This window comes from Hyphomonas sp. (assembly GCF_041398465.1).
GTDB lineage: Bacteria > Pseudomonadota > Alphaproteobacteria > Caulobacterales > Hyphomonadaceae > Hyphomonas.
Map to the genome: position 1 here is coordinate 1,229,401 of NZ_JAWKUS010000001.1, position 56,630 is coordinate 1,286,030.

Genomic DNA, 56,630 nt, shown 5'->3' on the forward strand with positions numbered 1-56,630 from the left:
CAACGGCGGACATGGGCAAGATGGTTAGCAGCGCAGAAGGTGCTGCAGGGGTTAGTTGATGCTGTACGAATGGCTGGCCGCTGACAGCGGCATCCTGAACGTTCTCAACTATATTACATTCCGCACAGGTGCGGCCGTGGTGACGGCGTTCCTGGTGACGGTGGTGTTCGGTGATGCCATCATCAATTTTCTGCGCGCCCGCCAGGGCAAAGGACAGCCGATCCGCGACCTGTCGCTGGAGCAGCAGCTGGAAAAGCGCGGTACACCAACCATGGGCGGTTTCCTGATCTGGCTCGGCCTGGTCGTCGGCGTGTTGCTCTGGGCAAACCTGCACAATCCCTACATCTGGGTCACCCTGTTCGTGACCATGTCCTACGCCATTCTCGGCTTCCTCGATGACTATGCGAAGGTCACCAAGCAGACGGATGCCGGCGTCTCCGCCAAGGTGCGTCTGCTGGCAGGCTTTGGTATCGCGGCACTGGCTTGCGCCTTCATCATGGGGCTGCACGGTGCACACACGCCGGAAGGCCATGCCGAATGGGGCGCGCTGAACGGACTTGCCGAAAAGATCGCAGCCTACGCCCCGCAAACCAGCGTTACGCCTGCCGATCCGGATTTCTCGGGCGGTGTCGCTGTGCCTTTCGTCAATAATTACTTCCTGCCGCTCGGCATGTTCTTCATCCTGTTCGGGATGGTCGTCGTTGTCGGCAGTGCCAATGCGGTGAACTTCACCGATGGCCTGGATGGCCTCGCCATCGTGCCGATGATGTTTGCGGCTGCGTCCTATGCGATGATCGCCTACCTCACCGGTAACTTCGTCTTTGCCGAATATCTCGGCATCCAGTTCGCGCCGGGAGCAGGGGAACTGGCCGTGCTGCTGGGTGCCATGATGGGCGCCGGCATGGGCTTCCTCTGGTACAATGCCTATCCGGCCAAGGTCTTCATGGGTGATACCGGCTCGCTCGGTCTCGGCGGCATGCTGGGCGTTGTCGCCGTGGCGACCAAGCATGAATTCGCGCTGGTCGTGATCGGCGGCCTGTTCGTGATCGAGGCGCTGTCCGTGATCATGCAGGTCAGCTGGTTCAAGCTGAGCCGGCGCCTCACCGGCGAAGGCAAGCGTATCTTCCTGATGGCGCCGCTGCACCATCATTTCCAGAAGCAGAACTGGCCGGAGACCCGCGTCGTCGTCCGCTTCTGGATCCTGTCCGTCCTGTTCGCCCTTGCGGGCCTTGCAACCCTGAAGCTGAGGTGAGCGAGCGCGCATGATCCCGATTACGGAATACGCAGGAAGGGATGTTGCGGTGTTCGGCCTTGGCCGCACCGGCCTTTCCGCTGCCAAGGCCCTGAAGGCCGGCGGCGCGCGTGTTCATGCGTGGGATGACAATGAAGACACCCGCCGCAAGGCGGAAGCGGCAGGCCTGACCCTGTCCGACATCAACAAGCGCGACTGGCAGACTTTTGCCGCGCTCGTCCTGTCGCCGGGCATTCCTTACAAATTCCCGCAGCCGCACCGCATCGTGCGCATGGCTGAGATGACCGGTGTGCCGGTTGTCGGCGACATGGAACTCTTCGCCCGCGCGGTTCAGGCCCTGCCGGAGCGCGGCCGTCCGAAGATCATCGGCATCACCGGGACGAACGGCAAGTCGACGACAACTTCCCTCATCGGTCACATCCTGAAGAATGCTGGCCGTGACGCCCGCATCGGCGGCAATATCGGCACCGGCGTGCTGGACCTTGCCGCCTTGCATGCCAATGCGATCTATGTGCTGGAGCTCAGCTCCTACCAGCTGGACCTTGTGAAGAGCCTTCACTGTGACGTGGCCGTGCTTCTGAACATCAGCCCGGACCACCTCGACCGGCATGGCGGCATGGAAGGCTACCAGGCTGCCAAGATGCGCATCTTCCAGAACCAGACCGAGCGGGATACCGCGGTGGTCGGCTTCGACGATGTGATCACCCAGTCCATCGCTATCGGCCTGGCGGCGCGCGGGCCCGCACGTGTGGTGCAGGTCTCATCCAGCTATGCGCTCGGCCGCGGTGTAAGCGCCGTGGACGGACGGCTCTACGATTCCAACACCGGAAATGCCCTCTTTGTCGGCAACCTTGCCGAATGCGCCGCGCTGCCGGGCAAGCACAATCACCAGAACGCTGTCGCGGCCTACGCAGCCTGCCGGGCACTCGGCCTCGACCCGCAAACCATCATGGAAGGCCTCAGGACCTTCCCGGGCCTTGCGCACCGCATGGAGCGCGTGGGTGAAATCGAAGGCGTGCGCTTCATCAACGATTCCAAGGCCACGAATGCCCAGGCCGCAGAGCAGGCGCTGAAGTCCTACGACAATATCTACTGGATTGCCGGGGGCGTGCCGAAATCCGACGGTATCGGCCCGCTGACACCTTACTTCCCGCGCATCAACAAGGCCTACCTGATCGGCGAAGCGGAGGAGGCATTCGCCGCCACGCTGAAGGGTAAAGTGCCCACCCAAGGCTGCGGAACACTGGAAAATGCAGTCCAGGCCGCCTTCCGCGATGCCAGAAACGCCGGAATCGACCATCCGGTCATTCTTCTTTCACCAGCCTGTGCGAGCTTTGACCAGTTCCGCGATTTTGAGCACCGGGGCGATACGTTCCGGTCGATCGTGGAGGCGATGATGCCCACAGAGCTGAGGGAACTGGCTTGAGTTATACGGCCACAGCGCCATTTCTTGCCCGGTCTGATACGTCCTGGTTCACGGAATGGCGGCGCACAGTTGATTGGGGCCTGCTGGCAGGGGCCTTTTTCCTGATGGCGATCGGCCTTCTGATGTCGCTGGCGGCTGGCCCGAGCGCGGCGGCGCGTATCGGCTATGACAATCCGTATTTCTTCCCCATGCGGCAATCGATGTTCGCGGCGGCGGGTGTCATCCTGCTGCTCGGTACCAGCATGCTCGACAGGGCCTGGGCGCGGCGCTTCGCGGCGGTGCTGCTGCTCGGCTGCATTGGGCTGATGGTCTACATCCTTGTCGGCGGCGGACATGAGGCCAAAGGCGCGCATCGCTGGATCCGGATCGCCGGATTTTCGCTGCAGCCGTCCGAAGCGGCCAAGCCTGCGCTGATCGTTATGTCCGGCTGGCTGCTGGCGCAGCGCGAACTGTATCCGAACCGGATCTGGGAAGTTGTGGCATTCATCTTCTTTGCTGTGACCGTCGGCCTGTTCCTGCTGCAGCCGGATGTCGGCCAGTCCTTCCTGCTGACGGTTGCTTTTATCGTTACCTTCTTTGTCAGCGGCTTGCCCTGGCGCTGGGGCGCCGCCTTTGCTGGCGGCGGTGTCGCGCTGGGCGGCCTGCTCTATGCGCTGCTGCCGCACGTGCGGGACCGGATCCGCGGCTTTGCCAATGTCCAGCATGGTGACCATTCGCAGATCGACCGCGCGGCCGAAGCCATCGGGCGTGGCGGCCTCTTCGGCGTCGGCCCGGGGGAGGGGCTGGTCAAGGCGCACCTACCTGATGCGCATACGGATTTTATCTTCGCCGTCATGGCCGAGGAGTTCGGCCTCGTCGCGGCGATTGTGCTGCTGGCAGCCTTCGCCCTCATGATCCTGCGCGGCTTCCGCGCCTCTGCGCGGGTGGAAGATGGCTATGCTCGCGCGGCAAGTGCCGGACTTTTCACGCTTTTCGGTCTTCAGGCTGCCATAAACCTGGCGGTAAATCTGGCCCTGATCCCGCCGAAAGGGATGACACTGCCATTTGTGTCCTATGGCGGCTCGTCCATGCTCGGCACGGCATTGACTCTGGGCCTTGCGCTGGCACTTGTGCGCGGACAAGGTACGCGCACAAGGGGCCGGTATGGCTGAAGATACGAACGGTAAACTGGTCATCATCGCAGCAGGCGGGACCGGCGGACACATGTTCCCGGCCCGGGCCTTTGCCGACGAAATGCGGGGGCGCGGCTGGCGCGTCGGCCTGATTTCCGACAGTCGCGGTCTTCACTATGCCAGCGATTTTCCGGCGGAGTGGAAGGAAGAGGTGTTTGCTGCCTCCCCGAACTTCCGCAAGCCATGGACGCTGCCCGGCGCCTTCCTGAAAATCCAGGCTGGCATCGGCATGGCCAAACGGATCATGAAGGAAAAGAAGCCCGCGCTTGTGGCTGGCTTTGGGGGCTATCCGGCGTTTCCGGCGTTAGCGGCCGCGAAAGCCCGCAAGGTGCCAATCCTGATCCATGAGCAGAATTCCGTCCTCGGCCGCGTGAACCGCAACATGGCGCCGAATGCGAGCGTCATCGCCAGCGGCTTCGACCGGCTGGACCGGCTGCCCGGAGGCAAGCCGCACAAGGCGGTCGGCAATCCGGTCCGCGCGCCGATCCTCGCTGTGCGGGACCTTCCTTATCCGGCTACGGACGGCAAGCTGACTATTCTTGTGACCGGCGGGAGCCAGGGCTCGCAGATCATTGGTGAGAGTGTTCCGCTGGCGATTGCCAATCACATCCCGGCGCCACTGCGCGCGCGCCTCAAAGTGATCCAGCAGGTACGGGCCGAGCAGCTGGAAAAGGTGAAAGACATCTACGACAAGGTCATGGTCGAGGCAGAGCTTGCGCCTTTCTTTTCCGACATGCCGGAGAAGCTGGCTGCCGCCCATCTCGTCATCGCGCGCAGCGGGGCAGGGACGGTGAGCGAACTGGCAGCTGTCGGCCGCCCGTCGATCCTGATCCCGCTGGCCATCGCCATGGACGACCATCAAGCCGCCAATGCCGAAGCCCTGACAGATGCGGGCGCCGCCGACATGATCCTTGAAGCAAACCTTTACCCCGCGCTGCTGGGCGAGCTGATCGCGGCGCGCCTGTCAGACGCGGATGAACTGAAACAACGCGCCGAAGCGGCAAAGAATTCTGCCAAGGTGAACGCGGCAGGCGACCTCGCCGACCTCGCCGAAGCCGTGGCCCTGCACTGAGGTCTCGACCGGCACCCCAACTTGGCGCAGCATGACACAGACCAGACTCCGGAGACCTTAGAACATGGCTTCCCCTACACCTTTTGATCTTGGCCCGGCGCATATCGTCGGCATTGGCGGCATCGGCATGTCAGGCATAGCCGACGTGATGATCACGATGGGCTATGACGTGCAGGGCTCCGACATCAGGGATTCCGACAATATCGAACGCCTGCGCCAGCGCGGCGCGAAAGTGTTCATCGGGCACAAGGCGGATAACGTCAAAGGCGCCGGGACGGTGATCATTTCCTCCGCTATCAAGGGCGACAATCCGGAAGTGGCCGCCGCGCGTGCCGCCGGTATCCCGGTCGTGCGCCGCGCCAACATGCTGGCAGAGATCACCCGCCTCAAATACACGGTCTGCGTCGCGGGCACCCATGGCAAGACAACGACGACGTCCATGGTGGCGGCCCTGCTGGATGGATCGGGGATCGACCCGACCGTCATCAATGGCGGGATCATCCATGCCTATGGTTCGAACTACAAGGCGGGCGAGAGCGACTGGATGGTTGTCGAAAGCGACGAAAGTGACGGCACGTTCGCAAAGCTCCATCCGACCTGCGCCATCGTCACCAATATCGACCCGGAACACATGGACCATTACGGCTCCATGGAGAAGCTGCGCGAAGCGTTCGACATTTTCGTCGAAAACCTGCCTTTCTACGGTTTCGCCGTTCTGTGTACCGATCACCCGGAAGTGCAGGCGCTGGCTGCGCGTGTGACCGACCGCCGCCGCATTACCTATGGTTTCAACCGGCAGGCCGACATCCGCGCCGTCAATCTCGAAACCGACCTTGCGGGCGCCCATTTCGACGTGGCGCTGCGGCGGCCTGGATCGGCCATGCCGCGCATGATCGAAGGCCTGACCCTGCCCATGGCCGGGGAGCACAATGTGCAGAATTCGCTGGCGGCCATCGCCGTGGCGCTGGAGCTGGGCGCGACGGACGAGCAGATCCGGAATGCGCTGATCAGCTTCGGCGGCGTCAAACGGCGCTTCACGGCGGTCGGCGAGTGGACGCCCGTCGCAGGCGAGGCGCCGGTTCGCATCATAGATGATTACGGCCATCACCCGGTGGAGATTTCGGCTGTGCTGAAAGCCGCCCGGGCCATGCAGGGGCAGGGGCAACTGATCGCTGTCTGCCAGCCGCACCGGTATACGCGCCTTCGGGATCTGTTCGAGGAATTCTCGCGGTGTTTCGACCAGGCCGATGAAGTACTCGTGGCGCCCGTTTATGAGGCCGGAGAAAGCCCGATCGATGGCTACAATGCCGAAACGCTTGTCGCATCGATCCGGCGGCACGGTCACCGGTCCGTTTCGATGCTGGAGTCCCTGGATACTTTGCCGGACGTGATCCGGGCGCATGCGCAGCCCGGCGCCATGGTGGTTTGCCTCGGTGCGGGCGACATCACCCGCTACGCAGGAGACCTTGCCTCGAAGCTCGAAACTTCAGGCTGACCTCGCGGCAGGTGCCGCAGGCGGACTCTTCCCCTTTGCCTTCCAATGTCGCAGGCTGCGCGAAAGCCCCCGGCAAGAGGCGGCGATTGGCCATGGGAGTGAGTATAGATGAGTGACACTCAGGTTGTCGGACCGACGCCAGCTTTGCCTGAGTCCGAAACGGAGCGCGCTGAAGGCGGACCGTTTGGAATCAAGGGGCTGGCCTGGGCGGTCTTCGAAGGCGCGCGCAATCCCTATTACAACCTGATCGTCATTTATGTTTTTGCGCCTTACTTCGCAAAAGAGATGGCCGGGGGCGGGGAGCATGGGCTCAGCCTGTCCGGCCTGACGGTCACAATTGCCGGCATCGCGACAGCCCTGACAGCGCCCTTCCTTGGCGTGATCGCAGACAAGGCGGGACGGCGGAAGCCGCCAATCGCCTTCTTCATGGCGCTCATGTTTTGCTGCTCGTTCAGCCTGTGGTGGGCGCGTCCGGAAGGCCCGCTGACCATGTGGCCGACCATGGCCGTGCTGGCGTTGGCCTATTGCTGTTACGGATATTCGGAAGTGCTGCACAATGCGATGCTGCCGAATGCGGGGCGGCCGAGTGCCTTGCCGTATATTTCCGGCCTTGGCCTTTCCATGGGCAACATCCTGAGTGTCGGGATTCTCATCTTCTTCCTGTTTGGCCTGCTGTTGCCGGGATCGGGCTTGCCGTTTGCACCCGCCGAACAGGTCATCAAGCTCGACCGTGAGACGTTTGCGCCGGAGCGGTTTGCCGGGCCGTTTGTTGCCGTCTGGATGGCAATCCTGCTGATCCCGTTCTTTGTCTTCATGCCGGACGGCATCAAGGGCGGTCAGAGCACAACCTGGAAGCAGGCGGCGGCCGACGTCTTCCGCGGAGAAGACCGCCATTCCGGGAAAGCGCAGAGCCCGGCCCAGCGGATCAAGGTGCTGATCAGCTACCTGAAAGGCCTGTTCAAGGAGCATCCGCAGACCATGCGCTTCCTGATCGCGCGCACGATTTACGCCGATGCGATGTCTGCACTTCTGACCCTTGGCGCCGTGTATGCCGGCACGTTCCTCGGCTGGAACGGTGTGGAGATTCTGTTCTTTGGTATCACAGGGGTTCTGTTCGGGGCGGTCGGTGGCTTTGTGGGTGGCTTCCTGGATCGTCGGCTGGGACCGAAGCTGGCTCTGGTCTGGGAAGTTTCTGCTTTGGTGATCCTGCTGCTCGCGCAGCTCTCGATCACGCCGGATGCCCTGTTCTTCGGCATGGTGCCCGCGAACACGCCTGTCTGGGACAGCCCGTTTTTCAGCACGCTGTCCGACATCACCTATTTCCTCTTCGTGATCCCGGTCGCGATTGCCGTGGTCGCATCGATCTCATCCAGCCGCTACATGCTGGTGCATATCGCGCCGCGGGAGCGGATCGGCGAATTCTTCGGTCTCTACGCCATTGCGGGCACGGTGACGGTGTGGATGGGCCCCGGCATTGTCAGCCTGCTGACCTGGGTGACCGGCAATCAGCGGATCGGGATGGGGGGGATCGGCTTCATGTTCCTGATCGGTCTGATCATTCTCTGGAAGGTCCACGCGCCGAAGCGCGGCTTCGAGGACTGATCCCATAAAAGAAGGCCGGCCTCCTGAGAGACCGGCCTTCCGGTAAATGCTCCTGGGAGAGGAGTTGGATCAGCTGGTGGGGCCGAACGGGTTGGTACCTGAGCTGGACGTTGTGATGCGGGCAATTTCCGACACGCGCCGCGGGCGCAGGTAGAATTTGTCGCTGATCGTCTTCGAGGTCGTAATGATGTAGCCGAACTCGCTCTCATAATCGTAGTTGACTTCAGCCACGATGATGGAGCCGGGGGAGGGCATGATGCTCGCCGGAATCGTAATCGACTGGCCCTTGTTGTAGGGCGAAATGTTGTGGGCATCCGACCAGGCAACTTTCGGATTGCCGTCACCATTGTCGACAACACTGGAAATACGCATCTGCGCTGCATTGGCTTCGTACGGTTCCATGAGCACCTTCGCTGCGGCGAACATTTCGGCCATGTCGGAATCGGTCACGGTGGAAAGGCGGGCCGTCAGGTCGCCGAGGCTTGCGCTCGTCTGGGTCACCCGGCGGTCAACTTCCATCAGGAAGCTGAGTTCGATTGCGCCGAGATACAGCATGATCAGCAGGGGAGCGACGAGGGCAAACTCCACTGCGGAGATGCCTTGCTCATTGTAACGAAGCCCGCGGATGCCGCGCCATTTCAGGCGGGGATTGAGCCGGGAAAGAAGTGTACGTCTGGCCATGGATCAGTCTCCAAACGGCTCGTTGCGGAAAACGGTGGTCGCCGAAATCAGGTGTTTGCCATTGGCCAGATTGGCCAGAGGGGCAGACAGGATCGGGGTCACCAGACCCCATTCATAATAGACGCGGACGGCCACGATATCGTTGGCGCCACCGGGCTGGAAGTCGAAGCTGCTGTCATCGAAATTCCCGTCTGAATCGACAGGGGAGCCCAGGCTGGCGGCGCTGAAGCTGTTCAGGCGTTTGACGTCGATATGCAGATTGGAGTCGCAGCTCATCAGGCCGAACATCTCGTCACAGACGGAATTCCGGAACTCAACCTTGGAAAAGCCGGCCTGTTGCGCCTGGCCGGTCCGGATTTCACGGGACGAGTCCGAGACGGCGTGTTCAAGCACAGTCGTCATGATGAAGATCAGGCAGATCTCCAGGAGCCCGAAGATGATGAAAAAGAAGGGGGCTGCGATGAGTGCGAACTCCACCGCGGTCTGACCGCGATGGTCACGCGCCCAGCTTGCCAGCTTGCGCTGCAGCCTCGATGACAGAAAACCTGCATTCAATGAACGCATCCCAAACCCCTCTTCCAGAGTCGCTCAACCTTTTGGCTAGCAGATCTGAGTTTGCGGCTCGTTTCAGAGTTCCTGCAAATTTGACAGATCACCGGATTAGTCGGCGTTTGTCAGAGACTGCATACCCATTTGCTGTTGAATCAGGCCGTCGAAATAATCGGGATTGTCACCCGGGCTCATCACGGAACGGCATGCGGGTGCACAATCATAAGTGTAGTTAGATCCGTTCCGGTTCACGGTCACCAGATTCGAGGCGTTCGCCGTGACAACGACTTCGGTATTCAGGATCTGATTCCCTGACCGGTCGAACACCATGAGGTTGGTCGTACCGAAGGATTTGCCGGTGATGAAGATCAGGTGTTCATCATGGACGGCAACATCCGCGATGTTCCGATTACCAAGAACAACGCTTGCCGCCGTTCCTTTCATCTTGAGCGGGACGGTCTTGTTGGCCTCAACAGTCAGCGGTCCCGCAACTGCCGGGAGAACCAGCAGGCTGGCGGCCAGTCCGAATGCACACGTCCGTGCGAAAGTTTTCATGTCCGGTCACTCCAGGAATGATTTTGTGCAATTTGTCTGAAGAAAGTTTCACGAGTGCTAACCGGGATAAAGCTCGACCTTCCTGGCGAACCATGTATATAAGGAATCTACCTCCGGTCGTTGCGCCTCCGTCAGTCCGCACCCGGATTCAGGTAGTAAACAAATCCCTGAAACCCCTTCATGGAATTTCTGTTTCTCTCAACTCGATGTGAACAATAATCGCGTAGGGTTCGAACTGTTCCGGCACATAAACAAGACCGGGGCGCGAACAAATGCATGATGGGAGTTTCCAATGTTTGCACGTTTTCTGAAAGACGAGTCCGGCGCAACCGCTATCGAATACGGCCTTATCGCCGCTCTGATCGCTGTCGCCATCATCGGTGGTGTGTCGGCTCTCGGCACGAACGCCAACGCTACGTTCACGACGGTTTCTGGTAAAATGGGCACTGCTGCTCCGTAATATCAGTCCTTCTGGACGATCCAGAAGAGGCCGCCGGGTTTCCCGGCGGCCTTTTTCTTTGTCCGGATGTATTCACGCAGCCGATCAGCTTTCCTTAGGAATTACGGGGCAGGGTCTGCCGCAGTCCTTTAGATGGGGAATGCGGACATGATTCTGATCATTCTTGGCGGGCTTTGCCTTGCCCTGTGCCTTTTTGCAGCGCTTCACGATGTGAACAGCCTCACGATTCCCAACTGGTTGAATCTGACGCTCGCCGGCTTGTTTGTGCCGGCTGCCGTTTTTTCCGGCCTCCCTATGGAAATCATTATTGGTCACTTGCTGGCAGGCCTGGCGGCTTTTGTGGTCGCTTTCGGCCTTTTCGCTTTCCGCGTTTTCGGGGGAGGGGACGCAAAAATGATCCCGGCGGTGATGCTGTGGATCGGGCCGTCAGCCGCCCTGGAATTTACGATGGCAATGGCTCTGGTGGGTGGAGCATGTGCACTTCTCATTATCATGGTGCGCAACTCGGTACCGGCTGCTGTGTTGCCGGGTCTGATCCGGGCGCCCTTTCAGGAAAAGGCAGGCGTTCCTTATGGCGTGGCCATTGCTGCAGGCGTGTTTCTGGCCGCCCCGGCGTCTCCATTTCTTTCCCAAACATTAAGAGCAGCCGGTGTAATCGGTTAACGTTGCTTTAGGCGAGCTGTGGGAATCTCGCTCGTAGATGGGGACGCGCGCTGACCGGCCAGAGTCCCTGTGTATCGTAATTTAGGGGAGTTACACTCCATGTCACCGATGCGTCTTATTATCCTGATTGGCGCGGCCGCTGCGGCCATAGCTGCAGCGTTTCTCGTCCGGGGGCTGACCCAGCCGCAGACCTTGACGCAGACTGTCACCGAGCAGCAGACGGTGTTGCAGACGAAAGAAGTTTCGCAAACTCACGTCCTGGTCGCTAAGCGCGACCTGATGGTGGGCGACCTTCTTTCGCCAGACGATTTCGAATGGGCGCCGTGGCCGGAGAAGAACCTCGTCGAAGGCTACAAAACAGAAGAAAACAATGCAGACGCGATCAATGAGCTGTCTGGCAGCGTTGTACGGATTCCGATTTACGCAGAAGAGCCCATCCTTCCGCAAAAACTGGTCATGAAGGGCGAAACCGGCTTCATGGCGGCGCTTCTGACGCCTGGCATGCGGGCCATTTCGGTCGAGATCTCGACCGAATCAGCCTCCGGCGGATTTATCCTGCCGGATGACAGGGTGGATGTGATCCTGACTTATCAGGCGCAGGTCGCGATGGCTGAAGCCGTTCTGGACCGCCCGGTGACTGAGACCATTATCAAGAACGTCCGTGTTCTGGCGATCGACCAGGTCTTCTACCAGGGCGAATCCGAATCAGCTTCGCAGATCGGCAATACGGCCACACTGGAAGTAAATCCTGATGAAGCGGAACTGATCGCGCATGCACAGCGCCTCGGCACGCTGTCGCTTTCGCTCCGGCCGTGGTCGGACGCAGGCGACACAGGGTCGCGGGGGGCGCGGACCGATCTCCTGCGGGGCGGGTCTCCCGGAAATGGCATCACAATTTATCGCAATGGCCAGGCGTCAGCCGGCCTCGGGGGTAGCTGAGTATGAAGGCCTTCCTGACAACCAAGACGGCGGCTGCAATTGCTTTGTCGTTGATGATGGGGCCGGCAGCGTTGGCCGCGCCGAACGCGTTCGATACGGTCATCACCCAGCCGGGTGAATCCGCGTTCAGCAAACAGGTCACGCTGGGCCTCAACAAATCGACCATCATCGATCTCCCGGCGCCTGCAGCCGATGTCGTGATTACCAACCCCGAGATTGCCGATGCTGTCGTGCAGACATCGCAGCGGATCATCTTCCGGGGGATCAAGTACGGCCAGACCAATGCCTTTGTTTTCGACCGGAGCGGCAATCAGCTGCTCAATCTCGAAATAAATGTCGAAATGGATATGTCCAGCATCGAGCAATTGATTGCACGCCATGTGCCGGGTGCGCGGGTGCAGGTCGAAGGCCTCAATGGCAATGTCGTGATCACCGGAACGACCGACAGCCTGGCCGAATCCGATGCCGTTCAGCGTCTGGTCGAGGCTTATCTGGGGGCGGATGACAAGACCAAGATCGTCAACATGATCGACATCGCAGCCAAGGATCAGGTGCTCCTGGAAGTGCGCATCGTCGAGATGCAGCGCAATGCGATCAAACAGCTGGGAATCAATCTGACCGGTTCACCAACTTTCGGTGATCTCGGAAACCTCGTTGAACGCCAGCTCTTCACTGGAAGCCCGCCGACGGACACCGGCACCACGGCGCTCCTGCCGGGCGCGCCATTCGATGTGACATCGAGTGTCGGGTCGAGCCTTGGCTTCCCGCTCCAGGGACGGTCGCTGGGCGGATTCTCCGGGCGTGCGTCTTACAGCAATTATGTCGGTACGGATCTTCAGTCGAGCGTAGGTCTTGAACTGAATGCGCTTGAGCGGATCGGCATCGTGAAGACGCTTGCTGAACCGAACATCACTGCGATGTCGGGCGAGAGCGCAAAATTCCTGGCTGGCGGCGAGTTTCCTGTGCCGGTTGGTCAGGACCAGAATGGCCGGATCACGGTCGAATTCAAACCTTACGGGGTCGGCCTTGGCTTTACGCCAGTCGTCCTTTCCGAGGGTCGGATTTCGCTGAAGGTGTCCACGGAGGTGTCAGAGCTGAGCTCCGAAGGCGCGTTCCAGGGTGAAAGCACCACGGTCGTCGACAATCAGGGCAATACCACGACGTATGAAGGTGTGACGCTTCCGGCGCTGTCTGTCCGGCGGGCGGAATCCGTTATCGAACTGCCTTCCGGCGGGTCCATGATGATGGCCGGCCTGATCCAGTCGAAATCGCGTCAGAGCCTCGATCAGATTCCCGGCCTCAAGAAGCTGCCGATCCTCGGCGCCTTGTTCCAGTCTCGCGACTTCCTTCAGGAAGAGACGGAACTCGTCGTGATCGTCACGCCTTACCTGGTGGACCCGGCGAAGAAGGACCAGCTCCGCACGCCAGCTGACGGTTATGCGAACGCTTCGGATGCGAAGACGATCTTCTTCGGGAAGCTGAATGAACAATATGGCCGCAACGGAGAGCCCGTTTCGGCATCGGATTATCGTGCCCCTGTGGGCTTTATTGAGGAATAGGGGACCAGAAGGTGACCAGAATCCTGAAACCCACCGCCACTCTGATTGCCGCCGGCATTTGCCTGACAGGATTGAGTGCCTGTTCCAGCGTCGCACCGACAAACGTGCCGGCCTCCTACCTTCAGGGAACAGTCCTGGACCGGAATGCGATCACCGTCGAGAAGAAGACGGAGTTCCTTGAGATCGCCATCCATCCGCAGGCTTCGGAAATCAGCCTTGCAGACAAGGCTGCGATTTCCGGTTTCGTTTCGGCCTACCGGGACCATGGTCATGGTCCGCTGATCATGTCCCTGCCGGAATCGACCGCCAATCCGCAGCTGGCTGTCGCAGCTGTCGCGGAAGCTCGCGCCATCGCTTATGAAAATGGCGTTCAGTACGAGGAAATCGAAGGAACCCATCACGGCGAAGGCTCGCTCGTCGCCGAACCGATGATCCTTGCATTCCAGGCCTATGAGGCCATCGCGCCGGATTGTCCGTCGCAGGCGACAATCAACTATGCGGACATCAGTTCCAACAATGAGCGCTCAACGCTCGGCTGTGCCGTCCGCTCGAACCTCGCCGCAATGATTGCAGACCCTGCCGACCTGCTTGGCACCCGTACTCTGGACAGCGCGGACCCGCTCCGCCGCAGCGTCATTCTCAAGAAATTCCGCGAGGGTGAGTCCACAGGATCGACGCGGTCCGCACAGGAAACCGGCACGGTTTCCCAGGCCATTTCGAACTAGAGCGTAAGACAAGGAATAGAAAAGCCATGTCCAGTGAAAAGCCGCTCCACGAATCCGACTTCGAATCCGACTTCGAAGACGTCTTCGCCGATGATCCGATGGCGGATCTGGTGCTTCCGAAGGAAGACCCGTTGATGGAGACACCGGGAGACGAGCCGGTCATGGTCGACCTGGAAACACCCCAGCGCGACATCGAATTCGATCAACCCGTCTTTACCGCGCCTGAGGATGGTTTGGGCGGCGACTCCGTGCTGCCTGCCATTTCCATTCGGGTCTTCTATGAGCGTGATGAGACGCGCTTGATGATGGAAGTCTGCGAGCGTGACCGGCGTATGGGCCGGGCAACGATCGAAACACATGGCGGCGGCATCGCCAGTGCCATCGACTATATGCGCGAGAACCCGACGCCAAACCTGCTGGTGATCGAATCAACGGCACGGTCAGCCCAGTTGCTGTCGGAAATTGATCAACTGGCCGAGTACTGCGACGAAAACGTCAAGGTCATGGTGATCGGCGCGATCAATGACATTGCGCTCTATCGCCAGCTTGTTGCTCGCGGTGTCAGTGAATACGTGGTTCCACCGTTCCAGCCGCTGCAGATCCTGCGGACGATTTCCGGCCTGTTCGCCGATCCGGATGCTCCGTTCGTCGGAAAGCAGATATCCGTTGTTGGTGCGAAAGGCGGGGTAGGGGCCTCGACGATCGCGCACAACCTGGCCTGGGCGCTTGCGGAAAACACAAAGGTCAACACGACCCTTGTCGATCTCGACCTGTCGTTCGGTACCACGGCGTTGGACTTCAACCAGGAGCCGACGCAGACGATCGCGGATGCACTGCTTCAGCCGGAACGCGCTGATGACGCGGTGATCGAGCGGCTGCTTGCAAAGGCAAGTGATCGGTTGTCGCTGTTCACGGCACCGGCGTCCATCGGACAGATCATGGATATCCCGGATGAGTCATATATATCCGTAATCGAAGTGGTCCGCCGGAATGTGCCGTTCCTGGTGCTTGACCTGCCGCATGTCTGGAGCCGCTGGGTCCAGCGAACACTGGTTGCCTCAGATGAAGTCATCATTGTGTGCCAGCCAGACCTCGCATCGCTGCGCAACGGCAAGAATTATATTGATCAGTTGAAAGCGGCCCGTCCGAACGACAATCCGCCACGGCTGATCATCAACATGTCTGGTGTGCCGAAACGCCCGGAGATTCCGGTGAAGGACTTTGGTGCAGCAATTGGCGTGGAGCCGGAAGTCATTCTGCCGTTCGAGCCGGAGCTGTTCGGTACTGCTGCGAACAACGGGCAGATGATTTCCGAGACGGACGGGGCATCGCGTTCAGCCCAGGCGATCGACCATATGGCTTCACTGCTGACCGGTCGCTCGGTCGCGACGCAGCAGAAATCCATCTTCAAGAAACTGTTGGGCAAATAAGGCCTGACAAGGCGGGACAATCGGATGGCATTCGGGAAACGTTCACCTTCTGCGACACCGACAGCGGCACCGGCCTCTGCGCCTGCGCCGAAGGCTGCGCCAGCATCGCCTCGTCCTGAGGCGGTCAAGGCGCCGGCGCCGAAACCCGTTGCGGTAAAAGGCGCGCCCAAGGCGCCGCCTCCGCCGGCCCCACCGCCGTCGGACCCGAAGCCGGAAAAAGTCCGGGAGGTCTCTCAGCAGTCTGAACACTACTACGCAACAAAGACGACGATCTTTAATGCGCTGATCGACACCATCGACCTGTCCCAGTTGGCACAGCTCGACTCAGAAAGCGCGCGCGAGGAAATCCGCGACATTGTTGTCGAGATCATCTCGATCAAAAATGTCGTGATGTCTCTGACCGAGCAGGAACAGCTGCTCGATGACATCTGTAATGACGTCCTGGGGTATGGGCCTTTGGAGCCGCTTCTGGCGCGCGACGACATTGCCGATATCATGGTCAACGGTGCAGACACGACCTATATCGAGGTCAATGGCAAGATCGAACGGACGAACGTCCGGTTCCGCGACAACGCACAGCTGATGAACATCTGCCAGCGGATTGTGAGCCAGGTCGGCCGCCGCGTCGATGATTCCTCGCCCATCTGTGACGCGCGTCTGCTGGATGGCTCCCGTGTGAACGTTATCGCCCCGCCATTGGCGATTGACGGGCCGACCCTGACCATTCGTAAGTTCAAGAAGGACAAGCTGCGCCTTCAGGATCTGGTCAATTTCGGCTCCATCAGCGAGCCGGGCGCCGAACTGCTGCGGATCATCGGGCATTCGCGCTGCAATATTCTGATTTCCGGCGGTACTGGTTCCGGCAAGACGACGTTGCTGAACTGTCTGACCGGGTTCATCGAACCGGGTGAGCGCGTCATCACCTGCGAAGACTCCGCGGAACTTCAGCTTCAGCAGCCCCACGTGGTGCGGTTGGAAACCCGCCCACCGAATATCGAAGGGACTGGCGAGATCACGATGCGGGATCTCGTGAAGAACTGTCTGCGTATGCGTCCGGAACGGATCATCGTGGGCGAGGTGCGTGGCCCTGAGGCGTTCGACCTGCTTCAGGCGATGAACACAGGTCACGACGGATCGATGGGCACGCTGCACGCCAACAGCCCGCGTGAAGCGCTCAGCCGTGTGGAATCCATGATCACGATGGGTGGCTTCTCGCTGCCTGCCAAAACAATTCGTGAAATGATTGTCGGTTCCATCGATGTCGTGGTTCAGGCATCGCGCCTGCGGGATGGTTCGCGCCGCATCATGAACGTGACGGAAGTCCTCGGTCTTGAAGGTGATACGATCGTTCTGCAGGACGTGCTGAAGTACGAAATCGAAGGCGAAGACGAACACGGCCGTGTCATCGGCAAGCACCGCGGGACCGGGATCGGTCGGCCGCGCTTCTGGGATCGTGCTTCCTACTACAATCTGGAACGTGAACTGGCAGTCGCCCTCGACGAGCTGGGAGGCTGATGATGGACTCAAATACGATGACCATCGCGATTGCCGTTTTGGCATTTGTCGCGATTGGCGGTCTCGGAATGGCTTTTTCCGGTGGCGACAAAGATGCCGCCCGCAAGCGTGCCCGTGCCATTGGTGCAGGGGCTACGGTGACCGGAAGGGGCAGGGGCGCCAAGGTCATGGACGAGTCGGCGAAGCGCCGCGCCAAGACCCAGGAAATGCTGGACACCCTGCGCAAGCAGGGGGAAGCCCGACGGAAAACCAGTGGGGCCCAGACGGTCAAGATCAAATTGGTGCAGGCGGGTCTTGAGATTCCTCTGTCAGCTTTCTGGATGTTCTCAGTCCTGCTCGGCAGCGTGTGCGCCGTGCTGGCATTTCTCTCCGGTTTCGAAGGCCTGACAGTGTCGGGTATCGCCTTCCGCAGCCGGCCAATCTTTGTGGCCGGTGCCTTTGTTGGCGGGACATTCGGATTGCCGCGATTTGTCCTGAACTTCATGATCAACAGCCGCCACAAGAAGATGATCAACCAATTCGCAGATGCGCTGGATGTCATCGTCCGGGGGGTTAAATCCGGTCTGCCGTTGAATGAATGTATCCGGATCATTGCAAAGGAAAGCCCGGAGCCACTAAGGACTGAATTTGCCACGCTCGCCGACAATCTTGCGATGGGGGCGGGAACCGAGCGGTCGCTCAGCATGTTTTACAAGCGCGTGCCTCTGCAGGAAGTGAACTTCTTCATGATCGTGCTGCTGATCCAGGCCAAGGCGGGCGGCAACCTTTCCGAAGCGCTCGGCAACCTTTCCAGTGTGATCCGTTCACGCAAGATGATGCGTGAAAAGGTCAAGGCGATGTCTTCGGAAGCGAAGGCGTCGGCCATGATTATCGGATCGCTGCCCTTCGCGGTGGGTCTGCTCGTTTTTCTGACGACACCTGACTACATCATGGAGCTATTCCGGACCGAAACCGGTCACGTCATCCTTGCGGGTGGGTCTACCCTCATGTTCATGGGTGTCATGACGATGAAGAAGATGATCAACTTCGATATTTAGGCGCGATAGTGTTCGATATTATCCTTTCCCTGACGAAACCTGAGGCCTTGGCATCGATCCTGGTCGCGGTGGCGGTATTTGGCACGATGCTGACGATGTTCATGCCGTACCTGCAGGGCAACAAGCTGGAAACCCGCCTGAAGGCCGTTTCAATGCAGCGGGAGAAGCTCCGCAAGCAGAGCCGTGCCGCGCTGGAGCAGAAAAAGGGACTCCGTCGTAAGGATACTTCCGCGATCGGGGAAATTTCGTCCCGTCTGAACCTCGCAAAGGCCCTCGAGGACCCCAATTTGCAGGATACCCTGAACAAGGCTGGCCTGCGCGGACCCGGCCCGGTATCGGCATTCTACTTTGCCCGAATGGCCTTGCCTTTCGTCGGTATGCTGGCCGTTTTCGTGACGGTTTTCTTCGTCAACGATTTCGGCATGCGTCCGATGATGAAGTACGGGTCCATCCTGTTTGGCGCTGCAGCAGGGTTTTACGCGCCCAACATCTATGTCTCCAATCTCGCCCAGCAGCGTCAGCATTCCATTATGCGCGCCTTCCCTGACGCGCTGGACATGCTGCTTATCTGTGTCGAGTCCGGGATGTCGATCGAGCTTGGCTTTCATAAGGTCAGTCAGGAGATCGGGTCGGCCTCACCCGAACTCGCAGAAGAATTCGGATTGACCGTGGCCGAGTTGTCCTATCTGCCAGAGCGTCGGCAGGCCTATGACAATCTCGCTAAACGGACAGGGCATGAGGGTGTGAAATCGGTCTGTATGGCACTCGGCCAGGCGGAACGTTATGGTACGCCTCTTGGCGATGCGCTGCGTGTGATGGCGAAGGAAAACCGTGACATGCGGATGTCGGAAGCCGAGAAGAAAGCCGCTGCGCTTCCGGCCAAGCTGACAGTGCCTATGATTGTATTCTTCCTGCCGGTTCTGTTCCTGGTGGTCCTTGGTCCAGCCTACATCAAATACCAGAAGATGTCGGAGAAGAACGAAGCGGCGCCGGCGGTCACAAAGGAACGTCGCGGCGGCTCACGGCGTTCAGATGCAAGCGGCTTGACAGGGATTGACCCGCGTGTGGACGTCCGCGTCCTGGCTTGAACGGCCTCAACTCAATCGGAAAAACGGTATTTCAGCCGCCGGTGCGGCGAAGGCGCAGCCCGGTCGATTCCGCGGGCGGCGCCTCTTTCGCGGTCTCAGGCGCTGCAACTTGTGAGGCCGTACTGACGGCGGGCGATGGCGCGCCATTGTCCGTCTGGATCATTTCCTTCAGGAGTTCGACATTCTGCTCGACCACCTTTTCCGGCGCGTAACCGGCGCTGGTTTTCTGCATCTCGTCGAACCGTCCCTGCAGCCCCAGAACGAGGGCCAGGTTCTCCCGGACGCGCACATCGGCCGGAGCGAGAGCAGCCGCCTGGCGCAGCTTCGCTTCGGCGCCGGCCAGGTCACCCGTCAGGGCGAGGGAGAGGCCATAGTTGGCAAGTGTTGAGGCTCGGCCAGGCTCTATCGCCAGCGCCTTTTCATACGCAACCTGAGCGCCCTGATGGTTCTCAAGCTGGTCCATCGCGGTGCCGAGGGCGGCCCAGGCTTCTGCGCGGTCCGGATTGGCGACCGCGACCTGTTCAAACGCGCGTGCGGCCCCCAACTGGTTGCCATTTGCGGCAAGGGCCCGGCCAAGCGGCATCAGGATCCGCGGCTCATTGGGATAGATCACCAGCACTTCGGAGAGAACCTCAACCGCCCGTTCGGTGGAGCCAATGCCGCGCAGGGCCTCGGCAAAAGTCAGGGCATTGTCCAGGTTTTCGGCGTCCTTCCCATATTCCTTCGACCAGAAATTCGCTTTGGTCAGCGGGTCCGCATTGTTGGCGGCCTCGATTTCTTCCGGCGTTGCCGGCTTCATCGCCTCGGCCACGGCGGCCTTCAGCTGCTCAGCGGCTTGAGCGTCCGGATCAGGCGCCGTGGCGCAGGCCGATACGCCAGCAAGGGCGATGGCAAGTGCAGCCAGTGAGGTTTTCGCTCTGGACATGGGACCGCTCCGGGTTTGAATCAGGGTCATTCCCGCGTGAGTCTGGACCTGTGGGCGTCAAGGATGGGTTAACGCCAGCGCAGACTCCATTAACACTTGCCCGTACGAGGCCGATTTCATGCACAAGAGTTTCACCACCGGTGCCGACGGGGCGGTCAGCGTCTGGCTGTACACCGCCGACGCTTTCAAATCGCTGGAGAACGATCCGTTCCCTTCCGCCCTTGCGGTCGCAAAGGCGCAGGCATTCAAGGGCGGGGCAGGGCAATTGGTGCTGGTGCCGGGCCCGGATGGTGCGCTGGCCCACGTGCTGGGCGGCATTGGCGATGGAAAGGACGCGCTGGCGGTCGCGGCGCTGTCGGGCAAGCTTCCGGAGGGCGTGTATGAGATTGCGTCCGATGGTGGTCTCTCAATGGCATCGGTTGCGGCTGGCTGGGCTGACGGAGCCTACCGTTTTGACCGGTACCTGAAAGACAAGGCGACCCCGCCGCAGCTGGTTATCCCGGATGGCAAGGAAGGCGAGGCGTTGTCGGCGGAAGCTGACTCCATCACGTTGTTGCGGGATCTTGTGAACACGCCGGCCGGCGACATGACCCCGGCCGGCATTCAGGAGACCGTGGAACAACTGGCGGAGGAATTCGGCGCCAAACTAACCGCGATTGTTGGCGACGCCCTGCTGGAACAGAACTACCCCATGGTTCACGCCGTGGGCCGCGCCGCAAAGGCTGCGCCGCGTTTCCTGGAACTGGAATGGGGCGACGCTTCGAAGCCGAAGCTGGCGCTCGTTGGCAAGGGCGTGACCTTCGATTCCGGCGGGCTCGACATCAAGCCGGGCAGCGGCATGCGGATCATGAAGAAGGACATGGGCGGCTCGGCCCACGTCATCGCGCTCGCCCGCCTCGTCATGGCGACGAAGCTGCCGGTGCACTTGAAGCTCTACGTGCCGACAGTCGAAAATGCGATCAGCGGCGATGCCTTCCGGCCGGGCGATATCCTGTCGTCCCGCAAGGGCCTGACGGTCGAGATCGACAATACGGATGCTGAAGGCCGGCTGATCCTGGCCGATGCGCTGGCGCGGGCCTCCGAAGGGGAACCTGATCTGCTGATCGACTTTGCGACACTTACCGGCGCGGCCCGTGTCGCGCTCGGGGCGGATCTCGCGCCAGTCTATTCCGACGACGAGCAGCTGGTGGCCGATATCCTCGAAGGCTCGACGGAGTCCGGCGATCCGGTCTGGCGTATGCCGCTCTGGGACCCCTACATGTCGGAGCTGAAGAGCCCGATCGCAGACCTCGTGAATTCCGGCAGCGGCTTTGGTGGATCGATCACGGCCGGCCTGTTCCTGAAGCAGTTCGTCGACGCGAAGAGCTGGGCGCACTTCGATGTCTGGGCCTGGCGTAAAGGGAAGTATGGGCGACCGGAAGGCGCTGCCGCGTGTGGCCTGCGTGCCGTGTGGGCCATGCTGCAAAAACGCTACCGCTAGTTCTTCGGAAAGAGTGATATCGAAAAGGGTGTTGACTCATTCCATAATTCCACGATACTGGAAATATGGAATCAAAAAACGCCCTCTCCAAACTCTCCGCCCTGGCCCAGGAAAACCGTCTGGCTGTGTTTCGCCTTCTGGTGAAGGCCGGGCATGACGGCTTGCCGGCCGGGGAAATTGCTGCCGCCCTCGACGTGCCGGCGAATACATTATCGGCTCAGCTCAACATTCTTTCGAATGCGGGTCTGGTCGAAGGCAACCGGCAGGGGCGATCCATCATCTACACTGCAAACTTCGACGCCATCAGCGGGCTGATCGTCTTCCTGATGGAAGACTGTTGCCAGGGGCGTGAAGAAATCTGCAGTCCAATCATCGCGGCAGCGCAGTCTGCCTGCTGCTGACCTGTCACTGAAAAGGAAACATCATGAAGCGCCTGCACGTACACATAGGGGTGGACGACCTCCAACGGTCCATCGACTTCTACTCGACCCTGTTCGGTGCGCCGCCGAGCGTGCTGAAGGATGATTATGCCAAATGGATGCTGGACGATCCGCGTGTGAACCTCGCCATCAGCGCCCGTGGCGCGGCATCCGGTGTGGAGCATCTGGGCATTCAGGCGGAAGATGCAGGCGAACTCGCCGAGGTCTATGATCGCCTGAAACGTGCCGATGCGCCTGTCCTCGAAGAAGGGGAGACCGTCTGCTGCTACGCCCAATCGGAGAAGAGCTGGGTTTCTGACCCGGCTGGTGTGCCGTGGGAGGTGTTTCACACGACCGGTGACAGCGCCGTCTATGGTGGTGGCCCGGAGCTGAGTGACGGACGCCTCGCTTCGACTCCGACAGGTATGGCGGTGGAGCGGGCCTGCTGTGCACCGGTAATCCCGGAACCGAAGACAACTGGTTGCTGCGGCTGATCCAGTGGGGGCGTTCGAGAAATACCTGTCGGTCTGGGTCGGTCTCTGCATTGTTGTAGGGATCGGCCTGGGCGCAGTCATTCCCGGTGCATTCTCCGCACTGGCCGCGCTGGAATATGCCAACGTCAACTTTGCCGTGGCCGTGCTCATCTGGGCAATGGTCTGGCCCATGATGATCGGCATCGACTTCTCGGCCATGCGCCGGGTCGGCGAACGTCCGAAAGGCCTCATCATCACGCTGGTGGTGAACTGGCTGATCAAGCCTTTCACCATGGCGATGCTGGGCGTCCTGTTCTTCCGTCACATCTTCGCGGGATGGATCCCGGCCGCGGATGCCGAAGGCTACCTCGCGGGCCTGATCCTTCTCGGCGCAGCGCCTTGCACGGCCATGGTGTTCGTCTGGTCCCAGCTCACCCGCGGGGACCCGAACTACACGCTGGTGCAGGTCAGCGTGAACGATACGATCATGGTGTTCGCGTTTGCGCCGATCGTGGCATTCCTGCTGGGCGTGACGGAGATCAGCGTGCCATGGGAAACGCTACTGCTCTCGGTGGCGCTATACGTCGTCATTCCGCTGATCGCGGGCGTTCTCACGCGCAATGCGCTGACCCGGCAGGGCGGGGAGGCGGCTGTGACAGGTTTCACTCACCGCATGAAACCGCTCTCCGTCATCGGATTACTGGCGACGGTCGTCCTGTTGTTCGGTTTCCAGAGTGGGACCATCCTTGCACAGCCTGCCGTGATTGCCCTGATTGCCGTTCCGATCCTGATCCAGTCCTATGGCATCTTTGCGCTCGCTTATGCGGCCGCGTGGGCCTGGAAAGTGCCGCACCGGATCGCGGCGCCATGTGCCCTGATCGGCACGTCCAATTTCTTCGAACTGGCCGTCGCCGTTGCGATCAGCCTGTTCGGCCTGAACTCCGGCGCGGCACTGGCCACCGTGGTCGGCGTGCTGGTCGAAGTGCCGGTGATGCTGTCGCTGGTCGCTTTCGCCAACCGGACGCGATCTGCATTCGTGACGACAGAAGGGGAGGCCGCCGCGCCATGATTGTCATTCACCACAATCCGGATTGCGGCACGTCCCGGAACGTGCTGGCCATCATCGAGGCGAGCGGCGAGACGCCGGTTGTGATCGAATACCTGAAGGAAGGCTGGACGCGCGCGCAGCTGCTGGGCCTGTTCGCGGCGGCCGGGCTGACACCGCGCACCGCTCTGCGGGAATCGAAATCTCCGGCGAAAGAGCTGGGGCTATTGGAGCCCGGTGTTGCCGATGAGGCGATCTTCGAGGCGATGCTGGAACATCCGGTTCTCGTAAACCGGCCGATTGTCTGCAGCCCGAAGGGCGTGCGCCTGTGCCGGCCAAGCGAGGCGGTTCTGGATCTGTTGGAAACCCTGCCACCGGGCCCGTTCTACAAGGAAGATGGCGCGCTTCTGATCGACGAAAACGGCCAGCGCGTCGGCTAAGGCCTAGTCGGCCTCGATCCGCTCGATCGGGCCGCCGGCGTCTTCCTGCAGGCGCAGGGCCTCGCGCACCTGGCCGCGCAGGACCAGCGTGTTGATGTCTTCCGGATCGGCTTCCATCGCGGCGGTCACGTCCAGCATGGCCTTGTCCGGATCGCCCTTGGCGAGCCAGGCGGCGCCGCGCATCTGGTAGGCCTCGCTCGAGCCGGGCACGCGCAGCAGGACGGCGTCGAGGTCCTCAATGGCCTTGTCGTAATTCTCCAGCAGGATGTGGGCGGAGGCCCGGTCCAGCAGCAGTTCCGGCGCATCGGGCGCGATCTTCAGTGCGCCGTCGAAGGCCTGCAGGGCGGAGTCCGGATCGTCGGCCTCGATCCAGGCATTCCCGGCCTGTGATAGGTAAGCCGCGCGTTGTTCCAGCGTGCCGCCATCCGTTGAATTTGCGAGGTTTTTCAGCCGCTCGGCGCCTTCCGCCTGGTGCCCGAGGGCGATCAGCGCGATGGCCGTGCACTGGCGTGCGCCGGGGCGGTTGCCCTGATAGAGCCAGGCGAGGCCGTCTTCATAGGCGTCGTCCGGGTCGGTCTCGATCTTGGCTAGGCAGGCCTCCAGCCGGGCCTGTTCCTCGGCCGCAATACGTTCGCCGGTCGACTGAAGCAGGACGAGCGAGACGGCGGCAGCAGCAAAAAGGGGCATGGATCGGACACTCCGGAACCTGTAACAAACCCCATAGATACAAAGGGATCAGCGCACGCAAATGACAGTTCAGCCATCTCTGCTTTTTGTCGCCGGGCTTGGCTATAGTGCCACACAGCTGGCGCGGATCTGGCCGGGCCCTGTGGCCGGCACGGTGCGCAGCGAGGCCAAGGCCGAGGCCCTCAGGGCAGGCGGCATCGACGCCCGCGTCTGGGACGGCGACAGCCCGCTTCAGCTGCCCGCCAGCGCATGCCTGCTCGTGACGATCCCGCCCGATGCGCATGGCTGCCCCGTGCTACGCCATGTGCATACCGGACTTAGCCATGACGATAGCGGACCAGATCATGACTATACCGGACCACTCCATGATCTTGCCGTGACCTATCTGTCGACCACCGGCGTCTATGGCGATCTTGCCGGCGGCTGGGCGTTCGAGTGGAGCGAGACCCGCCCGCAGTGCCGCCGCGCGAAGGCCCGCGCCCTCGCCGAGGACCAGTGGCGCGAAGCCACAAACGGCCGCGCCTCCATCGTTCGCCTGCCGGGTATCTATGGCCCCGGCCGCTCTGCCTTCGACCGTCTGAGGGAGGGCACGGCCCGGCGCATCGTGAAGCCGGGGCAGGTCTTCTCCCGCGTGCATGTGGACGATATCGCGAGCGGCCTGCTGGCCCTGCACCAGCGCCCGGAGGCCGCCGCGCGGGCAGGCGGCGTGTTCCACCTCTGCGACGACGAACCGGCCCCGCCGCAGGACGTGATCGCCCACGCCGCGGACCTGCTCGGCATGGCCCCGCCGCCGGAAATCCCGATTGAGGAGGCAGGCCTCAGCGCAATGGCCCTCAGTTTCTATGCCGAGTGCAAACGCGTCTCCAACGCCCGCACCAAGGCCGCCCTGAACTGGCGCCCGAAATACCCCACCTACCGCGAAGGCCTCGCCGCGATTCTGGCGGGGGAGGGGTGATCAGGAGGTGGAGGGCTTTGCCGCCAGCATCTTGGCCCGCACCGCGCGCCATTCCATCAGGCCCACGACGCACATGGCGAGGAAGATGCCATAGAGCCCGGCCGTCAGCCACAGGCCCTTGAAGGCATAGAGCGGGATGTAGATCAGGTCCGCCGCGATCCAGAGCCACCAGTTCGCGATCCATTTGCGCGACAGCATGAACTGAGCGACGAGGCTGAGCGCTGTGGTGATCGCGTCCCACCCGGCGACGGTGGAGTCTGTGTAGCGGTGAAGGCCAAACTGGATCGCCGCCCAGATCACGCCCACGGCGCCAAGGCAGGCGAGGAATTGCGGCAGGGTCGGATTGTGCACTTTCAGCGCGGTGTGGTCCTCACCCCCGCGCAGCCAGGAATACCAGCCATAAAGCGCCAGCCCGAAATAAACCACCTGCAGCCCGGCATCGGCATAGAGACCCGCGCCGATGAACAGTACAAAGAAGAAGATATAGTTCGCGATCCCGACCGGAAAATTCCAGATATTCCGCTTCACGACCAGCCACACGCAAAGCGCGCCGGTAACGAAGCCTGCGATTTCAGTCCAGGTCATATTTGGGGTGCATCCTGCGGTGGCGTCTAGCGGATTATCCGCTCAATAGTCCATCGAGAATTCGATGATGAAGTTTGAAAATCTCTCATTGCCTTCAGTGCCTGCAACAATTTCATAAGCGCAATTCAACACATCAAGCGAAGCCAAAGTCAGCTTCAAGTCTCTATCTCGATCATAGTGCTTGTCGCCATGAAACAGGTTGTTTCGTACGCGCTTTACCGCTTGGATAAGAGTCCACGAGTCATATGCTGGTGCGACGTCAGATCGCCACTCCACGCCGCCAGAGGCATTGGTTTTTAGTTTTTCGGGAGGCGCTTCTATCAGTATACGAGCGGATGGAATTGCTGTGGCCCTACCAAAGAATTCTACGGGTAGTTCCTTGGCAAATGCTTCCCAATCAGCAAAAGGGTCTCTGCGTGCACGAAAACCACTTCGCTTAAGTGCGTACTCATACCGAGCAAAAACTGAGAATAATTTGAATGCATCGGGTGGCACCTTGTTACCAATTATGTCTTCAAGCCTCATAGGTTGCCCCTCTCAGTTGGTTTGTAGCTTCGATTCCAATTCAGCTCGTAGAGCTTTGACGTTCTCAATGCTGCTTTGAAGATTGAAGCGCTCGGCGCATGCTTCTACTGCTCCGAGCCCCGCAAAGAACGCACCAGTGAATACGGACATCAGGAGGCTGTTTGTCCAATGTTCTTTGAACGTATCTCTTGTGACGGGTTCGCCATTATCTCGGGTCCAGAAGTAAATTGTGCCAAAGTACGTTCCATGAAGAATTTCGGAAGAGTGCCGGTATATGGCAAATTTGGCTCCCGCCAATGATAGCGCCGCCTGCTCGCTCACAAGTTGGACCTGCTCGATTTTTTCGTTTTGCGTAGCAGGAGACCAGTCCCGAATTTCCTTTCCATTTTTGTCCGTGAAGAGTTCAAGCGCATCTTTAAGGCCTTGTATTGATTCCATCTCCGGCGGGTTGTCGTATCCTACAGATATACGTGTGCCCGCTATTTCCCCTGATCGATTGAAATCCCTAAAACGCTTTTGAAGTGCGTGGGCCTGAGCTCTTTGGGCGACCCCAACATCCGAGGTGGCGATGTAGGCCACATTGATTGCGGCTTCTACGACGTTGCGGGAAATGCTGAAGCAGTCTTTCACGGACATATCGACTGTCCCGGTCAACTTCGTTATTGAATGAAGTGACACGCCCATGGACTGAAGCATGAGTAATATCGTGCTTGTGATAACTTGCTCGTCCGCGCTTCTTTGCGTCTTCGAGCTCTCAAGCGTATGAATCAGACCGTCAATGACCCGCATTTCTGCCTTTAACAGACGTTGCGTGAGATCGTGTATGTCGTCCAGTCCGTCCGCTGGCATGAGAGCCTCTCCTCGATATCGCTTATATTGATACTCAGCCTAAAATATTCCAGTGGCCAATCCCGCGCAGCGCCGCCCACAATTCCCGGCACTTCGTCAAATCCAATTCGGGGATGGTCTTCTCTGCGAGGATTTCTTCCGAGGTCTGAGCGCTGGTGTTGATGATCGGGTGTGGCTGGATGTCGCGAAGACGTCGCTGGCCATCAGGCGGGTTTAACCGGTGCGGAATTGATCTGCGCTCGATAATCTGGCCTTTTCGACGTCACAAAATGAGGGAGAAACGCCATGAGCAATGAACAGGTGATCCGGGATTTTATTGCGGCCTGGTCGCGGCTGGATGTGGAGGAGCTGGTGGGCTTCTTTGCCGAGGACGGGATCTATCACAACATGCCGACAGGGCCGGTGCAGGGACGGGAGAATTTGCGCAAGTTCATCGGCGGTTTCATCAATGGCTGGAGCGAGACGGTCTGGGATGTCCTGACGCTGATGTCCGCCGGGGACACGGTGATCGCCGAACGCCTCGACCGCACGGTCGCCCATGGAAAGCAGATCGACCTGCCCTGTTGCGGCGTGTTCGAGATGAAGGATGGCAAGATCGCCGTCTGGCGCGACTATTTCGATCTCGCCACCTATATGAAGCCGCTGGGCGGGTGATCGCGCCCGGCTTTCCCTGATGTCCCGATCGTAAGTCATTGCCTGTGCCCGTATATGGCTCAGCGCTTGGTTTCGTCTGCGGCATATTTGCAACTGGCTCGCACTTGCATTCTCAAACAGACCCGATAAACAGCCGCGACCTGAATAAAAAATAAGCGGAGCGAGGGCAGCGTGAGCCGTTACAAGAGCAGTTTCCTGATGGCATCGGCGGCGATGCTGGCACTTTCGGCCGGGGCGGAGGCGCCTGAGATCAGGGAAGGGGACGATCCCTATCGCCTGTTGTCGACGGTTGTCGTGACCGGCTCGTCCGAGGCGGCGCTGGAAGTGGCGGGCTCTGTGTCCTTCCTCACGGATGCCGATCTCTCCGTTCAGGCGCAGAGCGACGTGCTGCGCATCCTGCGCGCCGTGCCCGGCGTGAACATCCAGGAAGAAGACGGCTATGGCCTGCGCCCGAATATCGGCCTGCGCGGCTCCGGCTCTGACCGGTCCTCGCGCGTGGCGCTGATGGAAGATGGCGTGCCGATCTCGCCGGCGCCGTATTCCTCGCCGTCGGCCTATTATTTCCCGACCATCGCCCGGATGAGCGCCATCGAGGTGACCAAGGGCCCGGCGGCAATTCTTTACGGCCCGCGCACCACGGGCGGGGCGATCAACATGTTCTCGACGCCTGTGCCGGAGGCCCCATCGGGCTACGGGCAGGTGATGTTCGGCACGAATGACCGCCAGCGCGCGCACCTCTGGCTGGGCGGCAAGACAGATGCGGCGGTGGGTTGGCAGCTGGGCGGCCTGGTTGAAGTGTTCACCGACGAGACGGACGGTTTCAAGCGGCTGGACAATGGTGGTCCGACCGGCTTCGACGCGGACGACCTTGTCGTGAAGCTCGGCGCCTACAAGGCCGATGGGGCCATGCCGCAGAGCGTGGAGCTGAAATACCAGACGCGGGAAGAGACCTCGAATGAGACTTACCTGGGCCTGACGCTGGACGATTTCCGCGCAGACCCTTACCGGCGCTACGATGCGAGTGCGGACGATGTGTTCAATGGCGAGAACGAGCTGTTCCAGCTGACCCACCGGATCGACCTCACGCCGGAGATCAGCCTGACGACGATTGCCTATCATCACGATTTTGCCCGCAACTGGTACAAGCTACAGGGCATCAATTCGGTCGGCACCGGGGCGAGCGGGGACACCTCGATCTCCAGCGTGCTGGCCGATCCGGTCACCTATGCCGCTCAGTATGACCTCGCCGTGGGTACCATCAGCCTCGACGATTCCATCGTCTACCGCGCCAACCGGCGCGCCTATTACAGCGAGGGCATCCAGTCGGTGCTCAACTGGAAGACGGCCTTTGGCGGCGTGGACCATGACCTGACCATCGGCGTCCGTGTGCACGAGGACGAGGAAGACAGGTTCCAGGAAGAGGATGCGTATCGCCTAGAGGGCGGGCAACTGATCCTGACGACGGCCGGGGCGGCGGGCAGCCAGGCGAACCGTATTTCCTCCGGCGAGGCGCTCGCTCTGTTTGTGCAGGACAAGTTTACCATCGGGCGGCTCTCGGTGACGGGCGGCGCGCGGTTCGAGGATTACGAACTGACGCGGGAAGACTATGCCACCAGCGACCCGACGCGTGCCGCCGGGCCGACACAGGTGCGGACCCTATCGGACTCGGTGATCGTGCCGGGCGTCAGCGCGCTCTATGAGATCAGCGGGACGACGACGCTGCTGGCCGGCGTGCATCGCGGCTTCGCCATCGCCAGCCCCGGCACGACGGATGCCGATGTCGAGGAAAGCGTGAACTGGGAGTTCGGCGGGCGCTATTCGCGCGGTGAGTTCGAGCTGGAAGCGATTGCCTATTTCAACGACTATTCGAACCTGCTCGGCACGTGCACGGCCTCGTCCGGTGGCGGCTGTACGGTGGGCGATCAGTTCAATGGCGGCGAAGTCGATGTGCGGGGCCTTGAGGTGACGGCCAGCTGGGATGCCGGAACTGCTCTGAATACGGATATCTCCGTTCCGCTGAGCCTGGTCTACACGCTGACCGACGCAGAGTTCCAGACGAGCTTCGAGAGCGACTATGAACCGTGGGGCGATGTCGCCGCCGGGGACGAGCTGCCCTATATCGCCGACCAGCAGCTGACGCTGAGCGCGGGCCTCGAAACGGACCGCTGGGGTGCAAGCCTCTCCGGCAACTATGTCTCCGAAGCGCGGGCACGTGCCGGGCAGGGGAGCATTCCGGTGCGCGAGCAGATCGAAGCGCGCTGGGTGGCTGACATGGCCGTCTGGGTGGACCTGACGGATCGAATCCGTGTGCGGGCCAAGGCCGAGAATTTGTTCGATGAGGTCTATGTTGCCTCAATCGATCCGGCCGGCCTGCGTCCCGGCAAGCCTTTCGAGTTCCTGATGGGTGTGGAAGTGTCGTTCTGAGGCAGAGGTCTCAGAACACCCCCATCTTCAGCCCGGCGCCCAGCGCGGCGCCCAGCTCGCGGCATTTCTCAAGATCCGTTTCCGGGATCGATTTTTCCGCGAGGATTTCTTCCGGAGTCTGAGCGCTGGTGTTGACGATCAGGGGCGGCTGCACCTCACGCAGGCGCCAGCCCTTGGCGATGCGGGCGGCCTGGCGGGCGGCGCCTTCGCCGTCCGATCCGGCGCAGATCATCAGCGCATAGGGGCGGCCTTCGATCCGTCCGAGTACGGGATAATAGCAGCGGTCGAAGAATTCCTTCATCGCGCCCGACAGCGCGGCGAGGTTTTCCGGCCCGGCAAACAGGTAACCGTCTGCGGTGAGCAGGTCTTCCGGCATGGCATTTTCCGCGTGGATGAGCACGGCATCAGCCTCTTCCTTCGCCGCGGCGAAAGCGGCTTCGGCCATCTGCCGCGTGCCACCGGTGCGGGAATGATAAACAATCAATAATTTGGACATCTCACCGCCCATGTTAGAACCGGCCGCAGGAAAGGACACAAGAAGCCTTTCCATAAAAAATTGGAGGACACTCATGGCGACCCCGACACCGGTCGAGATTGAGATCGAAGGCAAGACCTATAAAGGCAGCTACAGCACCGACGGCCACCTGCTGACCACGCGCTATCGCATGCAGGCGATTACCGATGAAGTGCGCACCACCGCGCCCGCCATTGCTGCGCGCGGCATGCTGGCCCGGCTCGTACGGCTGGAGCAGCGTGATGAGCGTGGCGCAGAGCCACACTGAAAAATCGAAAATCATAAAACTTGACGCTAGCGTCATCTTTTATGAGGATGACGTATGACTCAGGAATTTCTCTCCCCCGCCGCCGTCGCCGCGTGCCGCAGGCCGCTCGCTGAAGCACTTACCCTGCCACCCGCTGCCTACACGGATGCGGGTCTTTGGCATGTTGAGAGGGCCCGTGTGCTGGCGCGCAGCTGGTTGCCGCTGGCGCGGGTGGATCAGGTGCCGGAGGCAGGGGACTATCTCTCTGCCGATCTTGCGGGCGAGCCTGTCATGGTGGTGCGCGGGGAGGATGGCGCCGTGCGTGTCTTGTCGCGCGTCTGCCGCCACCGGGCCGCGCTGGTCGCTGAAGGGCATGGCTGCCGGAAACTGTTCACCTGTCCCTACCATGCCTGGTCGTACGATACGAAAGGCAGCCTCGTGCGCGCGCCGTTGATGGAAGGGGCAGAGGGGTTCAATCCCGCTGAACTGGGCCTGCGCGAGATCCGGTCCGAGATCTGGGAAGGCTTTGTCATGGCGACGCTGGATGCCGATGCAGCCGCCTTCGCCCCTCAGATCAGCGGCTTCACGGACTATTTCGCGAACTTCAATCTGGGCGGGTTCGTCGTGGCGCGGACGCTGGACTATGCCCATGGCTGGAACTGGAAGGTTCTGGCCGAGAATTTCATGGAGGCTTACCACCACATCGCGGCCCATTCGAAAACGCTGGAGCCGGGCTACCATGCGCGCGACTCGCAGGTGCCGGATACCGACCAGCCCTGGTCCATCCTGCACATGCCGGCCGCCGACCGGGAGGCCCCCCAGCCGCCTGTGCCGGGGCTGGAGGACTGGCAGTTGCGGGACCTGATCGCGGCCATCGCGTTTCCAGGCCTCATGCTGGCAGTCCAGGGCCCGTTCATGGCCTGGTACCAGATGACACCGCTGGCCGAAGACCAGATGGACCTGAAGATCCATCTCTGCTTCCCGGACTGGATGCAGGGCATGGACGACTACGCGGCCATCGTGGACGGGGCCGAAGCCTCCATCCGGGGCATCCACGAGGAAGACATCGCCGCGAACGACCTTGTCTGGGCGGGTCTCAACGCGCCGCTATCCCGCGCCGGACCGTTGTCGCCGCTGGAGAAGTCGATCTGGCAGATGAACCAGTGGTGGCTCGACCGGATGGGCGCCTGATCAACGCGGTGGCCGTCCGCCACCGGGCGGGCGTCCGCCACCGGGCGGGCGCCCGCCGCCGCCCTGAGAGCGCAGCGGCACATCCATAAGCATTTCGGCGCGGGTCAGCTCCCCGTCATGGTCGCGGTCCAGCCGGTCGAATTCGTCGGTCAGGCGGGTCCGGAATTCTTCTTCGCTGATCTGCCCGTCGAGGTTCACGTCAAAAGCGATGTGATTGGGCAGCGCCTCAGGATTGCCGAGCGCAGTCTCTGCCCAGCCGGACATGGCAACCGCCGGGACAGTGCCGCGGGAGGTGACCGGGAGGTGTGCCCATTCGGCGCTGATACCGGCGGTCAGTTCGGCCGGGCCAACGGCATAGTCGTGGCCGGTGTCCATGCCGGTGAAGAGGAGGGCGATGGGCCGCGCAACCTGTCCGCCATTCAGGCTTGTCGCCTGGCCTCCGGGGCTGCCGCCACCGGGCGGGCCACCTTGCGGACCGCCACGCGGAGGCGGACGCGAAGTGCAGGCCGCGATCAGCAGCGCACCGAGAATGGCGGAGGTGACAGCCAGTGCTGCCGGACGGGGTTCGAACATGGGAGAGGCCTTCCTGCCGGTTGTTATCCCGGCTGGAACGGCGCTGGTCCGCTAATCCGTCGGCGCTTACTGATTTGTAATGCCAGCGATTTCCGTGCAGGTGGCCAGAAGGCGGGCAATGTCCTGATCGCGGGAGAGGCGGTGATCGCCATCCTTGATCAGGGTGAAGACGAGATCCTTTGTGCTCATCGTCTCAACCAGCCGGAAGGCGTGGCGCCAAGGCACGTCAGGATCTTCTGCGCCCTGCAGGATGCGTACGGGACATTCGAGATCTATGGGGGAATCGAGCAGTTGCCAGCTGCGGCCATCCTCGATCAGCGCCTTCGTGATCGGGTAGGGGTCGCCATAGTCCGACGGACGGAGCGTCAGTCCTTGCTCCATGATCTCTTCCCGCTGGCGGGGCGTGAATTCCGGCCACATCAGCTTCTCGGTGAAATCCGGTGCGGGCGCGATCAGGACCATGCCGGCGAGGCGTTCGCGCCGGGCGAGGCCGGAGAGCAGCGCCATCCAGCCGCCCATGCTGGAACCGACGAGGACCAGCGGTCCGCTCGTCAGCGCGTCGATCGCATCGAGCGCATCCTCGCGCCACTGCGAGATCGTGCCGTCCTCGAACGCGCCGCCTGATTCGCCGTGACCGGAATAATCGAAGGCGAGAAATCCGTGTTCTGCGTCTTTCGCCCACTGTTCGACACACATGACTTTCGAGCCGGTGATGTCGGACTTGAACCCGCATAGCCACACATAAGTCAGGTCAGTCCGGGCCGGTGCGAAGCGGCGATATGCCAGCTCTCTGCCGTGAGGAGAGATGAAATGTTCGGTTGTCATAACCTGTCCGTTCCGCCATCTCTCTCGCCTGTCAAGCGAATGGGTGGCACGCGACTTGGAACCTCTCCCCGATATGACCGGCAAGACCATCCTGCAGGTCGCACCCGAATTGTCAGCAGGCGGGGTGGAACGCACCGTTCTGGAGGTGACCGAAGCCATCGTCGAAGCGGGCGGCCGGGCACTGTTGGCGAGCCGCGGCGGTCGCCTTGAAAGCGAATTCGAGAAGCTCGGCGGCAAGCTGTTCCGCATGGACGCGAAATCCAAGAACCCGCTGGTGCTGAAAGCCAATGAGGGCAAGCTGAAACGGATTATCCGGAACGAGGGCGTTCACCTTGTTCATGCCCGTTCCCGTGCGCCGGCCTGGAGTGCCTATGCTGCCGCCAAGGCGATGGGCGTACCCTTCGTAACCACTTATCACGGTGCCTATTCCGGCGAAGAGGGCCTGAAACGGAAGTACAATTCCGTGATGGCCAAAGGGGACCTTGTGATCGCCAATTCCCAGTGGATCGCCGAACACGTGCAGCGGGTGCACGGGCTGCCGCCGGAACAGGTCGTGACCATTCCCCGCGGCGTGGATCTCGATGCCTATTATCCCGGCGCAGTAACACCGGCGCGGATCGATGCCGTCCGCACCCGCTGGGGCCTGAAGGACGATACGCGTCTCACCCTGTTCCTGCCGGGACGGTTGACGGAGTGGAAGGGCCAACTGCTGGCCATCGAAGCGCTGGGCCTTCTGGCGCCTGAGGAGCGGGAAGGGCTGGTGCTCGTCCTCGCCGGGGATGCGCAGGGGCGCGATGCCTATGAAGGCCGGATCTATGACCAGATCCGCCATCTTCACCTCGACGGGCAGGTGCAGGTGGTCGGCCATGAGACCGACATGCCTGCGGCTTACCTCGCCAGCGACATCGTGATGGCCCCCTCGACCCGGCCGGAAGCGTTTGGGCGGGTCGCGGCGGAAGCCTCTGCCATGGCGCGCCCGGTGATCGTGTCGGATCATGGCGGCGGGCGCGAAACCGTGCTCGACGGCGAGACCGGCGCTCGCTTCCAGCCGGGCGATGCCTCGGCGCTTGCCGGGGCGATCCGGGCCTTGCTGGCCATCGGAAACACCGCCCGCGCCAGCATGGGAAAGGCGGGGCAGGCACACGTGCGCAGCCATTTCTCCAAGCGGGGGCTTCAGATGGCCACCCTCGGCGTCTATAAGCGCCTGATCGGTTAGGGGACCGACGAGGTAGGAATGGCAAAAACCGCAAAGCTCGCCAGCCCGGTCAATCCGGGAGCTGGCGCCAAGGAAGTACTGGTCATCAAGCTGAGCGCGCTCGGTGACTTTGTGCTGGCGCTTGGCGCCATGAAAGCCGTGCGCGAGTTCCATCCCTCGGCCCGCATCACGCTGTTGACCACGCCGCCTTTCGAGGATTTCGCCAGTCATTGCCCGTATTTCGACCGGATCGAGACCGATGGCCGCCCCGCCACGATGAAGGCGACGACGGCGCTGCTCAGCCGGATCCGCAAGTCGAAATACGACATCATCTATGATTTCCAGACTTCCGGGCGCACGAAGAACTATTTCACGGCGCTCAGCCGCACGGGCAAGCCGCCGCTCTGGTCGGGCCATCATGAGAAGGCGGCCTTCTTCCACGACAATCCGGATCGGGCGACCATGCATTCGATCGACCGGCTGGCAGAGCAGCTGGCGATCGCCGGTCTCGCGCCAGAGGGCCGCTGGAACCGCCAGAATTTCCCGAAGCCGGATCTCAGCTGGGTCCGCCCGAAACTGCGCGATGCGCCGCGCCTGCAGCCGGCCTATTTCGGTCTGGAACAGCCCTACATGCTGCTGATTCCGGGCGCCTCCGAGCACCGGGAAGCCAAGCGCTGGCCGGTGGAGCGGTTTGCGGAACTGGCCAAGCGGATCGCCGATGCCGGGGTGACCCCCGCGATTATCGGCGGCAAGGCCGAGGGCAAGATCGCGCAGGACATCATGAAGCTGGAGAAGCGGGCGAAAAGCCTCGTCACCCGGACGGACCTGTTCCAGATCGTGACCCTGGCCGAGAAAGCCGCCTTCGTTGTCGGCAATGATACCGGCCCGATGCATATGGCCGCGATCGCCGGCGCGCCGGGCGTTGCCCTGTTTGCCACCAATGAAAGCAATCCCGACCATGCCGCCCCGCGCGGGGCCCGGTCGCCGATCATCAATTCGGCGCCGACGCTTGCTGAACTGGAAGTCGACACTGTCTGGCGGTCAATTCTGGCGCTGGGTGTGCTTCCCACTTGACCGCACCGCAAATTTTGCCGAGTGCGCTTTTTCTTGAATATGCCCGCAACCACAGGCATATTCAGGCATCCTGAGAACAGCCATAAAGGAGATCGGCCATAGCTCGCAGACCAATGAATGAAGCGCCCCAGAAGGAAAAGGGACCGCGCACCAATGACGACATCAAGGCCGCAAAGGTCCTGTTGATCGACGAGAACGGTGAGAAACAGGGAGTGATGCCGCTGGCAGCCGCTCTGGATGCTGCGCGTGAAGCCAGCATGGATCTCGTCGAGGTTTCGCCGAACCAGGAAGTGCCCGTCGTCAAGATTCTCGACTATGGCAAGCTGCGTTTCGAGGAGCGGAAGAAGAAAGCCGCTGCGAAGAAGAAGCAGAAATCTTCCGAACTCAAAGAAATAAAGATGCGTCCGAACATCGACACGCATGACTATGAAGTCAAAGCGAAGGCGATGACGCGCTTCTTCGAAGCCGGCGACAAGGTGAAGGTCACCCTGCGCTTCCGCGGCCGGGAAATGGCGCACCAGCATCTCGGCATGGAACTGCTGAACCGGGTGAAGGAAGACTTCGAGGAAACGGCCAAGGTCGAACTCGAGCCGAAGCTCGAAGGCCGCCAGATGACCATGGTGCTGGCACCGCGCTGAGTTGGGCGCTGAGCACCGTTTAGAACACCGTCTAAACACCATTTATACACCATGAAGAGCCGGCCGGGCGGACCCTGCCGGCTTTTCCTGTTTTCCGGGGCGTTCCCGGGAGGAGGGGCTCGGCCGTTTCGGGTGCATTTTCAGCCGCTTTCGCCCCTTGATTCCCACACGCTGATCCGTCATAAGCCGCCTCTTCCGAGTGGTGCTGGCGAACGGCATGCCCTCCACTCATGACAGACCGGGCCGCCCGCAAGGGTGCGAGCTCCACCAAAAAGGAGAATGAAATGCCGAAGATGAAGACCAAGAAGGCCGCTGCAAAGCGCTTCAAGATCACCGCATCGGGCAAGCTGAAGCACGGCGTCGCTGGCAAGCGTCACCGCCTGATCAGCCACAATGCAAAGTACATCCGCCAGAACCGCGGCACGTCCGTCGGTGCCAAGGCTGATGAAGCCCGTGTGAAAAAGTACCTGCCGTACGGCCTCTAAGCCGCCGTCGCTGACTTAATACTGATCTTGATAGAAGGAGGCTCAGATGCCCCGCTCCCGCGCTAAAGTTCCTGCCCACGCCCGCCACAAGAAAATCCTGAAGCAGGCAAAGGGTTTCCGTAACCGCCGCAAGAATACGTTCCGCATCGCCAACCAGTCCGTCTGGGAAGCCGGCCAGTACGCCTATGTCGGCCGTAAGGTCAAAAAGCGGAAGTTCCGCTCGCTCTGGATCCAGCGCATCAACGCCGCTGTCCGCATCCACGATGAGAACATGAACTACTCGACCTTCATCAACGGCCTGACCAAAGCCGGTATCGAAGTCGACCGCAAAGTCATGTCCGACATCGCCATCAAGGACCCGGACGCGTTCGGCGCCCTGGTTGCCCAGGCCAAAGCGGCGCTCGCCTAAGTTCTCAAGACTTAAAGATACAGGAACGACCCCATGTCGAAGTCCCCGAACTCCGTCCTGCACCCGTCGAAGAAGCCGCGCGTCAAGCGCCGCAACGCGACCTGGAAGGCCCGTCTCGGCAAGCGCGCGAAAGTCCGCGTGTTTGGCAACACCAAGCGTGCGCGTCTCGCCCGCAAGAAAGCTGCCGGTAAGTAAGCTTTCTGTTGGCCCGCGCCGCCGGTGACCGCCTGAAAAGGCTGGCACCGAACCAAATGAGAGAAAGCCCGGCCAGTGTGCCGGGCTTTTCCGTTTCCGGATTTGCATGACCCCGCGAAGCGCCTACAAAGCCCGCGGAAACATATGAGGGGCAAGACCTTGTCCGATATCACGACGATCGAAAACGAAGCGCTGGCGGCGGTGGCCGCGGCGGGTGACCTGGAAACGCTGGACGCGGTGCGCGTGGCCGAGCTTGGCAAGAAGGGCAGGGTCTCCGGCCTGATGGGCTCGCTGGGCAAGATGAGCCCGGAAGAGCGCAAGGAAAACGGCCCGAAGCTGAACGCGCTGAAGACCCGCGTGGACGACGCCGTGAAGGCCCGCAAGATTGAGCTGGAAGCTCAGGCGCTGGAGAAACAGCTGGCCAGCGAGACGCTGGACCTGACCCTGCCGCCAACTCCGGGGCCGTCTGCCGGTGCGCTGCACCCGGTCATGCAGGTGTTCGAGGAAGTTGCGGCGATCTTCGGCGATATGGGCTTCACCGTTGCCGAAGGCCCGGACGTGGAAGACGACTGGCACAATTTCACCGCGCTGAATTTCCCCGAAGGCCACCCGGCGCGCGAGACACACGACACCTTCTTCATGAAGGCGCAGGAAGGCGACACGCCGAAAGTGCTGCGCACGCACACCTCGCCCGTGCAGATCCGCACCATGATGAAGCAGAAGCCGCCGATCCGCATTCTGGTGCCGGGCCGGGTCTACCGGAACGACTGGGACGCGACGCACACGCCGATGTTCCATCAAGTCGAAGGCCTCGTGATCGAGAAGGGCACCCATATGGGGCACCTCAAAGGCTGCCTGATCGACTTCGTGAAAGCCTTCTTCGAGGTCGACAATGTGGAAGCCCGCTTCCGCCCGCACTTCTTTCCGTTCACGGAACCGTCGGCCGAGATGGATGTGAAATATACCCGCAAGGGCGAGACAATCGAGATCGGCGCCGGCGACAGCTGGATGGAGATCCTCGGCTCCGGCATGGTGCATCCGAACGTGCTGCGCAATTGCGGCATCGACCCGAACGAATACCAGGGCTTCGCCTTCGGCATGGGCATCGACCGCCTGGCCATGCTGAAATACGGCATGCCGGACCTGCGCCCGTATTTCGAGGCCGATCCGCAATGGACTCGCCACTATGGCTTTGCGCCATGGAGCACGCCTTCCGTCAGCGGAGGGCTGTCGTGACGGCGAGCCCTTCCTCCTCTGACCTGCCGGAATGGACGTTCGGGGATGGTCCCGAACTCGCGGACCGTCTGGCGGCGCTGATCGTGGCCGGCGTCAAGACGGCCACCTGCAGCGACACAGGTATCCAGCCGCCGCCGGTTGAAGGTGAGCGCGGCTGCCTGATGAGCGGCGATGGCCGGCCGGTGGCGATCCTGCAGACGGAAACCGTCACGCGGATGAAATTCGCGGATGTGACGCAGGAACTGGCGGCGCTGGAAGGCGAGGGCGATCTCAGCCTCGACTATTGGCAAAGCGCGCACCGGGAATATTTCACGCGGAACGGCGTGTTCGCGGAAGACATGGATGTGTTCTTTGAAACATTCCGGCTGGTCGAAGTGCTGGATGCTGACTTTGCAGCTGCAGCCGCTGAACACCTCGCGCAGGAACGCGCCGGGGCGACGGTGTAGGGGACAGGCATGGGCACCGGCAGCAAGGTAGAAATGGTGATTGCGATCTGCGCGGTGGTGACCAGCGCGATAGCGGTCTTCATTGCCTGGGACCAGGGCCGCGTCATGCGTGCCCAGCAGCATGGATCCGTGTTCCCGGTTCTGCAGGCGGATGGTTATGTGTCTTCCGATCTGGAAGAGCGCCTGATGGGCGTGAAATTCCGGAACAGCGGTGTCGGCCCGGCCCTGATCGAATCCGTCGACATGCTGGAAAACGGGGAACGCGTGGGCGATCTCATCTCCTACCGGGACGCGCTGCCGGACGGCTACAACCTGTCCTGGACCAGCATGGTGGGCCGCGCGATCGCACCGGGCGAGGAAATCGACGCCCTGCGCATTTCCTGGCCGGCCGATGCGATCAGCCCGGCAGAACATGCCCGGACCGCCACCGAGTGGGGCGATCTGGCGATCCGCATTTGCTACTGCTCCGTGTTCAAGCGGTGCTGGGAGGTCGATGGCCTGGCCCAGAACTCGCCCGCTCGGCGCGTGAAGGCCTGCAAGCGCAGTGAACGAGACATTTTCGCAGACCTGTCGCCAGTGGCGCAGGCGAGCGACGAGACAAATCCTGAACTGGAATAGACGATGAAATTCACCCTTTCCTGGCTGAGCGACCATATCGCCTCCAAGGCGACGCTGGATGAGATTCTTGCCTGCATGCAGAAGGCCGGCCTTGAGGTCGAGGACGTGCATGATCCGCGTGAGAAGCTGAAGGACTTCACCGTCTGCAAGGTGATCGAAGCTGAGCCTCATCCGGATGCTGACAAGCTGCGCGTGTGCAAGGTTGAGACCGTCGACGGCATGAAGCAGATTGTCTGCGGTGCCCCGAACGCCCGCGCTGGCATGACGGCGATCTATGCGCCGCTCGGCACTTACATTCCGGGGCTCGACTTTGCGCTCGACAAGAAGCCGCGCGCCATCCGCGGCATCGAAAGCCACGGTATGATGTGCTCCACCAAGGAGATCGAAGCCGGCGAGGATCATGACGGCATCGCCGACCTCGACGATTCCATTCCGCTGGGCACACCAGCCGCCGAGGCGCTCGGCCTTGCCGATCCGGTCATCGATTTCGAGGTGACGCCGAACCGGCCGGACTGGCTGGGTGTGCAGGGCATCGCCCGCGACCTCGCCGCAGCCGGGGCAGGGCGCTTCATCCCGAACGACGTGAAGAAAGTCTCCGGCAGCTTCGACTGCCCTGTCGAAATCAAACTTGAAGCCAAGGAAGCCTGCCCGATGTTTGCGGGTGCGCTGGTGAAGGGCGTCAAGAATGGTCCGTCGCCGGACTGGATGCAGCAGCGCCTGAAAGCCGTCGACATCCAGCCGCGCTCCCTGCTGGTGGATGTCACCAACTTCATCTCGCTGGACCGCGCCCGTCCGCTGCACGCCTATGACGCAGCGAAGCTTCAGGGCGTTGTCTCGGCGCGCCTCGGCAAGAAGGGTGAGAAGCTCGTCGCCATCGATGGCAAGACCTATGACATCGGTGAAGAGATGTGCGTCATCGCGGACGAGAGCGGCGTGATCGGCCTCGGCGGCGTGATGGGCGGCGAGTCGACGGCGGTGTCGGCTGAGACGACGGATGTGTTCGTCGAAAGCGCCTGGTTCGATCCGCTGCGCACGGCCCGCACCGGCCGCGCGACCGGCATTCATTCCGATGCGCGCTACCGGTTCGAACGCGGCGTCGATCCGCAATCCTGTGTCGAGGGCCTGAACCTCGCGCTGGCACTGATCGTGGAATATGGCGGCGGCACCGTGTCCAAGGCGAATGTCGCGGGCATGATCCCGGCGCGCGCAGATAAAGTCACCTTCTATCCGGCAGACGTCGAGCGCTTGACCGGCCTGACGGTGAAGAGCGCCGATATGCGCCGTATCCTGAAGGATCTGGAATTCGGTATCGAGGATGCGGGCGATGCCTGGTATCTGATGCCGCCGAGCTTCCGGTTCGACATGGAACAGTCTGCGGACATCGTGGAAGAGATTGCTCGCATGGTCGGTTACGACCAGCTGCCGACGACGTCCCTCCCGGCGCCGGAAGGCGGTGTTCGCGCGATCACCACGCCGATACAGGCACGCGTGCGCACGGCGCGGCGGGTGCTGGCAGCGCGCGGCTTCCTTGAGGCGGTGACGTGGAGCTTCATGTCGAAAGCAAATGCAGCCCTGTTCGGCAAGACGCCGGACAGTCTGACTGTCGCGAACCCGGTCGCAAGCGATCTCAACCAGATGCGTCCATCCATCCTTGCGAACCTCGCGAGTGCCGCCCAGCGCGCCGCAAACCGCGGCGAGCCCGGCGCACGCTTCTTCGAAGCAGGGCCGATTTATCTGGGCGACGGCCCGGATGAGCAGCGTACGGTCGTGGCCGCGCTTGTCCGCCCCGTTGCGGAACGCCACTGGCAAGGCACGCCGAAGTCTTACGATTCCTACGCTGCCAAGGCAGACCTTTTTGCCGTGCTCGAAGCACTTGGCCAGCCGGGTGACCGGTTCCAGGTGGCCGCGCCGTCTCAGGGGCACTGGCATCCAGGGCAGGCAGCCGCGCTGAAGCTCGGCCCGAAAGTGACCGTCGCGCATTTCGGCGCGCTGCATCCCGGTGTGCTGAAGCAGCTGGACGTGGAAGGCCCGGCTTTCGGGTTCGAACTGAACCTCAATGCGCTGCCGCTCATGAAGACGAAGGCGACCAAGACCAAGTCCGTCCTCGAACGGTCGGACCTGACGCCGATCCGCCGTGACATGGCCTTCGTGGTGGACGAGGCCGTGCCTGCGGCTGATATCGTCCGCTTCGCCAAGGGCGCCGACAAGCAGCTGATCGATCAGGTGGAAGTCTTTGACGTCTACCAGGGCAAGGGCGTGCCGGAAGACAAGAAGTCCGTCGCCTTCGAGATCACGATCCAGCCGAAGGAAAAGCTGAAGGATGAAGACATCCAGGCCCTGATGGACAAGGTCGTGGCGGCCGTCGCCAAAGGCTGCGGCGGTGTGCTAAGAGGGTAAGCCAAAGGGGATCTCAGCGAGGCCGGACATGGTGGAGCAGCAGCTGCTGGTGCAGAAGGGACTGCGCTACAGGCTCTATACAGAGCTGGTGCCTGAAGCGCGCCTGCGAGGTATCTCGGTCACCAATGTCTTCATTGTTGCGCTGGTCCTGGCCAGCTTCCTGTTCCTAGCGCTTGAGACGGAACCAGCCCTGAATTCCCAGCCCGGCTGGAAAACGGCGTTCGGCATTTTCAACGTCTTCGTGGTCGCGGCATTTGCCTTGGAATATACTTTGCGGGTTTTCGTGGCAGGGCTGGACCCGAAATATGCAGGCGTTACCGGCCGCCTGAAATATATAACGCGGTTCTATTCCATCGCGGACCTGCTGGCGTTCCTGCCGGAACTGATCGTGATGCTGGCCGGGTTCGGCATTCCGCTGATCGCGCTGCGTGTGCTGCGCCTGTTCCGGCTGATCAAGATTGCGCGCTTCGTTCCGGCGTTCGACATATTCGGTGCTGCGGTGAAGCGGGCGGGGACCCAGCTCCTGACCGCGCTCGCGATGGCGCTGGTGCTGGTCTACATTTCCGCCGTGGCGCTCTACTTCATCGAAGGGGTCGGCGGAGAGCAACAGGAAAGCTTCGCCTCGATCCCGCGGGCGATCTGGTGGGCCATCGCAACGCTGACCACGGTTGGCTATGGCGATGTCTATCCGGTCACGCCGCTCGGCCGGATGTTTGCGTCAGTCATCGCCATTGCGGGCATCGGGGTCGTCGCCTTGCCGGCGGGCGTGTTCGCAAGCGCTTTTTCGGATGAGCTGCGCGAACGGCAGGAGGCAAAGGCTGAGGCGGCCACGCACGCCTATTCCTCTCAGGCCGAACGAACCCCGGAAGGGAAGGTGCCCCTGCCGGGGACCGATGGCGGCCTCGGGGGCTAGGTCTGCGGCTAGGCTGGCGGCTGGGGGTCGGAGGGCGCGCGCGGGCGGGTCACCACATATAGCGCGCCGAGCGCGACAATCGACAAACCGATGCCCAGCGGCACAGGCCGCTTCCAGAACGCTGCGCCGATCACGGCAGCCGACAGGCCCATGCCGCCAAGGGCTGCCGCCTTGCCCGCCCGGTTCAGGGCACCGGTTTCGACAAAGGTGCGGATCGGCGGGCCTATTTTGGGGCGGGCATAGATCCATTCGGCCCAGGCCGGATTGGACCGGGCGAAGGCGAGCGCTGCAACGATCCAGAACACGGTCGTCGGCCATATGGGCAGGAACAGACCGATCGCGCCGAACGCGAACGAGATCAATCCAAGGATACGCCAGCTCCACATGGCGCGACGATGGCGCGTGGCGTACCGGCTGGCAAGCTGGGTTTGGCGGTATCTGGCTGGCGAAAACCCTGAATAATGTCGGAATTGTCCAATTCGCGCCCTGTTCGCGCCCCCGCGAAGATGTGTAAGAGTGTTCATGTACACGTAGGAGAGTCTTCATGACGCACTTCATCCCGGGCCGGGGGAGATACGGTAAGGCAATGCTGGTGGCCTTGCTTGTGGGTATTCTCGCGGCGTGCGGAGGAGGGGGCAAAACGGACCGCGCCGGACAGGCCGGCACCGACGAAGGCACGGTCGTACAACTCTCGCCTGCCGACAGTGTTGCGGCCCGCCAGCGCGAAAAGCGGCGCCAGGCGGCGATGGACGCGCGCGAACAGGACTTCACCTATTTCCGCTACCGGATCGACACCAGCCAGGATGAGCCTCTGGCCTGTTTCGTCTTCTCCGCCGCACTGGACCCGGAAGAAGACTATTCCCCCTATGTCGAATTCCGTCCGGCCTTCAAACCGGCGCTGAGCGTCGAGGGGCGTGAGCTGTGCGTTGGCGGCATGTCCTTCGGGACAGAGCGGACGGCGACGCTGCTCTCCGGCCTGCCGGCTGCCGATGGTCGGACCCTGAAAAACCAGGAAGACGTGCCGATCGATTTCGCTGACCGTCCGCCTTATGTCGGCTTCAAGGGCACCGGTGTGATCCTGCCCCGTGAGAATGCCGATGGCCTGCCGATCGAAACGGTCAATGTCGACAAGATCGAAGTCACCGTTTCTCGCATCAATGACCGCGCGCTCGCCTTCAAGCGCATCAGCCAGGGCAACACAACGGCGCAGGGGCGCCATTCATGGACCTGGGGCGAAGACGACCCTGACGATGTGAAGGAAGAATTGTTCAAGGGCACCGTGGACGTTGTCCGCGAACAGAACGCGCCGGTGATCACGGTCTTCCCGCTGGAAGCAACGATCGGCACACTGGAGCCGGGCGCCTATTTTGTGACGGTGAAGGACGCCGACGATATCGGCGAAGCCGTCGGTCCGCCGGCCTCGACCAGCCGCTGGATCATGCTGACCGACCTCGCCATCACCGCCTATGAAGGCGGCAATGGGGTCGACGTCACGCTGCGCTCCCTGAAGGATGGCCGTCCGATTTCCGATACGACCGTGCAGCTGATCGCGCGCAATAATGACATCCTGTCCGAGGGCCGCTCTGACCAGCAGGGCAGGGTCGTGTTTCCGGCAGAGCTGACCAATGGCCAAGGCAATCTTGCGCCGAAGCTGGTTCTGGCACTGACCGCCAAGGGCGAACTGGCCGCGCTGGACCTGACCCGCGCACCGGTGGACCTGTCGGAAGAGGAAATCGGCGGGCGCCGCATGCCGGGCCTGATCGATGCCTATCTGTATACGGATCGTGGTGTCTACCGTCCGGGCGAAACGGTGAAGCTGACGGCCATGCTGCGCGATTCCACCGGCGAGGCCGTGACCGATCGCGCCGGCAGCCTCGTGCTCTACCGTCCCAATGGGCTCGTTTCGGAGAAATTCCGTTTCGAGGGATCTGAAGCCGCTGCCGTCGTGCACGATTTCACCTTGCCGAAAGGCGCCTCGCGCGGTGAGTGGCGGGTGGAGACCCAGATGGATGGCCTCTCCGGCGCCTCTGGCACCGTCCGCTTCTCGGTTGAGGATTTCGTGCCGCAGCGGATCGCCGTGGACCTCGCCGCCGACGAAGAGACCCCGGTCAAGCTGGGCGGCACGCGAGACATCGATGTGTCCTCCCGCTTCCTCTATGGCGCGCCGGGCGCTGGCCTGACCGTGAAGGCAGAGGCGCGCGTCGAACGTCAGCCCAATCCGTTCCCGGATTTCGAAGGCTTTACCTATGGCCGCCATGACACGACCTTCCAGGAACGCATTCTGGAATTCGGCGATGTCACGACCGACGGTGCCGGCAAGGCGCTGGTCCGGCTGCAGCCCGGCAATGCCGGCAGCAATGCAGGCGTTCCGCTTCGGCTGAACACTGTTGTCTCCGTGCTGGAGCCAGGTGGCCGCGCTGTCTCCGAAAGCGTGCGCGTGCCTTACCGGCCGGAGAATCTCTATCTCGGCCTGAAGCCCGGCTTCGACTATTCGGTCGAGCGGGGCGGGGACGCGACCTATCAGGTCGTCGCCATGGATGCCGACGGCAAGGCCGTGGCGCGGGACCTGACATGGAAAGTGCTGGCTATCGACTGGCACTATGACTGGTACAATGATGGCGACCGCTGGCGCTGGCGCCGCTCGCGCACGGTGACCAAAGTCAATGAAGGCGTGTTGACCACGCCGGAAGGCGGTACGGGCGAGATCACGGTCTCCGGTCTCGACTGGGGCAGCCATGAGTTGGTCGTCGAAGGCACGGAGGCAGATTCCAGTACGTCGGCCAGCGACAGTTTCTATGTCGGCTGGGGCGGCTATGTCTCCGATGACGGTGTCGAAGCACCGGACCGCGTAAAAGTCACCGGCCCGGCCCGCGCGCCAGCCTCCGGCCAGACGGCCGAGATCACCATCGTACCGCCCTATGACGGACAGGCCCAGGTCGTGGTTGCGACGGACAAGGTGCTCTCTGTGCAGAATATCTCTGTCACCGAGGGCGGCACGCAGGTGACCCTGCCGGTGAACGACGATTGGGGCGACGGCGCCTATGTCATGGTGTCAGTGTTCACGGAGCGTGATCCGGTGCTGCAGGCGAAGCCGCGCCGCGCCGTTGGCGTCACCTATGTGCCGCTCAACATGGAAGCGCGCACCTTCAACATGTCCATCGATGCGCCAAAGACAGCCCGCCCGCGCGGCGAGCAGGTGATCGAGGTCGATATCGGGGATGGCCCGCGTGAGCCTGTCTACCTGACGCTGGCCGCTGTGGACGAGGGCATCCTGCGCCTCACCAAGTTCAAGAGCCCGGACCCCGTGTCGTATTACTACGGCAAGAAGGCTCTCGGCGTGGAACTCTACGACGATTACGGCCGCCTGCTGGATCCGAACATGGGCCTGCCTGCGGAAGTGCGCACCGGTGGTGACCAGCTGGGCGGGGAAGGCCTCTCCGTTGTGCCGGTGAAATCGGTGGCCCTGTTCTCGGGGCTGGTCGATGTCGGCCGGTCCGGCAAGGCGAAGGTCCGCTTCGACATGCCGGAGTTCAACGGCGAGATGCGTCTGATGGCTGTTGCCTGGTCGAAGACCGGGCTCGGCTCGGCCGTCTCGACCATGACGGTGCGCGATGAGGCTCCGGCTGACCTGATCATGCCACGCTTCCTGGCGCCGGGTGACGAGGCCGTGCTGACGGCCAGCATCGACAATGTGGAGCTTGGCGATGGCGAATTCTCGGCCAATGTCGGCGCCACGAAAGGCGTCTCCATCGCCGACGGCAAGCTGACCCGTGTGCTGAAGACGGGCGAACGGGCAGACCTGCCGGTGCGCGTCGAGGCCGAGGATGAAGGCATCTCTACCGTCCGGCTGGATGTGGAAGGCCCGGGCAAATATGCCGTGGACCGCACCTACCAGATCCAGACGCGGTCGCCTTACCTGCCGGTCACGCGCGTCTCCTCAAAGCTGATGCAGCCGGGCGATGCCTTCTCGGTCGATCCGAGCCTGTTGTCGGATCTCGTCCAGGGTTCAGGCTTTGTCTCGGTGGGCTTCTCATCCATCCCGGTCGATGCCGCGACGCTCTATGCTTCGCTCGACCGCTATCCCTATGGCTGTACCGAGCAGACGACGAGCCGCGCGCTGCCGCTGCTTTATTCCGAGCAGCTGGTTGCCATGGGCGCGAAGGATGCCAATGACGATCCGAAGATGAAGGTGCAGGTGGCGGTGAACACGCTGCTGAACCGTCAGGGTTCGGACGGAGCCTTCGGTCTCTGGCGTGAAGGCGACGGCTATGCCTCGCCCTGGCTCGGTGCCTATGCGACGGACTTCATCTACCGCGCCAAGGAAGCCGGCTATGCCGTGCCGGATGAAGCGATGGACCGGGCCTATGGCGCCCTCCGTCAGATCGCGACGGGCGATGCCTGGCGGGTCTACGGCTATGACACCGATGTCTATGAGAGCCGGTATTCCAACGACACGGTCGACCAGATGATGAAACGGTCTTCGGCCTATGCGCTCTATGTGCTGGCCAAGGCAGGCAAGGCGGACATCTCCCGCCTGCGCTACCTGCACGACCGGGAACTGGAATCGATCGACAGCCCGCTGGCACGTGCCCATATCGGTGCGGCGCTGGCCCAGCTGGGTGACAAGGCCCGCGCCAATTCGGCCTTCAAGGCAGCGGAAGACGCGCTCGGTTACAACAATTCCGGCGATTATTACCAGACACCGCTGCGTGACATGGCCGGTGTGCTGGCCCTCGCCGCAGAGGCCGGGCAGTCCGGTACGCTGGAACGCCTCTCTGAAAAGCTCGGCAATGAGTCGCCAGACCCGAGCCGCCTGACCACACAGGAAAAATCCTTCCTCCTGCAGGCGGTGAACGATCTTGGCGCCGGCGAAGACGCCTTCCGGGTCGATGTCGAAGGCCTCGGCCGCGGCAACAACAATGACCGTCAGTATGCCCTGACCGAAGACCAGGCTCGTGAGGGTGTGACCTTCACGCTGGGCGGTAAGGCGCCGATGTTCCGGACCGTGCTCGTCTCAGGTGCCCCAACCAGTGCCCCGCCTGCAGCCGCCTCGAAAATGAAGGTCGACAAATCCTTCTACACGCTGACGGGTGGCCGGGTGGACCTCGCCCGCGTGAAGCAGGGCGACCAGCTGGTCGTGAAGCTGACCGTGTCTCCGGAAGAGCGCCGCCTGAACCCGGTGATTGTGGCGGACCTGCTGCCCGCCGGTTTCGAGATCGAGACAGTGCTGCGCCCGGCCGATGGCCGTCAGGACTACGGCCAGTCAGGTGCCTTCGCCTATCTGGGAGACCTGGCGTTCGTCCAGACTGCCCAGGCGCAGGATGATCGCTATGTTGCCGCCGTCGATGTCTATTCGAATTCGGTGACCATGGCTTACGTGGTCCGCGCGGTGACACCGGGTGACTTCGCCATTCCGGGTGTGGTCGCCGAGGACATGTACCGCCCGGCCGTGTTCGCCCGCTCGAAGGCTGGCCGCGTGACCATCGCCCCGGCCCAGAGCGGGGCTGAAGGAGGCAAATAAGGCCATGCTGACAGCGCGCCGTATCTTTATCGGCATCTTTGCGCTGTTCCTTGCCGTGGCCCTCGCGGACAGGCTTTTCCCTCCGCCGCTCGAAAGGGCGGGGGGGCTGTCTGCCCTCGTCACAGACCGGGACGGCAAACCGCTGCGGGCTTTCCCGACACCGGATGGCCGCTGGCGCTTCGCCGGGGATCTCGACAGGATCGATCCGGAGTTTGTCGACGCGCTGATCCGAGTTGAGGATAAACGCTTCTACGAACACCGCGGCACGGACTGGATGGGGCTCAGCCGTGCGCTGATCGATTCTGTGATGGCGGGGCGCATCGTATCCGGCGGCTCGACGCTGACGATGCAGACGGCGCGGATGCTGGAACCGCGCGACCGCAATATCGGCTCCAAACTGGTGGAAATCGCCCGCGCCTGGCAGCTGGAACGGCGGCTCACCAAGGACGAGATCCTCTCGCTCTACCTGTCGCTGACCCCCTATGGCGGGAACCTTGAAGGCGTCCGCGCGGCAAGCTGGAGCTATTTCGGGCATGAAGCCGACAAGCTGTCGAAGGACGAGATCGCTCTGCTGATCGCCTTGCCGCAATCGCCCGAGGCAAGGCGGCCGGACCGGCACCCGGAGAATGCCGCGCGCGCCCGCAACTGGGTGGCGGAGAAACTGCAGCGCTATGACGTCTTCACCGAAGGCGATGTCGAGGACGTCGCAACGCTGTCCGTACCCGGACGGCGTCGGGATTTCCCGGACAGGGCCTGGCACGGCACGGCCAAGGCGCTTGCGGAAGGGTCGCGCGAGGATGTGCGCTCCACGCTTGATGCAGGCCTGCAGGCGGACGTCGAACGGATTGCCCTGACGCGTGCGGAAGCCGAGGGCGAAGACGTGCAGGTTTCGGTGCTCGTTGTGCATGTTCCGACACGGGCGGTGCGGGCTGTGGCAGGCTCTGCCTCGCGCGACCGGCCGGGCGGCTGGCTGGACCTGACAGCGCAGGCCCGATCGCCGGGCTCGACGCTGAAACCATTCATCTATGCCATGGCCTTCGATGACGGCACCGCAGCGCCGGATACGCGCATCGCGGACTTGCCGACGCGCTTTGCCTCCTACCAGCCGGAAAACTTCGACCGCATGTTCCGCGGCGATGTTCGCGTGTCGGATGCGTTGCAGCACTCTCTGAACATTCCTGCCGTCGCCATGCTGGACCGGGTCGGCCCCGAACGCTTTGCGGCGCAGCTCGCTTCGGCCGGAGCGCGCCCACGTATCTCCGGCGGGGCGGAGCATGAGGCTGGCCTTGCGATCGCGCTTGGCGGGGCAGGGCTGACGGCCCGCGAGCTGGCCGTGCTCTATGCCGCGCTTGGAGATGAGGGCGTCGCGAAGCCGCTCGTCTGGCGGGCGGACGAAGAGGCCGCGAGCTATGAATCCACCGGCAAGCGTCTCGTCAGCGGGGAAAGCGCCAACGAAGTTCTCGATATCCTGCGCAAGGCTCCGACACCGGAAGGCCGCATGCCGGGCTCGCTGACGGCGCACGCCCCGCAAATCGCTTTCAAGACGGGCACGTCCTATGGCTTTCGCGATGCCTGGGCGGCGGGTGTCTCGGGCCAGCACGCGATTGTCGTCTGGGTGGGCCGGGCTGACGGCGCGCCGCGTGCGGGAAAGACCGGACATGACACCGCCCTGCCGATCCTGTTCGAAGTGGCTGACCGGGTTGCCCAGCAGCTTCAGGATGAAGGTGAGGCGACGATGCGGCTGACCAGTGAGAAACGCCTGCTGAAATCCCATGGCGCGATGAAGTCTCTGGAGGAGGCCGGGCCGCCGCAAATCCTGTTTCCGCCGCAGGCCGCAGAGCTTTGGGCCGGGCCGGTCAACGGACGCGCGGCGCGCGGCTTCGTATTGGCCGGGCGGGGCGAAGGCAGGCTCAGCTGGTTCATCGATGGCAAGCCGTGCGAGACAGATGATGCCGGGGCGCCGGTATGGACCCCTGAACGGCCGGGTTTTTACACGGTGACTGCAGTAGATTCTACAGGACGCGCGACTCGGGTGCGCGTTCGGGTGTTGACCGGGCCTGCCTGAAAACACGGCAAAGCCACAAATGCGCCGCTTTAAGACAACACAGGGGCAACACATTCCTGTTAGGACTGTGTTTACAGGGTTACGAACCTCCGGTCATTTCCCATATCAGACGGGAAGCCGGGCAGAAGAGTCCGAGCCTTTAAAACGAGTGAATTAAGATGCGTACCCGTTCACCCCAGTCAGTTGCTCTCGCTGCAGGCCTTGCCGCCATGGCGCTCGGATTCTTCTCCAGCGCCGGTGCGCAGGACCAGGTCTCCAGCCCGGATGCAAAGCGTCTGTCCACGGCGGTGTTTGCAGGTGGCTGCTTCTGGTGCGTGGAAGCGGACTTCGACAAGGTGGACGGCGTCGTCTCGACCATCTCCGGCTATACGGGCGGCACGGTGGTGAACCCGACCTACCAGCAGGTCTCGCACGAGAAGACGGGCCACTATGAGGCCGTCAAAGTCACGTATGATCCGGACAAGGTCAGCTATGACTCGCTGGTGGACTATTACTTCCACCACATCGACCCGACCGATGCGAAGGGCCAGTTCTGCGACAAGGGCGACAGCTACCGCTCCGCCGTGTTCGTCTCGAATGCCGACCAGCGCGAAGTCGCTGAAGCCGAAGTCGACATGATCAATGCATCCGGCGTACTCGGCACCCCGGTGGTGACGCAGATCCTCGACGCCAGCACGTTCTGGCCGGCCGAGGACTATCACCAGGACTATTACAAGAAGAACCCGCTGAAATACCGCTACTACCGCACAGCCTGCGGCCGCGATGCGCGGGTGAAGAAAGTCTGGGCTGACGCCTCAACCGGTCACTGATCGGCAAGTTCTTCCGGTTTTGCAGGACAGGGCACGGGCGGAAATTCCGTCTGGCCCTCGAACTGCGCTTCCCATTCCGCATCATGGACCTGCGGCTTGAAGCCTGACGCCACATAGAGAATGAATGTGCGCGATAGCGGACAGCCATTGCTGCGCTTGCCCAGCGGCACGGAGATTTCTCCGGCCGGCTCAAAGGTTTCAAACTCGCTGCGCAGCATCGGCCGCATACCGGGGTGGATCGACACGATGAGCACGCGCTCGTCCAGCGGTGCGGCGACCGGCTGGGATTCCGAGAAGCTTTTCGGCACGCCATAGCGCCGCCAGGAGAGCAGCGGCACGGTGCGGTCACGGCCGTAATAATCTAGCCCGTGCCAGACTTCACGCTCATCCACCAGGACGGACGTCGCCCCAACCGACCGGGCAATGCCGAACACATCCTTGGCGGCCTGATCCCAGCCTCGTGTCCGCTTCAACGCATTGTCCAGGCCAAGCGCGGTCGAGGACTGCAGCGGCAGCAGGGAAATGACGGCAAAGCTGAGTGCGAGGACGCCGTGAAGGCCGATGCTGAACCAGAGCAGGCCCGATGGGCGGTATTTCACCAGAACTGCAAACAGGAGCAGCCCGCCGCCAACCAGAAGGCCAAGGCCGAGCCGGACCCAGACGCCGAGGTCCGGCGCGAACTGGAGCGCCACGAAGGTGAAGCCCGCGATAATGAACCAGAGATTCCGGTTGGCACGCGCCCGCACCAGCCAGGCGGCAACCAGTACGCTGGCGGCGGGGTAGGCCGTGGCTGCCCAGTTTGCGTTGGCGCGGGACAGAACCGCCTGTCCGAGGATGATGATGAGCACCGGCAGGATGAAGCAGAGCAGCCAGCGGTCGCGGCCCATGATGCCTTCATCCTGGGACCGGACGGCGAACAGGCCGAAAACAAGGGCGAGGAAGCTGACCGGACCGAACACGCCGAACTGGTCGACCAGGAAGGTCAACGCGTTTTCGGGGTTGATCAGGTCGCCGCCCAGATTGGCATTGTCGACCGTGTGGCTGACCGTCTTGAAGTCGTGCGCGGCGTTCCAGGCGATGTGCGGGGCGAAGACAAGTGCGGCGAGTGCCAGCACCACAAGACCATGACGGGAGATCAGCGCCCGGCGGCTGTCCCGATCGATCAGCAAGGTCAGGACGATGCCGATCAGGAAGTAGATCATCGCATATTTCGACAGAAGGCCCGCGCCGATTGCGAGGCCGAGCCCGGTGGCGCTGATCCAGCCACCTTCACCTGCGCGCAGGCGCCAGAAACACAAGAGGGCCGCGCACCAGAAGGGCATCAGCACGCCATCTGTGGAAATGACGGCAGAGGAGAGGATCACGGCCGGCATCAGCGCATAGCCGAGCGCGGCCAGCATGCCTGTGCGTCCGCCATACGTGTCGCGTCCGAGGTGGAACAGGAAGATCGCGCCCGCCGTGTGCAGGAAAGGGGCGGGCAGGCGGACAGCCCATTCCGCATTGCCGAAGACGGCCGTGACGGCATGGATCAGCCAGGCGATCATGGGGGGCTTGGAGTAGTAGCCCCAGTCGAGCGTTTCACCCCAGCGCCAGTATTGGGCCTCATCGGCATAGAGGTTCAGCGGGGTGACGGCGAGCAGCAGGACACGTAGCGCCAGGAGAATCATCAGCGCCAGATAGGTTGTACGGCGCCAGTCCGTCGTCGATTCGCCGGGGGATTCGGTCATTTGCCTCAGGCCTTTCGGAAGAGAGGCCGGTTATGCGATGCGGCGGAGACAGAATATACCCCAAAATGCACGTTTTCAGGTGAAGTTCAGGTGAGTCGATTATTGCGACCGTGTCATTTTTGCATCGCACCATCGCCTTCGACACGAATCCGTGGCGCATGTGTTTAACCTTCAAAATCTTGTCACTAATCTGTCATCTGGAGTCGGTATGCGACCCCAAACCGGAAGGTGTGCAAGGGCACCGGCCGGGGATCTCTCGGACAGGGGAAAATCATGATCAACTGGAATAACTTCGCTCGCGGAGCCGCCGTTTCGGCGATCGCGATCACAGCGGCGGGCATCGCATCGGCACAGGTTACCACCTCGTCGATCCGCGGTTCGGTCGTTGACGAAACCGGCGCGCCGGTTTCCGGCGCCACCGTCACCGTTCTTCACGTGCCGTCGGGCACCGTATCCACAACATCGACCAATGCCGGCGGGACTTTCTCGGCACGTGGTCTGCGTGTTGGTGGCCCTTACTCGGTTTCTGTCACGGGTTCCGGCATCCAGCCGATCTCGGTGACCGAGATCTATACCGATCTCGACCAGCCTTATGACCTCGACCTTTCGGTCGAAGAAGCCCGTACCCTCGACACGGTGGTCGTCACGGCCAGCCAGCTGCAAACCGGCTTTAGCAACGAAGGTCTGATGACCTCGCTCGGTATCGAAGCGCTGAACCAAGTCGTCTCGATCGATCGTGACATTACCGACGCTGCTGAACTCGATCCGTTCGCAAGCGTCAACGTTCAATCGGGTGGCGGAAAAGAGCTCAGCATCGCTGGCGCAAACAACCGTTTCAACTCGCTGACGATCGACGGTGTGGCTCTGAACGACCGTTTTGGCCTGAATGCCAACGGCTATCCGACGCAGCGTTCGCCGATCTCCTACGATGCCATCGAGTCTCTCTCGGTCCAGACGGCTCCGTTCGATGTGGAATATAATGGCTTCACCGGTGGTACGATCAACGCCGTCACCAAATCCGGTACGAACGAATTCCACGGCTCGGCGTTCTACTACAAGACCGATGACTCCATGGCTGGAGACGAAATCGGCGATCGCCAGGTTGACCAGACCTTTGATGAGAAAACCTATGGCTTCACGCTGGGTGGTCCGATCATCAAGGACAAGCTCTTCTTCTTCGGTTCGTACGACAAGTACGAAGAAACGGCTTCCACTCAGACCGGTATCATCGGATCGGGCGCTGTGAACGAGCGTGATGTCACGCAGGCCGAAGCTGACCGTATTGCTCAGGCTGTCATGAACAACTGGGGCTTCGATGTCGGCGGTTTCGACAAATCTCCGGTTACCGATGAAAAGTACCTCGCCAGCATCGACTGGAACATCAACGAAAACCATCGTGCGAAGTTCACCTACCTGAAGACCGAAGGCTCGAGCATTGCCGAGCAAAATGGTAACAACTTCCTGCAGGGTGCAGACGTTGCCTTCTCGTCTTCCTGGTACAATCGTTCCGAGACGGTCGAATCCTTCATTGGGCACCTGTTCTCTGACTGGACCCCGAACTTTTCGACTGAGTTCAAAATCGCGAAAACCACGCAGGCAACGGGCCAGGACAGCCTCAACGGTGCTGAATTCTTCCTGGGCTCTGTCCCGGTTGCGTCCGGCGATGTCATCGCGTTCGGTCCGGACCGTTTCCGGCACGGCAACGAACTGGATCAGGAATTCCTGACCCTCAAGGCAACCGGCCAGTATCTCTACGGGGATCACTCCTTCAAGTTCGGTTATGAGCGTGAGGAAGTCGACGTAGACAACCTGTTCGCCCAGAACTCTGAAGGCACCTATGCCTTTGACTCCATTGATGACCTGGAAGCCGGCATTGCAAGCGCACTGCTTTATGACAACGCCATCACCAATAATGAGAACGATCTGCGTGCCATCTGGGGTTACAATTACAACTCCATGTACGGGCAGGACTCCTGGGATGTTCTGGCCAATCTGAACGTGACCTATGGTCTGCGTTACGACTGGTATGAATCAAAAGGCGACATTCGCCCGAACATGAACTTCTTCAGCCGTTACGGCTACTACAACACCGAAACGATTGACGGTCTCGATGTTGTGCTGCCGCGCGTCTCGTTCAAATGGGAAGCAACGGACGACATCACGGTTCGTGGTGGCATTGGCCGCTTCTCCGGTGGCTCCCCGAGCGTTTGGATTTCGAACAGCTACTCCAATGACGGTGTGACGAATGACGGCGTCTTCCTGGGTGGCCCGATTGCCGTTCCGACGACTCCGGATCCGGTTTACGGTCAGTGGATCCCGCAGGCTGCACTTGACGACCTGTCCGGTCAGTCCCCGGACGGTTCGGTCAACGCACTCGACCGGTCGTTCGACATCCCCACCACCTATAAGGTGAACCTGGGTGTCGCATACAATGTCGACATTCCATACCTGGGCGATGACTGGCTGTTCTCTGCCGACGTTCTCTACAACCGGCTGGAAAACACGCCTTACTGGTACGATGCACGTTGCGTCTCCCCGGTCAGCGCCGCGCCGGATGGCCGTCCTGTCTATGACTGCGCAACGAGCTCCGATCCGCAGTCCATTGTTGTCGGTAGCGTAAACAAAGGTTACTCGACCTTGTTTGCTCTCTCGGCCAGCAAGAACTGGGATACGAACTTTGGTGATTTCGATCTGTTCACCAGCTACACCCACGCAGACGTGAAAGATATTGGCGGCGGTACGTCCTCGACGGCAAGCTCCAACTACTCTGACTCTGCACGCTGGAGCTATCAGGTTCCGACGACCGGCACGTCCAACTTCCAGGTTGAACATATGTTCAAGCTGCGTGCCGACTGGGAAAAGGCGTTCTTC

The 56,630-nt window shown here is 61.7% G+C and carries 54 protein-coding genes (2 of these 54 only partly in view); 41 read left to right on the forward strand and 13 right to left on the reverse strand.

Annotated features, from left to right (window positions below; translation table 11 throughout):
* The 7 genes from murF to R3C98_RS06170 all read left to right on the forward strand — a co-directional run.
* On the forward strand, positions 1-59 hold the end of the coding sequence (gene murF / locus R3C98_RS06140; RefSeq protein WP_371313232.1) for a UDP-N-acetylmuramoyl-tripeptide--D-alanyl-D-alanine ligase. It extends 1,378 nt beyond the left edge of the window; the window shows 59 of its 1,437 coding nt (coding positions 1,379-1,437); the start codon falls outside the window, past its left edge; its stop codon occupies positions 57-59.
* Entirely contained in the window at positions 59-1,252 is a 1,194-nt protein-coding gene (gene mraY / locus R3C98_RS06145) for a phospho-N-acetylmuramoyl-pentapeptide-transferase (RefSeq protein ID WP_371313233.1), read from the forward strand. Before murF ends, mraY begins: the two co-directional genes overlap by 1 nt.
* A gap of 10 nt (positions 1,253-1,262) precedes the next feature.
* Positions 1,263-2,678 (forward strand): UDP-N-acetylmuramoyl-L-alanine--D-glutamate ligase, encoded by a 1,416-nt coding sequence (murD, locus tag R3C98_RS06150; RefSeq protein ID WP_371313234.1) that lies wholly within the window; start codon positions 1,263-1,265, stop codon positions 2,676-2,678.
* Positions 2,675-3,829 (forward strand): FtsW/RodA/SpoVE family cell cycle protein, encoded by a 1,155-nt coding sequence (locus tag R3C98_RS06155; RefSeq protein WP_371313235.1) that lies wholly within the window; start codon positions 2,675-2,677, stop codon positions 3,827-3,829. The genes murD and R3C98_RS06155 overlap by 4 nt, the downstream gene beginning before the upstream one ends.
* On the forward strand, positions 3,822-4,922 hold the full coding sequence (murG, locus tag R3C98_RS06160) for an undecaprenyldiphospho-muramoylpentapeptide beta-N-acetylglucosaminyltransferase (protein WP_371313236.1): 1,101 nt from the start codon (positions 3,822-3,824) through the stop codon (positions 4,920-4,922). Before R3C98_RS06155 ends, murG begins: the two co-directional genes overlap by 8 nt.
* Before the next feature lie 64 nt (positions 4,923-4,986).
* The gene (gene murC / locus R3C98_RS06165; RefSeq protein ID WP_371313237.1) at positions 4,987-6,417 is read left to right on the forward strand and encodes a UDP-N-acetylmuramate--L-alanine ligase; all 1,431 of its coding nucleotides are present in this window, start codon (positions 4,987-4,989) and stop codon (positions 6,415-6,417) included.
* A 108-nt stretch (positions 6,418-6,525) separates the two neighbouring features.
* Positions 6,526-8,019 carry an MFS transporter gene (locus tag R3C98_RS06170; protein ID WP_371313238.1) on the forward strand — a complete coding sequence of 498 codons (1,494 nt, stop codon included), beginning with the start codon at positions 6,526-6,528 and terminating at the stop codon, positions 8,017-8,019.
* Between the two features lie 69 nt (positions 8,020-8,088).
* Here the strand turns inward: R3C98_RS06170 and R3C98_RS06175 are convergent, their stop codons facing one another.
* The 3 genes from R3C98_RS06175 to R3C98_RS06185 all read right to left on the reverse strand — a co-directional run bounded on the left by R3C98_RS06175 (position 8,089) and on the right by R3C98_RS06185 (position 9,804).
* Positions 8,089-8,700, reverse strand: coding sequence for a TadE/TadG family type IV pilus assembly protein (locus R3C98_RS06175; RefSeq protein ID WP_371313239.1), 612 nt, complete (start codon positions 8,698-8,700; stop codon positions 8,089-8,091).
* Positions 8,701-8,703: 3 nt separating this feature from the next.
* Entirely contained in the window at positions 8,704-9,264 is a 561-nt protein-coding gene (locus tag R3C98_RS06180) for a TadE/TadG family type IV pilus assembly protein (protein ID WP_371313240.1), read from the reverse strand.
* 96 nt (positions 9,265-9,360) lie between these two features.
* Complete coding sequence (locus R3C98_RS06185; protein ID WP_371313241.1) at positions 9,361-9,804, reverse strand: pilus assembly protein N-terminal domain-containing protein; 444 nt, start codon at positions 9,802-9,804, stop codon at positions 9,361-9,363.
* 292 nt (positions 9,805-10,096) lie between these two features.
* On the opposite strand from R3C98_RS06185, the gene R3C98_RS06190 reads away from it, so the two are divergent.
* The 9 genes from R3C98_RS06190 (at position 10,097) to R3C98_RS06230 (ending at position 19,220) form a co-directional block, all read left to right on the forward strand.
* Positions 10,097-10,264 carry a Flp family type IVb pilin gene (locus R3C98_RS06190; RefSeq protein WP_371313242.1) on the forward strand — a complete coding sequence of 56 codons (168 nt, stop codon included), beginning with the start codon at positions 10,097-10,099 and terminating at the stop codon, positions 10,262-10,264.
* Positions 10,265-10,411: 147 nt separating this feature from the next.
* The gene (locus tag R3C98_RS06195) at positions 10,412-10,927 is read left to right on the forward strand and encodes a prepilin peptidase (RefSeq protein ID WP_371313243.1); all 516 of its coding nucleotides are present in this window, start codon (positions 10,412-10,414) and stop codon (positions 10,925-10,927) included.
* 99 nt (positions 10,928-11,026) lie between these two features.
* On the forward strand, positions 11,027-11,866 hold the full coding sequence (gene cpaB, locus R3C98_RS06200) for a Flp pilus assembly protein CpaB (protein ID WP_371313244.1): 840 nt from the start codon (positions 11,027-11,029) through the stop codon (positions 11,864-11,866).
* Between the two features lie 2 nt (positions 11,867-11,868).
* Positions 11,869-13,425 (forward strand): type II and III secretion system protein family protein, encoded by a 1,557-nt coding sequence (locus R3C98_RS06205; RefSeq protein ID WP_371313245.1) that lies wholly within the window; start codon positions 11,869-11,871, stop codon positions 13,423-13,425.
* 11 nt (positions 13,426-13,436) lie between these two features.
* Entirely contained in the window at positions 13,437-14,150 is a 714-nt protein-coding gene (locus R3C98_RS06210; protein WP_371313246.1) for a CpaD family pilus assembly protein, read from the forward strand.
* 26 nt (positions 14,151-14,176) lie between these two features.
* Positions 14,177-15,580 carry a CpaE family protein gene (locus tag R3C98_RS06215; RefSeq protein WP_371313247.1) on the forward strand — a complete coding sequence of 468 codons (1,404 nt, stop codon included), beginning with the start codon at positions 14,177-14,179 and terminating at the stop codon, positions 15,578-15,580.
* 24 nt (positions 15,581-15,604) lie between these two features.
* The gene (locus R3C98_RS06220) at positions 15,605-17,095 is read left to right on the forward strand and encodes a CpaF family protein (protein WP_371313248.1); all 1,491 of its coding nucleotides are present in this window, start codon (positions 15,605-15,607) and stop codon (positions 17,093-17,095) included.
* Complete coding sequence (locus R3C98_RS06225; RefSeq protein WP_371313249.1) at positions 17,095-18,132, forward strand: type II secretion system F family protein; 1,038 nt, start codon at positions 17,095-17,097, stop codon at positions 18,130-18,132. Before R3C98_RS06220 ends, R3C98_RS06225 begins: the two co-directional genes overlap by 1 nt.
* Before the next feature lie 17 nt (positions 18,133-18,149).
* The gene (locus tag R3C98_RS06230) at positions 18,150-19,220 is read left to right on the forward strand and encodes a type II secretion system F family protein (RefSeq protein ID WP_371313338.1); all 1,071 of its coding nucleotides are present in this window, start codon (positions 18,150-18,152) and stop codon (positions 19,218-19,220) included.
* Positions 19,221-19,251: 31 nt separating this feature from the next.
* Here the strand turns inward: R3C98_RS06230 and R3C98_RS06235 are convergent, their stop codons facing one another.
* Positions 19,252-20,145 (reverse strand): hypothetical protein, encoded by an 894-nt coding sequence (locus R3C98_RS06235; protein WP_371313250.1) that lies wholly within the window; start codon positions 20,143-20,145, stop codon positions 19,252-19,254.
* A 118-nt stretch (positions 20,146-20,263) separates the two neighbouring features.
* Here R3C98_RS06235 and R3C98_RS06240 point away from each other — a divergent pair, with 118 nt between their 5' ends.
* From R3C98_RS06240 to arsC, 5 genes are all read left to right on the forward strand, one after another.
* A complete protein-coding gene (locus tag R3C98_RS06240) occupies positions 20,264-21,625 on the forward strand; it encodes a M17 family metallopeptidase (protein ID WP_371313251.1) in 1,362 nt (453 codons plus the stop codon).
* 65 nt (positions 21,626-21,690) lie between these two features.
* Positions 21,691-22,026, forward strand: coding sequence for an ArsR/SmtB family transcription factor (locus R3C98_RS06245; RefSeq protein ID WP_371313252.1), 336 nt, complete (start codon positions 21,691-21,693; stop codon positions 22,024-22,026).
* Positions 22,027-22,049: 23 nt separating this feature from the next.
* The gene (locus tag R3C98_RS06250) at positions 22,050-22,538 is read left to right on the forward strand and encodes an ArsI/CadI family heavy metal resistance metalloenzyme (protein WP_371313253.1); all 489 of its coding nucleotides are present in this window, start codon (positions 22,050-22,052) and stop codon (positions 22,536-22,538) included.
* A gap of 4 nt (positions 22,539-22,542) precedes the next feature.
* The gene (gene arsB / locus R3C98_RS06255) at positions 22,543-23,586 is read left to right on the forward strand and encodes an ACR3 family arsenite efflux transporter (RefSeq protein WP_371313254.1); all 1,044 of its coding nucleotides are present in this window, start codon (positions 22,543-22,545) and stop codon (positions 23,584-23,586) included.
* The gene (gene arsC / locus R3C98_RS06260) at positions 23,583-24,002 is read left to right on the forward strand and encodes an arsenate reductase (glutaredoxin) (RefSeq protein WP_371313255.1); all 420 of its coding nucleotides are present in this window, start codon (positions 23,583-23,585) and stop codon (positions 24,000-24,002) included. Before arsB ends, arsC begins: the two co-directional genes overlap by 4 nt.
* Positions 24,003-24,005: 3 nt before the next feature.
* Here the strand turns inward: arsC and R3C98_RS06265 are convergent, their stop codons facing one another.
* Positions 24,006-24,689, reverse strand: a complete 684-nt coding sequence (locus R3C98_RS06265) for a tetratricopeptide repeat protein (protein WP_371313256.1) — start codon at positions 24,687-24,689, stop codon at positions 24,006-24,008.
* Between the two features lie 61 nt (positions 24,690-24,750).
* Here R3C98_RS06265 and R3C98_RS06270 point away from each other — a divergent pair, with 61 nt between their 5' ends.
* On the forward strand, positions 24,751-25,644 hold the full coding sequence (locus R3C98_RS06270; protein ID WP_371313257.1) for an SDR family NAD(P)-dependent oxidoreductase: 894 nt from the start codon (positions 24,751-24,753) through the stop codon (positions 25,642-25,644).
* Here the strand turns inward: R3C98_RS06270 and pnuC are convergent, their stop codons facing one another.
* From pnuC to R3C98_RS06285, 3 genes are read right to left on the reverse strand one after another with little or no spacing between them, the layout of a single operon-like run.
* A complete protein-coding gene (gene pnuC / locus R3C98_RS06275; RefSeq protein WP_371313258.1) occupies positions 25,645-26,229 on the reverse strand; it encodes a nicotinamide riboside transporter PnuC in 585 nt (194 codons plus the stop codon).
* A 42-nt stretch (positions 26,230-26,271) separates the two neighbouring features.
* The gene (locus R3C98_RS06280) at positions 26,272-26,754 is read right to left on the reverse strand and encodes a hypothetical protein (RefSeq protein ID WP_371313259.1); all 483 of its coding nucleotides are present in this window, start codon (positions 26,752-26,754) and stop codon (positions 26,272-26,274) included.
* 12 nt (positions 26,755-26,766) lie between these two features.
* On the reverse strand, positions 26,767-27,603 hold the full coding sequence (locus R3C98_RS06285; RefSeq protein ID WP_371313260.1) for a DUF5677 domain-containing protein: 837 nt from the start codon (positions 27,601-27,603) through the stop codon (positions 26,767-26,769).
* Positions 27,604-27,888: 285 nt separating this feature from the next.
* On the opposite strand from R3C98_RS06285, the gene R3C98_RS06290 reads away from it, so the two are divergent.
* Both R3C98_RS06290 and R3C98_RS06295 read left to right on the forward strand, forming a co-directional pair.
* Complete coding sequence (locus tag R3C98_RS06290; RefSeq protein WP_371313261.1) at positions 27,889-28,257, forward strand: nuclear transport factor 2 family protein; 369 nt, start codon at positions 27,889-27,891, stop codon at positions 28,255-28,257.
* A gap of 171 nt (positions 28,258-28,428) precedes the next feature.
* Positions 28,429-30,681, forward strand: a complete 2,253-nt coding sequence (locus tag R3C98_RS06295; RefSeq protein WP_371313262.1) for a TonB-dependent receptor family protein — start codon at positions 28,429-28,431, stop codon at positions 30,679-30,681.
* A 10-nt stretch (positions 30,682-30,691) separates the two neighbouring features.
* Here R3C98_RS06295 and R3C98_RS06300 read toward each other — a convergent pair whose 3' ends face one another.
* Positions 30,692-31,177 carry a flavodoxin family protein gene (locus R3C98_RS06300; RefSeq protein ID WP_371313263.1) on the reverse strand — a complete coding sequence of 162 codons (486 nt, stop codon included), beginning with the start codon at positions 31,175-31,177 and terminating at the stop codon, positions 30,692-30,694.
* Between the two features lie 73 nt (positions 31,178-31,250).
* Here R3C98_RS06300 and R3C98_RS06305 point away from each other — a divergent pair, with 73 nt between their 5' ends.
* A complete protein-coding gene (locus R3C98_RS06305) occupies positions 31,251-31,463 on the forward strand; it encodes a hypothetical protein (RefSeq protein ID WP_371313264.1) in 213 nt (70 codons plus the stop codon).
* Between the two features lie 54 nt (positions 31,464-31,517).
* Positions 31,518-32,633 carry an SRPBCC family protein gene (locus R3C98_RS06310; protein WP_371313265.1) on the forward strand — a complete coding sequence of 372 codons (1,116 nt, stop codon included), beginning with the start codon at positions 31,518-31,520 and terminating at the stop codon, positions 32,631-32,633.
* Here R3C98_RS06310 and R3C98_RS06315 read toward each other — a convergent pair whose 3' ends face one another.
* Positions 32,634-33,206, reverse strand: a complete 573-nt coding sequence (locus tag R3C98_RS06315; protein WP_371313266.1) for a hypothetical protein — start codon at positions 33,204-33,206, stop codon at positions 32,634-32,636.
* Between the two features lie 66 nt (positions 33,207-33,272).
* Complete coding sequence (locus tag R3C98_RS06320; RefSeq protein ID WP_371313267.1) at positions 33,273-34,031, reverse strand: alpha/beta hydrolase; 759 nt, start codon at positions 34,029-34,031, stop codon at positions 33,273-33,275.
* Between the two features lie 73 nt (positions 34,032-34,104).
* Here R3C98_RS06320 and R3C98_RS06325 point away from each other — a divergent pair, with 73 nt between their 5' ends.
* The 11 genes from R3C98_RS06325 (at position 34,105) to R3C98_RS06375 (ending at position 43,637) form a co-directional block, all read left to right on the forward strand.
* A complete protein-coding gene (locus R3C98_RS06325; protein ID WP_371313268.1) occupies positions 34,105-35,247 on the forward strand; it encodes a glycosyltransferase family 4 protein in 1,143 nt (380 codons plus the stop codon).
* Between the two features lie 18 nt (positions 35,248-35,265).
* A complete protein-coding gene (locus tag R3C98_RS06330; protein ID WP_371313269.1) occupies positions 35,266-36,300 on the forward strand; it encodes a glycosyltransferase family 9 protein in 1,035 nt (344 codons plus the stop codon).
* Positions 36,301-36,413: 113 nt separating this feature from the next.
* Positions 36,414-36,938, forward strand: coding sequence for a translation initiation factor IF-3 (gene infC, locus R3C98_RS06335; protein ID WP_371313270.1), 525 nt, complete (start codon positions 36,414-36,416; stop codon positions 36,936-36,938).
* A gap of 284 nt (positions 36,939-37,222) precedes the next feature.
* Entirely contained in the window at positions 37,223-37,423 is a 201-nt protein-coding gene (gene rpmI / locus R3C98_RS06340; protein ID WP_371313271.1) for a 50S ribosomal protein L35, read from the forward strand.
* A gap of 46 nt (positions 37,424-37,469) precedes the next feature.
* Entirely contained in the window at positions 37,470-37,832 is a 363-nt protein-coding gene (gene rplT, locus R3C98_RS06345; protein WP_371313272.1) for a 50S ribosomal protein L20, read from the forward strand.
* A gap of 33 nt (positions 37,833-37,865) precedes the next feature.
* A complete protein-coding gene (locus R3C98_RS06350; protein WP_321488381.1) occupies positions 37,866-38,027 on the forward strand; it encodes a hypothetical protein in 162 nt (53 codons plus the stop codon).
* A 159-nt stretch (positions 38,028-38,186) separates the two neighbouring features.
* Positions 38,187-39,263, forward strand: a complete 1,077-nt coding sequence (gene pheS / locus R3C98_RS06355; protein ID WP_371313273.1) for a phenylalanine--tRNA ligase subunit alpha — start codon at positions 38,187-38,189, stop codon at positions 39,261-39,263.
* A complete protein-coding gene (locus R3C98_RS06360) occupies positions 39,260-39,709 on the forward strand; it encodes an ASCH domain-containing protein (protein ID WP_371313274.1) in 450 nt (149 codons plus the stop codon). Before pheS ends, R3C98_RS06360 begins: the two co-directional genes overlap by 4 nt.
* Positions 39,710-39,718: 9 nt before the next feature.
* Positions 39,719-40,327: a hypothetical protein gene (locus tag R3C98_RS06365; RefSeq protein ID WP_371313275.1), complete on the forward strand. Its 609-nt coding sequence runs from the start codon at positions 39,719-39,721 to the stop codon at positions 40,325-40,327.
* A 3-nt stretch (positions 40,328-40,330) separates the two neighbouring features.
* Positions 40,331-42,724, forward strand: coding sequence for a phenylalanine--tRNA ligase subunit beta (pheT, locus tag R3C98_RS06370; protein WP_371313276.1), 2,394 nt, complete (start codon positions 40,331-40,333; stop codon positions 42,722-42,724).
* A 28-nt stretch (positions 42,725-42,752) separates the two neighbouring features.
* Positions 42,753-43,637, forward strand: coding sequence for an ion transporter (locus R3C98_RS06375; protein WP_371313277.1), 885 nt, complete (start codon positions 42,753-42,755; stop codon positions 43,635-43,637).
* An 8-nt stretch (positions 43,638-43,645) separates the two neighbouring features.
* On the opposite strand, the gene R3C98_RS06380 is transcribed toward R3C98_RS06375, so the two are convergent.
* A complete protein-coding gene (locus R3C98_RS06380) occupies positions 43,646-44,023 on the reverse strand; it encodes a YbaN family protein (protein ID WP_371313278.1) in 378 nt (125 codons plus the stop codon).
* A 158-nt stretch (positions 44,024-44,181) separates the two neighbouring features.
* Between R3C98_RS06380 and R3C98_RS06385 the strand changes: the two genes are divergently transcribed.
* The 3 genes from R3C98_RS06385 to msrA all read left to right on the forward strand — a co-directional run bounded on the left by R3C98_RS06385 (position 44,182) and on the right by msrA (position 52,032).
* Positions 44,182-49,158 (forward strand): alpha-2-macroglobulin, encoded by a 4,977-nt coding sequence (locus R3C98_RS06385; protein WP_371313279.1) that lies wholly within the window; start codon positions 44,182-44,184, stop codon positions 49,156-49,158.
* A gap of 4 nt (positions 49,159-49,162) precedes the next feature.
* Positions 49,163-51,223 carry a penicillin-binding protein 1C gene (pbpC, locus tag R3C98_RS06390; protein WP_371313280.1) on the forward strand — a complete coding sequence of 687 codons (2,061 nt, stop codon included), beginning with the start codon at positions 49,163-49,165 and terminating at the stop codon, positions 51,221-51,223.
* A gap of 158 nt (positions 51,224-51,381) precedes the next feature.
* The gene (gene msrA / locus R3C98_RS06395; protein ID WP_371313281.1) at positions 51,382-52,032 is read left to right on the forward strand and encodes a peptide-methionine (S)-S-oxide reductase MsrA; all 651 of its coding nucleotides are present in this window, start codon (positions 51,382-51,384) and stop codon (positions 52,030-52,032) included.
* On the opposite strand, the gene R3C98_RS06400 is transcribed toward msrA, so the two are convergent.
* The gene (locus tag R3C98_RS06400) at positions 52,026-53,759 is read right to left on the reverse strand and encodes an ArnT family glycosyltransferase (protein ID WP_371313282.1); all 1,734 of its coding nucleotides are present in this window, start codon (positions 53,757-53,759) and stop codon (positions 52,026-52,028) included. The two genes, msrA and R3C98_RS06400, sit on opposite strands and share 7 nt — an antisense overlap.
* 273 nt (positions 53,760-54,032) lie before the next feature.
* Between R3C98_RS06400 and R3C98_RS06405 the strand changes: the two genes are divergently transcribed.
* Positions 54,033-56,630, forward strand: the 5' portion of a protein-coding gene (locus R3C98_RS06405) for a carboxypeptidase regulatory-like domain-containing protein (RefSeq protein ID WP_371313283.1). 576 nt of this gene lie beyond the right edge of the window; 2,598 of the gene's 3,174 nt are visible here — the first part of the coding sequence; the start codon lies at positions 54,033-54,035; the stop codon falls past the right edge of the window.

Excerpts from the sequence above, each read along its gene's own strand:
- R3C98_RS06325 (WP_371313268.1), top strand. The coding sequence starts at position 34,105 with ATGACCGGCAAGACCATCCTGCAGGTCGCACCCGAATTGTCAGCAGGC.
- R3C98_RS06300 (WP_371313263.1), bottom strand. The coding sequence starts at position 31,177 with ATGTCCAAATTATTGATTGTTTATCATTCCCGCACCGGTGGCACGCGG.
- R3C98_RS06195 (WP_371313243.1), top strand. The coding sequence starts at position 10,412 with ATGATTCTGATCATTCTTGGCGGGCTTTGCCTTGCCCTGTGCCTTTTT.
- R3C98_RS06350 (WP_321488381.1), top strand. The coding sequence starts at position 37,866 with ATGTCGAAGTCCCCGAACTCCGTCCTGCACCCGTCGAAGAAGCCGCGC.
- R3C98_RS06330 (WP_371313269.1), top strand. The coding sequence starts at position 35,266 with ATGGCAAAAACCGCAAAGCTCGCCAGCCCGGTCAATCCGGGAGCTGGC.
- R3C98_RS06170 (WP_371313238.1), top strand. The coding sequence starts at position 6,526 with ATGAGTGACACTCAGGTTGTCGGACCGACGCCAGCTTTGCCTGAGTCC.
- R3C98_RS06205 (WP_371313245.1), top strand. The coding sequence starts at position 11,869 with ATGAAGGCCTTCCTGACAACCAAGACGGCGGCTGCAATTGCTTTGTCG.
- R3C98_RS06285 (WP_371313260.1), bottom strand. The coding sequence starts at position 27,603 with ATGCCAGCGGACGGACTGGACGACATACACGATCTCACGCAACGTCTG.
- R3C98_RS06380 (WP_371313278.1), bottom strand. The coding sequence starts at position 44,023 with ATGTGGAGCTGGCGTATCCTTGGATTGATCTCGTTCGCGTTCGGCGCG.
- rplT (WP_371313272.1), top strand. The coding sequence starts at position 37,470 with ATGCCCCGCTCCCGCGCTAAAGTTCCTGCCCACGCCCGCCACAAGAAA.
- R3C98_RS06315 (WP_371313266.1), bottom strand. The coding sequence starts at position 33,206 with ATGTTCGAACCCCGTCCGGCAGCACTGGCTGTCACCTCCGCCATTCTC.
- R3C98_RS06245 (WP_371313252.1), top strand. The coding sequence starts at position 21,691 with ATGGAATCAAAAAACGCCCTCTCCAAACTCTCCGCCCTGGCCCAGGAA.
- R3C98_RS06175 (WP_371313239.1), bottom strand. The coding sequence starts at position 8,700 with ATGGCCAGACGTACACTTCTTTCCCGGCTCAATCCCCGCCTGAAATGG.
- rpmI (WP_371313271.1), top strand. The coding sequence starts at position 37,223 with ATGCCGAAGATGAAGACCAAGAAGGCCGCTGCAAAGCGCTTCAAGATC.
- pheT (WP_371313276.1), top strand. The coding sequence starts at position 40,331 with ATGAAATTCACCCTTTCCTGGCTGAGCGACCATATCGCCTCCAAGGCG.
- R3C98_RS06235 (WP_371313250.1), bottom strand. The coding sequence starts at position 20,145 with ATGTCCAGAGCGAAAACCTCACTGGCTGCACTTGCCATCGCCCTTGCT.
- R3C98_RS06320 (WP_371313267.1), bottom strand. The coding sequence starts at position 34,031 with ATGACAACCGAACATTTCATCTCTCCTCACGGCAGAGAGCTGGCATAT.
- R3C98_RS06365 (WP_371313275.1), top strand. The coding sequence starts at position 39,719 with ATGGGCACCGGCAGCAAGGTAGAAATGGTGATTGCGATCTGCGCGGTG.
- msrA (WP_371313281.1), top strand. The coding sequence starts at position 51,382 with ATGCGTACCCGTTCACCCCAGTCAGTTGCTCTCGCTGCAGGCCTTGCC.
- R3C98_RS06280 (WP_371313259.1), bottom strand. The coding sequence starts at position 26,754 with ATGAGGCTTGAAGACATAATTGGTAACAAGGTGCCACCCGATGCATTC.
- R3C98_RS06270 (WP_371313257.1), top strand. The coding sequence starts at position 24,751 with ATGACAGTTCAGCCATCTCTGCTTTTTGTCGCCGGGCTTGGCTATAGT.
- murC (WP_371313237.1), top strand. The coding sequence starts at position 4,987 with ATGGCTTCCCCTACACCTTTTGATCTTGGCCCGGCGCATATCGTCGGC.
- pnuC (WP_371313258.1), bottom strand. The coding sequence starts at position 26,229 with ATGACCTGGACTGAAATCGCAGGCTTCGTTACCGGCGCGCTTTGCGTG.
- R3C98_RS06400 (WP_371313282.1), bottom strand. The coding sequence starts at position 53,759 with ATGACCGAATCCCCCGGCGAATCGACGACGGACTGGCGCCGTACAACC.
- cpaB (WP_371313244.1), top strand. The coding sequence starts at position 11,027 with ATGTCACCGATGCGTCTTATTATCCTGATTGGCGCGGCCGCTGCGGCC.
- R3C98_RS06385 (WP_371313279.1), top strand. The coding sequence starts at position 44,182 with ATGACGCACTTCATCCCGGGCCGGGGGAGATACGGTAAGGCAATGCTG.
- murD (WP_371313234.1), top strand. The coding sequence starts at position 1,263 with ATGATCCCGATTACGGAATACGCAGGAAGGGATGTTGCGGTGTTCGGC.
- R3C98_RS06265 (WP_371313256.1), bottom strand. The coding sequence starts at position 24,689 with ATGCCCCTTTTTGCTGCTGCCGCCGTCTCGCTCGTCCTGCTTCAGTCG.
- pbpC (WP_371313280.1), top strand. The coding sequence starts at position 49,163 with ATGCTGACAGCGCGCCGTATCTTTATCGGCATCTTTGCGCTGTTCCTT.
- murG (WP_371313236.1), top strand. The coding sequence starts at position 3,822 with ATGGCTGAAGATACGAACGGTAAACTGGTCATCATCGCAGCAGGCGGG.
- R3C98_RS06305 (WP_371313264.1), top strand. The coding sequence starts at position 31,251 with ATGGCGACCCCGACACCGGTCGAGATTGAGATCGAAGGCAAGACCTAT.
- R3C98_RS06250 (WP_371313253.1), top strand. The coding sequence starts at position 22,050 with ATGAAGCGCCTGCACGTACACATAGGGGTGGACGACCTCCAACGGTCC.
- R3C98_RS06225 (WP_371313249.1), top strand. The coding sequence starts at position 17,095 with ATGATGGACTCAAATACGATGACCATCGCGATTGCCGTTTTGGCATTT.
- R3C98_RS06190 (WP_371313242.1), top strand. The coding sequence starts at position 10,097 with ATGTTTGCACGTTTTCTGAAAGACGAGTCCGGCGCAACCGCTATCGAA.
- R3C98_RS06215 (WP_371313247.1), top strand. The coding sequence starts at position 14,177 with ATGTCCAGTGAAAAGCCGCTCCACGAATCCGACTTCGAATCCGACTTC.
- R3C98_RS06240 (WP_371313251.1), top strand. The coding sequence starts at position 20,264 with ATGCACAAGAGTTTCACCACCGGTGCCGACGGGGCGGTCAGCGTCTGG.
- mraY (WP_371313233.1), top strand. The coding sequence starts at position 59 with ATGCTGTACGAATGGCTGGCCGCTGACAGCGGCATCCTGAACGTTCTC.
- R3C98_RS06220 (WP_371313248.1), top strand. The coding sequence starts at position 15,605 with ATGGCATTCGGGAAACGTTCACCTTCTGCGACACCGACAGCGGCACCG.
- arsC (WP_371313255.1), top strand. The coding sequence starts at position 23,583 with ATGATTGTCATTCACCACAATCCGGATTGCGGCACGTCCCGGAACGTG.
- R3C98_RS06375 (WP_371313277.1), top strand. The coding sequence starts at position 42,753 with ATGGTGGAGCAGCAGCTGCTGGTGCAGAAGGGACTGCGCTACAGGCTC.
- R3C98_RS06310 (WP_371313265.1), top strand. The coding sequence starts at position 31,518 with ATGACTCAGGAATTTCTCTCCCCCGCCGCCGTCGCCGCGTGCCGCAGG.
- R3C98_RS06290 (WP_371313261.1), top strand. The coding sequence starts at position 27,889 with ATGAGCAATGAACAGGTGATCCGGGATTTTATTGCGGCCTGGTCGCGG.
- R3C98_RS06185 (WP_371313241.1), bottom strand. The coding sequence starts at position 9,804 with ATGAAAACTTTCGCACGGACGTGTGCATTCGGACTGGCCGCCAGCCTG.
- R3C98_RS06180 (WP_371313240.1), bottom strand. The coding sequence starts at position 9,264 with ATGCGTTCATTGAATGCAGGTTTTCTGTCATCGAGGCTGCAGCGCAAG.
- infC (WP_371313270.1), top strand. The coding sequence starts at position 36,414 with ATGAATGAAGCGCCCCAGAAGGAAAAGGGACCGCGCACCAATGACGAC.